Below are 57,671 nucleotides of genomic sequence, written 5' to 3' on the forward strand. Positions count from 1 at the left end.
CCTCCTTAACATACAGTCCAACTACACAGACGATCCAGAAACAAACCACGTACTAAGGGACAGCAGAAACAGAATCCGTTCTATGGCAATGATCCATGAAAAACTTTACATATCAGATAAATTATCAAAGATAGACTTTTCTGGATACGTGAAGAGCATCACAAGCAACCTCCTGCAGAACCCTGAGGTTAACCCGGATCTCATTAAAATCAATGTTGATGTGGATGATTTCTCAATTGGTATGGAAACTGCAGTTCCAATGGGCCTGATAATCAACGAACTTGTTACAAACTCAATAGAACACGCATTTCCACAAGGAAAGGGGGATATAGATTTAAATCTACATAAAAACTGTGAAACATTCATTCTCACTGTAAGAGATAATGGTTTGGGATTACCGGAAGGTTTGGATCCTAAAAAGGTTAAGACTCTTGGGCTTCGTCTTGTGAACAGTCTTGTTGAACAGCTTGATGGAAGTATGGAAGTTGAAGTGGAGCAGGGGACAAGGTTTAAAATAACCTTTAAGGAGCTTAACTACTCAAAAAGGGCTGAAATTTATTAGATCATTTTTTTCATTTTTTTACAGATTCAATGGAATTCATGTATTCATGTTCCATTTTTCAGTGGGTTATCCCCTAATTTTCAGTGTGTTTTCTAAATTTTATGTAAATTCTTTTAAACCTTGAGAACATATAAAACATATAAAAAACTTGAGGAACAAATAAGATTTGATGAATTCAATTTATACAAAATTAAATATCCCATTTGGGAGTATCATGTATAAGTTACATTTTATCTGAAATTAAATCATTTAAAAGTGGGTTTAACATGAAAAATAAGATTTTAATCATCTCTCTTCTGGTTTTAGTTGTAGGTTTAAGTGGATGTATAGATTCTGGTGCATCCAAGATAGATGGACTTGCACCTTCAATAAACAGCCACCTTAAAACTGGAGATACTGCATATAATCAGGCAGTTTATCATGCAAACAGGTTCCAGTACGATAAAGCGCTTGAAGACTGCAGTAATGCTACAAATGAATTTAATGCTGCTAAATCTTCAGCTGATCAGGCTTTAACATATGCAAAGGATTCAAATGATAACGTGTTTGTGAGTTACATGGGTTACCTTGTAAATGAGATCGATGCCAAGGTGAATGCAACTTCAGAACTTCAACTTGCAATACCCTACATGCAGCAGAATGATACAAGCAGTGCAAATGTACACAGAGACCTTGCGAATAATTATATGAATCAAGCAGTAGATTTTAAGGCAAAAAGAGATGCAATAGCATCACAGAATCCTTCAAAATTTAAATGAAATAAAATGAAAACCCTTCTTTTTGTGAGGTTTTAAATGAATCATATTAGAAAGGTTAAAATTAGGAATATCATATTCATGAGGTTTATGAATGAAAAGAACATGTTTAGAATGTAAAGGAAAAGGATATAAAATTACAGGTTACAATGAATGTGAAACCTGTCATGGAACAGGAGTTAAAGGTGAGGTGAACCTTAAGGATCATTTCAAGGGTTTGTCCAACAATGCAGTTAAACACTTTCAGCTGGATGAGGAAGAAGAAGTCCCATGCAGTGTTTGTAAAGGTAAAGGAGAAATAGAACTCCATGAAACATGCCAGGAATGCGGAGGTAAAGGTGAAATGAATGTATGCAAAAAATGCGGAAAGGAAATAGATTCCGGTGACTATTGCCGTGACTGTGAACCAAAGAACAAGGTTTACATATTGAGTCCTGCATGTGATATAGATGACCTTGAAGTTGGAACAGACTACAAGGGTAAAATTACAAGGGTTGAAAACTACGGAGTTTTTGTAAGTCTCAGTAAAAAGACCTACGGACTTTTAAGAATGAGATCACCCCCATTCAGTGTAGGGGAGGAACTCTTCGTTAAGATCATTGAGATAAAAAGGAAGAAGGGAGAAGTTGACCTTACAACATCCAGTATCAAGGGTAACTACGAACTTGTGACCCTTAAAAAGAATATTGCACGTACAAAAATTGGTGATATAACCACTAAATCCATGGGAAAAACAGTGAGCCTTACTGGAGAAATTGTACAGATACAACAGACTTCAGGACCAACCATATTCACAGTGTCAGATGAAACTTCCACAACATGGGCTGCAGCCTTCAACGAACCCGGTGTAAGGGTTTACCCTGAGATAATCACAGGGGACATAGTTGAAATTATGGGAGAAGTTTCACTCCACGGTGGAAAGATCCAGATAGAATCTGAGTCAATAGAGAAGGTTCAGGGCAAGGAAGAGGCAGAAATGAGGAAGCTCATAAATGATGCCCTTGATGAACGTGCAGAGCCAGAGCCAACTGAATTTTTAATTGAAAGCCCAACCCTTGATAAGTTAAGGCCAAAGATGATGGAAGCTGCAAAGGCAATAAGACGTGCTGTACTCGATGGAAGATCCATACTTGTAAGGCACCATGCAGATGCAGATGGAATATGTGCAGGAGTTGCCATTGAAAAGGCAGTTGTACCCATACTCAGGGAGGCCAACAACGACAGCGACGCAGAATGGCACTTCTTTAAAAGAGCACCAAGTAAAGCACCCTTCTATGAAATAGAAGATGTTGTTAAGGACCTATCATTCTCACTTGAAGATATGGAGAGACACGGCCAGAAACTACCTCTCCTAGTTTTACTTGATAACGGATCCACTGAGGAGGATATACTTGCCATAATGCAGGTTAAGATATACGGCATCGAAGTTGTGGTTATTGACCATCACTTCCCAGGTGAGGTCACAGATGGAAAAGTTGCAGTGGACGAGTACGTGGATACCCATGTCAACCCCTACCTTGTTGGGGGAGATTCACAGATAACAGCAGGTGCACTTGCAGTTGAAGTTGCAAAGATGATAAACCCTGATGTTAAAGAAAGACTCATACACTTCCCAGGTATAGCAGCTGTGGGGGACCATGCCAGATCAACAGAAGCTGAGGCTTACATAAAACTTGCAGAAGAAAAGGGTTACAGCCCTGAGGATCTGGATAGAGTTGCAACCTGCATAGACTTCGAAGCCTTCTTCCTCAGATTCATGAACGGCAGGGGAATCATAGACACCATACTGGGCCTTGGAGATCCGGACAAACATGAAAAACTCATTGAAGCCCTTTACAATGAATCCCAAAGAAGGGTTGAAACCCAGATGCGTGCAGCCTTACCTAACCTTAAAACACAGGAACTTCCAAACGGTTTGGTTTTCAGTGTTCTTGATGTTGAGAAGTTCGCACATAAATTCACCTACCCTGCCCCTGGTAAAACATGTGGATTTGTCCACGACAACCTGGTTCAAAGGTACGGAGAAGAAAGGCCAATCGTAACACTTGCATTTGGGCCTGACTTCTCAGTTATAAGGGCTACAGATGCTGTGAATGAGAAGTTCGGCTTCAACCTCAACAACATAGTATCCAAGCTTGCAGTTGAAATACCTGCAGCAGGAATAGACGGTGGAGGCCATGAATGCGCCGGATCCCTGAAGTTCATTGAGGGACTCTCCAAGGAAGTGCTTGATGCCTTTGCAAGGGAAGTTGCAGATTTGAAGGAGTAATAGTTCAGAAAATATTTCTGGACATTCCTTAATTTTTAAAATATTTTAAAGAGCAGTGTTCTTTAGAACTTCAAGCTGCACCAGCTTACTTTTTTTATTAAAATTTTATTAGAATCTTTTATTTATTAAAAAAAGCTTTTATTTTTATTAAAAGGATTTATAAAAGTTTTAAAATGAATTTCTATCATTAAAAAAAGATTCTAATATTCTAAAATTCGATTTACACTATTTATTATACTCAGGTTTATGTATCTCACAGCCTATCCCCGTAATTCAGCTCCCTGAATCGTATGGTGAAGCAAGTTCCATTTTCCCTGTCAATTTCCAGCTCTCCCTCCAGCTGTTTAACCAGAATATCCACAAGCTTCAAGCCCAATGTTGAGGTTGTTTCCAGTTGAACCTTCTCTGGAAGTCCTGAACCATTATCTCCTACTTCAACTTTGATTATATCTGTATCTCTAATGATTTTAACCCTTATTTTGCCTTCAGATCCATTGAAGGCGTGTTTCAGGGAGTTGCTCACAAGTTCGTTTAAGATGAGTCCGCAGGGCAGGGCAGTTTCAATGTCCATTTCAATTTTATCGCTGACAACATTCCATTCAACCTGCCTTGAGGTTCCTGAATAAATTTGGAAGAGACTTTTTATGAGGTTTGTAACGTAGATACCAAAGTCGATCTTTGCAATGTCCTTTGATTGGTATAGCTGTTCATGTATCATTGACATGGATTTGATCCTGTTCTGGCTTTCCCTGAAAATATCTCTCATTTCCTTAGTTTTAAGGGTTGAGGATTGTAGATTAAGGAGGCTTGAAATGATCTGCATGTTGTTCTTGACACGGTGATGTATCTCCCTAAGCAGAACTTCCTTCTCTTCAAGGGATTCTATGATCTGTCTTTGAGCCAGCTCCCTTTCATGGGTCTCCAATGAAAGAGATATCATGTAAGAGATGGATGCAGCAAAATCCTGCTCTTCAAATGTCCATTCTCTTCTATTTTGGATTTGTTCATGACATAGAATACCAACCATCTCTCCATGAAGCCATATTGGAACGTCCATTAGGGAGATGATACTGTGGGGCTTAAGGTAATCTGAAAATTCCGAGGTTTTAGGATCTGTCTGGGCATCCATTGCAGTGAGGTTGTGGGATCTTTTGAGGGTTTCAAGGTACTTTCGACAACTTTTTGCTTCGATCTTCAATTCACTTCTCTGATGACCCTCATTTGAAAGGTACATATCTGAACATTCAAGAAAGCTTTTATCTTCATTGAAAAACCATACATTAACCCTGTCCACATCAAGGGTTTTGGAATCAGTTTCAGTGAGTCTTTTAAGGGTTGCTTCAGGGTTTGAAATATCTTCTTTGTAGAGTTCAAGCAGAACACTTTGTCTTTTAATGGTTTGTTTGGAAAGTGCTTTTCTCTTCCTTTCAACAGCTTTTCTTTCACTGATATCTGTTCCCACATATAAAACCCCAATTAAACTAGATTTTTTGGTTATAACTGAAGTTGATAAGAGTACAGGAATTTCATTCCCATTTTTATCCTTCAGCAGGGTTTCAAAATTTTTTACAGAAATGTTACCCTCCAAAGTTAGGTTTTTTTGATTTCCAAAGTTTGGAAGAACAGATTCAATATGTTCACCACTGATCTCAGAGTAACTTTGCCCTAAAAGATTTAAACCAGCTGGATTCACGTACTTGATCTCATTGTTGTCATCAGTCATTATCAGGAAGCTTTTAATGGTTGAAACAATCTCATCAGCTGCAATTTCTGGTGTTAGGGATGGTAATTTGTACTGGCTCACACCGTATGAGATGAAGAGAACTCCCAGTGCAGCTGCGAAGTAAACCATTCCTGGAAATTCTATTGAAAGAAGTGGTATGATTGTATCAGTAATCAAGCTCACAATCACTGCAAATATTAATCCCAACAAAATATAAAGGGTCTGTTGTTTCTCCAGTCCTCTAGTTTTTCTGTAATACGAGTAACAGAGGACTATTGATACAGTTATTATTAAGAAAATCCATATCATTGTTAAATATAAAAAGGGGGAACTGAGATTCAAGGAGCTTGTCCATCCCCAGTACTCCATCACCATGATGTTGATTGTGAGCTGGTTGCTTGTAACTTGTAAAAGAGAGATAAGAATAGAGGGGATGTAAATCAGCGTCAAGAACACCTTGTTAGTGGAAAACCGGTTCTTTGTAGCAGTAAGGACTATGGTTAAAACGATAGGACTCATTAAAGGCCAGAGAACACTTGCCTTCAACCATAAATATGCAGTCTGGTAACTATCTGCATTCCTTAAACTGAAGTTAACGAATGAGAGGTATGCCACCAAAAAACATAAAACAGCTATTAACTGGTTAAGCCGGTTTTTTGGATTTTTGTAGTAAATGAAATTACCTAGAAATAGGGTTACAATCGATGCAAAGAGGGATAAAAATGCATAGGGATTCATTATAAGTCTCCGGGTTCAAATTTCATTAAATCTAATATTATATTATTATAACTGTAAATTATAGGTTTATTACTCTTATAATCAACTTTAAAACATATTAATACAATTCTAAATATTTTAATATTCTTTTTGGTATTAATAGTTTTATACTAATTTCTAAGTTAAAATAAAAAAGGATAAGTAAAAAGTAATTTCAAGAAGTTATAACCTTGTTTAAATTTGAATAATTAAAAAATAAGCAAAGATTAATGATTAAATTAAATTTAAGTTCATAAAATCAGGAATATAATAAATCTTTAAACGATCTAGTTAAGGTTCAACTCAATATTTAAAGAAATTTTATTTTTGGATAGTGAAATAAACCACGGAATAATAAAAAGGGATATCAAAAATGGTTGCAGTTCATTTTTCTTCATCAAATTCATCATTCATATGATTGTAGAAGTCACAGAGCTCAGCTATTGGACATTCCTCATGTTTGGGTCCAATTGGCCTGCAGATGGTCTGGCCGAACTGCACCATCAGATCGTTTAGTGGCAGCCAGTACTTACGGGGCACGGTTTTCATAAGGACTTCCTCTGTCTCCTCAGGTGTTTTCGTATCTGCAAGACCTATGCGGTTGGATATGCGGTGCACATGGACATCTACAGGTATTGCATCCTTGTGAAAGCCGTATACAAGCACACAGTTTGCAGTTTTACGCCCAACACCTGGAAGGCTCAGAAGCTCCTTCATATCCTCAGGAACAACATCTCCATAGTCCTCATGGATTATACGAGACACTTCCTTCACACGCTTTGCCTTAACATGATAAAAACCAGATTTTTTAATGAGAATCTCAATGTTCTCAAGGGGTGCATTTGCAATGAGCTTTGCTGTAGGGTACCTTGCAAAAAGGGATGCAGATGCAGCATCTGTATTTTCATCTCGTGTTCTCTGTGAAAGAATGGTCCTGATGAGAACTCTGAATGGGTCGCTGTCTTCAAAGGTTCTGAGGGTGTAAAACTCTCCCAGAGTTTCAACTATTTCTTTGATCCGTTCTGAAATTTTTACCACACCTAAAAAGTCTTAAAAAAAGGATTTAACTTGATCCATTCCATAGGTACCTAATTTTTTATCATAGTGTAAAGCAGGTCAAGTCCATCCTTCACACCTTTGCACTCAGTTGCAATGGTTGGAACCACGTTAACATCTGCACCTATGCCCTTAAATTCTGTTTCTGGATTCAGATCCTGTTTATTTGCAAATACAACGTAGGGAACATTCATCTGGTTCAGATTGTTGATTATGCCTTCATCAATACTTGTAACTCCTTTCTGACTGTCTATAACAAGAATTGCACCGTCAAGTCCCCTTGAAAGTATTTCCCTCATGAATTCGAATCTTTCCTGACCTGGAGATCCAAATATATGAACCTTCTCACCATCTATCCTGATGTTGCCGTAGTCAAGGGCTATGGTGGTACCGTTGTACTCGACCTTTGTTTTTTTATTGCATAGATTTTCAAGGGTGGTAGTTTTTCCAGAGTTGTAGGATCCTAGGATCACAATTTTGGTTTCTTTTTTTCGTGTCATGTTCTGGTCCTGCAGATTTTTTTCATGGTTTCAGGGAAGCCTGGAAATGAAACATCGTAAACAGATGCATTTTCTATTTTAACATTTCCAACCTTCAAACCAATTAAGTAAAGTGCCATAACAAGCCTGTGATCGTTGTGGGAGTTAACAACACCCCCATGGATTTCACTCCTCCCTCCATGTATCACAAGGCCGTCCCTTTTTTCTTCAAGTGAAACTCCGAGCTTTGAAAGTTCAAGTGCACATGTATGGATCCTGTCAGTTTCCTTGTATCTGGCATGTTCAACACCGTATATCTTTGTTGTGCCATGTGAAAGTGCTCCGAGAGCTGCAACTGTAGGCAGGAGATCCGGGGCGTTGTGCAGATCCACATCAACACCACCAAGCCTTCCATGTCCATTTATCTTAACCTCATCCTTCTTAAGCTTAAGGTCACAGCCCATCCTCTGCAAAACATCGAGTATCAGTATGTCGCCCTGTTTGGAATCAGAGAAAAGATTTTGAACCAGTAAATCTGATTCAAGAATACTTGCAGCTGCAACAAGGTATGATGCTGAGGAATAATCTCCTTCAACAGTGTAATCCCTTTTTTCATATTTCTGGGGCTCCACATGGAATGAATTCCTATTTTCATTGCAATCAACCTTGACTCCAAACTTCTTCATTATGTCCAGGGTCATGTCAACGTAGGGACGTGATATGAACTCTCCCCTGACTTCAAGGTCAACACCTTCCTCTGAACAGGGAGATGCTATTAAGATGGAAGATACGAATTGGGAACTCACATTTCCATCAATGCTAGTTTTCCCACCTTTAAATCCACCTTTTACAATTAAGGGTGCTTTTCCATCATTTTTTGTTGAATAAGCATTCACTCCAAGATTATGGAGTGAATCCAGAAGGTCCTGCATTGGCCTTTGTCTCAGGGAATCATCACCTGTGAACACTGTAAAGCCCGGTGCAAGGGCAGAAACACTGGTCATTATACGCAGTGTTGTGCCTGAATTTTTAACATCCAGAACATCATTGGGTGTATGGGGACTGCATCCAAAACCATTGATAACACATTCATCTTCAGATTTTCTGTTAAATTCTGATCCAAGTGACATGCATGATGCAATTGATGCCAGAGTATCTTCGGAGTACAGGGCATCCCTAACAATGGATTCTCCCTCTGCAAGTGATGCCAGTATGAATGCCCTGTGGCTGTAACTTTTTGATGGTGGAGCCTTAACAATGCCCTCCACCCTTTCTGCTCTTTGAACTGTGAGTTCCATGACTGTTCCATTCTCCCTTTGATTTTCAGTGTTGGATATCCAAATATTGGTTTATTTTTAGTTTCTCACAATCTCAAGCACAAGATCCAGGTTTTCTGATTGGATTATATCCACCTTTTCACCGGTTTTTCCGAGCAGCTCCTTTCTTGGGGTTAAATACTCCCATGTGAGTGTGGATCCACCTATTGAGATTTCACCATCCCTGTCAAGAGTTTCTGCAATTTCATCAGGGTTGTTGGAAGCTATGTACTGCACAATCTTCGGTGCTTCACCCTTGAAGTGAGGTCCTACCTTGGACATGATTGGTGTGAGTTCCACAACCTTCTCCTGAACATCAGGTTTACCAATTTCAACCTTCAAATCTTTGATCCTCATGGTGCCCATTATATCCTCAGACAAACCATTCAACTTGGTGTAAAGTTCTTCACTTTCTGTGTAAACAGTTGTAGATTTTATTGGAGTGTTCAATGGCATTTTAGATGCAGATTTAAACCTTCTGATATCTCCTATTAACTCAACACCAGTTTTACCAAGATCCTCAGCTTCATCATTTATAAGGTCAGCTTCAACTTCAGGCCAGACTGTACTGTGAATGCTCATACCTTCGGGATAAAGGTACTGGCAAACTTCCTCTGTAAAATGTGGTGTGAGAGGTGATAGAAGTTTCAGTGATGTTTCTATAACCATCTTAAGACTGTACTGTGCAGCTTCCTTGGAAGCAAGCATTTCAGGGTCATCGGTGTAGAGACGGTACTTAACAGCCTCTATGTATTCATCACAGAAATCATGCCATACAAAGGCCTGAATACTGTTACGGGCCTCTGCAAAGTTGTAAGTTTCAAGGGCACCTGTAACATTCTCCACAAGCCGGTTCAAACAGGATAGTATCCACTGATCCATGGGTTTGAGGTTTGCAATGATCCTCGCCTGTGAACCATCATCAACTTTGAAATCTTTTATGTGCATGTTTATGAATCTGAAGGCATTCCAGAACTTTCTGAGGAATTTGTAGCCGTGCTTCACATCCTTCCATGCGAATGGAACATCTGAACCTGGAACACTGTTTGCAGCCCATAACCTGAGTGCATCTGCACCATAGTCCTCAATAACTGTTTCAGGCGCTATAACGTTTCCAAGTGATTTACTCATCTTATGGCCGTCCTCACCGAAAACCATACCGTTCACAACGATGCCTTCAAATGGTTTTTCACCTGTAAGTGCCTTACACCTTAAAATAGTGTAAAAAGCCCATGTACGTATGATATCATGCCCCTGTGGCCTTAAATCTGCGGGGAAATGCTTTTTAAAGTCTGGTGAAGGCCATCCTGCTATCACAAGGGGCGTTATTGAACTGTCCATCCATGTATCCAGAACATCCAGCTCACCTGTAAATTCAGTGCAGCCACATTCACATGGTTCTGATGGTTTGTCAAGGGCAGGGTCAACTGGTAATTCCTCCTCTTTTGGCAGATGAACCTTTCCGCAGTCTTTACAGTACCATACTGGTATTGGTGTTGCAAAGAGCCTTTGACGGGATATACACCAGTCCCAATCCATGGAACCTGTCCAGTTCAGGAGCCTGGTTTTCATATGTTCTGGCATCCAGCTTATTTCATCTGCAGCTTCATATATCTTGTCTGTTAATTTTTTAACAGCAACGAACCACTGTTTTTTAACCAGTATCTCTATTGGTGTTTTACACCTCCAGCAGAGTCCAACGTTCTGGTCAACACGTTCCTGTTTTGTCAGGAATCCCTCTGATTTCAGGTCATCGATGATCGCAGATTTACACTCTGGAATTGTGAAGCCTGCATATTTACCTGCAACTTCCTTCATAACCCCTGTTTCATCAATTCCCTCAATTATGTCGAGATCGTACCTGTTAACCCATGAAACATCGGTTTTGTCACCGAAGGTACATATCATAACTGCACCCGTACCGAACTCTGGATCAACATCCCTGTCTGTTATTATACTGACTTCGCGGTTGTATAAGGGTAATTTAACCTTTTTTCCCTCGAGGTGTTTGTACCTGTTATCTTCAGGGTGCACAACAACTGCAACACACGCACAGAGCAGTTCAGGTCTTGTGGTGGCTATGAGTACGTTACCCTCACCCTCAACCTCTGGAAATTCAAGGTAATTCAGGTAGGTTTCATTTTCATGGTATTCAACCTCTGCAAATGCTATTGCTGTTTCGCAACGAGGACACCAGTTTACAGGGTGCACAGCTCGGTATATGAGTCCTTTTTCATAGAGTTTGAGGAAGGAGAGTTGGGTTTTCATCCGGTACTCTGGGGTCATGGTTACGAATTCCCTTGACCAGTCCTGTGAAAATCCAAGTGACTGCATCTGGGTTTTCATCTTCTCAATGTTGTCGTGGGTGAGTTCTATGCACATCTGACGGAATTCATCCCTTGGAACATCATTTTTCCGGATGTTATGGGTTTCTTCAACCTTAACCTCTGTTGGAAGGCCGTGACAGTCCCATCCCTGTGGGAAAAGCACGTCAAAGCCTTTCATTCGTTTGTAACGTGCTACCATGTCGATGTAAACCCAGTTGAGAACGTGCCCCATGTGTATGGAGCCTGTTGGGTATGGTGGTGGTGTGTCAATGATGTAACGGGGACGTGTACCGTCACCTATGAACTTGTGGGCATTGTCTTTTTCCCACTTCACCTGCCAATCTGTTTCTTTTTTGTGATCGTAGTCCTTTGGAATGTTGTCTTCTGTCATTTCAGTTCTCCTGTTAATTCCTGTTAAATTCTTCTTTTATAAATTGTTTGTTCATATTTTGTAATTGATTTTAACCTTTAAAATCAGATAAACTAATATATTTGAATAAATATGGATAAGTAACTGACTTACTCATAAGATTTACTAAGTATATATTACTTTTCTGACATAATATTAACCATGAAAATAGTTGATATGGTTAATATAATTTCTCAAGATAAATATATTTCTAAGTGGATTCATGGGCTAGATGAGGGTTCAAAGAAACAATATTTATTTTCAATGGCTGATTTTTGCATTGCCGTGAATAAAACCCCTTCAAAAATGCTGAAAATATGCAAATCAGATTATTCTAAACCTCCCTGAGAACGAAAAATTGATGATTGGTTTATGGAATGCAGAACACTGTGAGAAAAAAAATATTCAATGACAAAGCAGAAAGAAGAAAATCAACTCCACTCCAAATCCTTGAAATATTGCAACTCAGCCTGGGAATTGAATAGTAAAAAAAATCTGAAATTTAGGAGAATAACTGGGATGATTAGTTATACTTAAAAATTATTTTATGTTCAAACAAGCCCTTAAATTTTGTTTGGATTTCTCTTTTCTTTTAGGGTCTTCAGTATTCATATCAACTTCGTCTAAAGCAAAGTTAAAGAGTTCAAAGATTATTTTATTTAATCTGCGACCTTTTTCAGTTAAGCAGTACTCAGTTTGAATAGGGGCGGTGTTTATTACTTTTTTTTCAATTATACCTTCCTGTTCTAACTCTTTCAATCTTTCAGAAAGAACTTTGCTACTTAGAGTTGGATGCTGTTTTAGAAAGTCTTTAAAATGTTTATAATCACAGAATAATCCTTTGATTATTTGAATATTCCATTTTTTCCTGAGATAACTAAATGTATCATCGATGGTTCTATAAACTTCATTGAAATAATAATCCTCTTGAGCCATACCAATTCCTCCACTTACCATAGGGTAATTACTTAAAGGTTAGGAAAATTACTTTAATTTAGTTTTATATTTTAAATAATAATTTGTTTATGGTCGGTTATAAATAGATCTTTGAGAATTGAATAAATGAGGATCATATAATGAATCACATGAAAACTAGAGGAGATATAGATAATGGACTTTTTTACACATTTTCTGGTTCCATATATTATTTTATTTGCTCTTAAAAGCAAGAATAAACTTGAAGGGGCTTTTGGTGGTATTTCAATTGACCTTGATACAATCTTCATAGCGTGGATTGGATTTTTAGTTCCCTATCTCTTTGTCTTTTCACACAGGGGAATTACACATTCTTTTATCTTTGCTGCAATTACTTCATCGCTGTTTTTGTATGTGATATCCAGAAGGAGTATCAACGGATTCATAGGTAAAATAATAAGACGGGACATATCTGTTGAATTCAATTTAAAAACAGTTGGAATAGCATATTTTGGTGCTATTACCCATTTGTTCCTGGATTTCTTAACTTCAAAGGGCGTACCTCTTTTATATCCCTTCACACTTCAAAGATTCAGTGCTGAAATATACTACTACATCGATGTTACAGCAGCAGTTATAGCCCTTGTTGTTCTGTTGATCCTTTATTTAAGACTGGATATGAAATACAAGAAAGCTGCAATGGTAATTTTTATGATAATCCTGGTTTCATTTGGCGGTATTAGGGCTTATGAGAAGAATCTTGCCCTTGATGAAAACCCTGTAAGTGGAAACTTCGTTTATTCTGCAGCTTATCCTACAGCTGACATGTTTACATGGACTGTGGTTCAAAGTGACAGTTCAAACAGCACATATTATTCATTTAGGTACAATACACTGGATAAAGAAAGATCAGATGTTAAAAGGGTTCAAAGTCTAACTGTAAATGGAGGCACTGTGCAGTCGGCTCAAGAAGCTGTTGATAAAGCAGAGGGACTTCCTGAAATTCGAAATTTCAGATGGGATGCCTATGATCCATGTATCAATGCTAGCTACAATGGGAAGGAATGGAAGTTAACCTACTTCGATGTTACAGACGATGGATATCGCAGCAACAACATAACAGTGACCCTATAACTGATTTTCACCTATTTTTTTATTTTAGAGAATATTCTTTAATGTAGTAAGATTCAATTGTTTACTAATTTCGCTACTTACCAAATGGTAATTACCCATGGGTTAGAAAAATTACTTTAAATTAGTTTAATACTTTCTTAATATGTGAGTTTTTTTATCATTATTTATAAATAAATTTTTGAATAGATATAATGTTTAGAAAACTTTTCCAAACAGTGCAAATTTTACTAAATAAATTAAAAAATAGTGTACATTTTACTAATTAAATTAAAGATTTATCAAAATCGTTTTTATTAAACGGAGGAATTCCATGTTATACAGAGATTTTGGAAAAACAAATGAAAAAGTTTCAGTTTTAGGTTTTGGCTGCATGCGACTTCCTGTAATTGGAGATGATCCAAGTAACATTGATGAAGAAAATGCCATAAATATGCTTCGTTATGCCATCGACCATGGTGTGAACTTTATTGATACTGCGTACCCATATCATGGAGTTAGTTTGGATCAGGGAGGTGCAAGTGAGCCATTTTTAGCAAAAGCATTGAAAGACGGCTACAGGGAAAAGGTGAAAATAGCAACCAAACTCCCAAGCTGGGCAATAGAAACCCGAGAAGATATGGACAGATACTTAAATGAACAGTTGGAACGCCTGGAAACAGATTGCATTGATTTTTACATGGTTCACGGTATCAACAAAACTTACTGGGAAAACCTGAAAGAACTGGGCTTTGAGGAGTTTCTGGATCAGGCCATTAGTGATGGACGGATAAAACATGCCGGGTTTTCATTTCATGACCGAATTGAACTCTTTAAAGAGGTAGTTGACCATTACGACTGGTCTTTCTGTTTGATTCAGTACAATTATCTGGATGAAGATTACCAGGCAGGAAAAGAGGGTTTAGAATATGCATACAAGAATGGGTTGGGTGTGGCTGTTATGGAGCCTTTAAGAGGTGGACAGTTAGCTACCAGTATTCCACAAGACGTTCAAGAATTATTTAACAGGTCAGATATGAAGAGATCCCCTGCAGAGTGGGCTTTAAGATGGGTCTGGAACACCCTGAAGTGTCAGTGATCTTGAGTGGAATGAACACCATGGAACACGTTAAAGAGAATTTAAAAATTGCAGAAGAAGCACATCCCAATTCACTAACCGATACAGAATTAGGGATTATAGATCAGGCTAAATCAGTTTTTGAAGAGAAATTGAAGGTTAACTGTACTGGCTGCGGTTACTGTTTACCGTGTCCTTCTGGTGTAAATATTCCTGAAAATTTCGCAAAGTACAATGATTATTTCCTTTTTGGTAGTCCAGAAACAAAGGAAGAATACCAATTTCATTATATGGCCCTTATAATGGAAAATGAAAGAGCATCCGCATGTGTTGAATGCGGTGCATGTGAAGAACACTGCCCACAGGGTATTCCAATAATTCAAGAAATGAAGAAGGTTAAAGAGTTATACGAATGAATTTTTAATGGTTTTGCAGGATCAATGAAGATTTATATTTATTTAAATTAGAAATTAGGAGAAAAATAGAATGTCAAAGATAAAATTAATGGATAACTACATTTTTGAACTAAGCGATAAGGTAACGAGACAATCTGTTTCATATAATAACCGGTATGGAATCAAAATTGCGGCAGATTTATACTTGCCAAAGGACTTTGATAAGTCACAAAAACACTCAGCCATTATTGTGGGTGCACCCTATGGTGGTGTTAAAGAGCAGGGCCCTGGTATATACGCCCAAAACATGGCAGAACATGGTTTTGTAGCTCTTACATTTGACCCATCGTACAATGGATACAGCGGTGGAGAGCCAAGGCACCTTTCTTCACCGGATCTATTCGTGGAAGATTTCAGTGCAGCTGTTGACTATTTAGGCACCCGTCCATTTGTGGATAGGGATAAAATTGGAGTTATTGGTATATGTGGTAGCGGTGGTTTTGGAATCAGCGCAGCGCAGGTTGACAGACGTATCAAGGCTGTTGCCACTGTCAGCATGTACGATATAGCCCGTGTGGCAGCTAAAGGATTCATGGATTCACTTACTGAAGATGAGCGCAATAACATACTTGATACAGTTGCTGAGCAGAGGTACGCAGAGTTTGAGGGTAACGAGCCCGTACTGACTCCTCGAGGAGCACCTATTGGATTTGACGATAATACAGACCCTATCGGTCGAGAGTTTGGTGAATTTTATTCTACAACTCGTGGATACCACCCCAATTCAATTAGTCAGTTTACCATGACGAGCAGCATGTCCTTTATGAACTTCCCACTGCTTACTCACATTAAGTCAATCTCACCACGACCAATCCTGTTCGTCATAGGAGAACACGCTCACTCACGATACTTCAGTGAAGACGCTTACAAATTGGCAGCAGAACCCAAAGAACTCTACATAGTTCAAAAAGCAGGACACGTTGATTTGTACGATAAAACGGACTTAATTCCATTTGACAAATTGGAATCATTCTTTACAGAAAATTTGAAATAAAAATAATGAACTGTAAAAAAAAACAGAGCTTTAAGTGAAAATAAGTAAGTATTGGATTAAAAGTGGTAAAATGCAACCAAAAGATATCTTTGAACGTGATAAATCAGGTGAACAAATTTCACTAAACGATCCAGAATATTATAAGATCAAGGATGTAATAATCGAAGCACAGAGAATCACTGCAGAATTAAATAATTCATACCATGATGAGGAAGAAGTCAGAAAATTGTTTTCCCAGCTGACCGGGGTAGACGTTGATGAAACATCTTGGCTCTTACCTCCTTTCTACACTGATTTTGGTAAAAATATCAGAGTAGGGAAAAATGTGTTTATCAACCACGCCTGCACTTTCATGGATAGAGGAGGTATAACAATAGAAGATGATGTTTTAGTTGGGCCTAAAGTCAATCTGATTACAACCAACCACCCCATGGATCCATCTGAAAGACAATCCACCATATCAACTCCTATCTTAATCAAGAAAAACGCATGGATAGGTGTGGGCGCTATGATAATGCCCGGTGTTACTATTGGGGAAAATTCTGTAGTGTCCGCTGCCGCTCTTGTCACGAAAGATGTTCCGTCAAATACTGTGGTGGCAGGTATTCCAGCAAAAGTTATCAAAAATATCTAATGAAAAATTTCTTTCGCAGATTTACCTGTTCATTGATGGGTTAAAACGAAAAGAAAGTATTTACAATTTGATATAAGGAAAATATGGAATAATCTGAGTAAAATTATCCAAATGGGAATTTAAGGAATTATTAGGGTATTCTAGGGGATAATATTGAATGCTGCACTCCTCCCGTTGAAAATCCTTGTCAAAGTAAACATTTTTTTTCAAAAAGTGTCCACCCAGTCTTTGGTTCCACCCGCACCCTTCAGGCAGAAAACCGTATGATCATTATCATCATTTACTATTTTTATTAAAAGAAGAAGAATATCAACCTCGACATCCTATCAAGCCCCGTTGCATTTTTAGGGTGATGATTAAGAGGACCCAATGGAGGAATTGAACCTAAGGATCCCCTCCATAATCTGTGAAATTATGGATAATGGGTCTTTTTACACTTGAAATTTTCACTTAGAGCAATATTATTATTATTATATGCTCCCAGCTACGGGTTAGTAGCCACAGGCTGGAATATATTTTAAAATCGAGCTGAAGGCTCATGTATTCTATTTTAAACCAAAATCTTTATATAATCTTAATGACCATGAGTTATATAACTGACCATTGGGTCATAGTTAAGATTAAAAGTCATAAATATGATCTTCAGTCATTTATCGATATAGGTGAAATCATATGTCACTTGCAAAATGGAAGGAAAGAGAAAGAGAACAGCGTCAAAATGATATTATCAATGCTGCTAGGAAATTATTCGCTGATAAAGACTTTGATGAAGTTTCAATGAATGAAATAGCAGGGGAGGTTGGGCTTGGTAAAAGTACTCTTTACCTTTATTTTAAAAATAAAGAAGCATTGTACTTTGCTGTGTGTTTACGTGGTACTCGAATTTGGGCTGAAATGGTTAAAGAAGAGGTTGAAAAAGGGAATACGGGTTTAGAAAAGTTTGTATTATATGGAAATGCGAATAGAGAGTTTTCTAATAGATATCCTGATTATTTCAGGTTGCTGTATTCCCCCACATCAATCAAAAAACAATTTGATATGGATAAAATGACGAGTAGTGAAGAATTCCAGGAAGTAAGGGAATTATTTAAAGAAATAATGTTCATAGGAATAGATTCAATACAAAAAGGTATAGATGAGGGCGAAATCAGACCAGATGTGGATCCTGTGGAAGCAGCCATTCTCCTATCAGTAATATACAATGGTACGGTGAATATGGGAGACTGGGCTAAAGAGCTACTGGAAGGCAGGGAAATTGATGGAGAGAAATTTGGCAAAGATATAGGGGATTTATTTCTTCATATGTTAAGGAAGTAGGGATAACTATTGGAGTATCTTAAGCTGAATTCATGGAATTAATGTTACCTAAATGAGTTTATTCACGTGGGTGAAGAGGTGTTAAAATGGATAATATGGAATTAGGGGAAAATTTAAATGAAATCCTTAAATTGGAAAACGAACCAGTAGCTATAAAATGGTCTGTGAAAGAGCCAAAAAACGTTGAAAAGGAAGAAGGAAAATCAAGATTCTGTAATAAGCTTATAAAGGCCATGGATGGTGAAATATTCTATGCAACTTTAGAAGAAGAGGAATGTATGGGTGGTGCAAGATACTCTGGACTTAAGGATATGCATGAATACCCTGCAAATGTACAAAGCGGTGCATTTATGGTTCCAAAGGGTTTATATAAGGACATTCCTGCAGTGCAACGCTCAAGAAAAAATGAAATATACATAAACCCTGGAATTTTTAATGCAATCATTTTCTCTCCTTTGAACAAGGCAGAATTTGAACCCGATGTGATATTCATACTCTGCAATGCCCAACAGGGAATGGAAATACTTCATGCAAATTCATATGATTCAGGAAAACATGGAATGGGTGCTGACGCAGTTCCTGTATGCAGTTCAATGGCCGCATCACCTTATATGACTGGAAAAGTCACTTATGGATTTGGAGATGTGGCATCAAGGCAGAGTATGAATATCAGTCCAGAAGAAATTATGGTAAGTATTCCTGCAAGTGATTTGCCCCGTATAGTTTCTAATTTGAGAGAGATGCGAACTAAAATGTTCTTTAAGGAAGAATAATTTTCCAAATAATCATTACATCACTTGAAAATCGAAGATTTTCGATGCCAAAACATGAAACGTTTGAGGCTTTTTTTGAAAATCATGTAATTAAAAAAAGAATTTAAACCCCTTAGGGAATTGCTAAAATCTATTAAGGATGATAACTGTAAAAATAGGCCAGAAGTGATAACTATGAATTATGAAAGCCATTATAACCTTGCTAAAGATCAAATAATCCTGGTCATGGCGGGATTAATGGTGGGGCTCCTTTTAGCTGCCTTCGATTATTCAATAATATTAACAGCTATGCCCAAGGTTATTAACAGTCTGCATGGGATGGAATATTATGTATGGCCCTTTACATCTTACATGTTAACTTCAACCATTGCAATAATCCTTTTTGGTAAATTATCTGATATTTACGGTAGGAATCATGTTTTAATTGCAGGGATCATCACATTTGTTGTAACTTCAGTCATGTGTGGTTTTGCAACCAACATGTTTGAACTGATCCTATTTAGAGGACTTCAGGGAATTGGGGGCGGAATTCTAATATCCCTCCCATTTATTGTGGTTGGAGAAATTTTCAGTCCAAGGGAAAGAGCTAAATACATGGGGATACTTGCATCAGTGTTTGGGCTTGCAGATGTTTTGGGACCAATTCTTGGTGGTGTAATTACTGATACCTTCGGCTGGAGATGGGTGTTTTTCGTAAATGTTCCAGTTGGGATCGCTGCTGTAACCCTGATTCTTTATTCTCTTCCAAACTTTAAATTGCCGGATGTTAAAAAAGTCATTGATTACTCTGGGATCATCACCTTTACATTAGCTTTAAGTTCACTGTTCCTTGCAATAACACTTGCAGGAGATCAAAATACATATCCATTAACTGATATAGCTGGACTCCTTGTATTTTCAGTAGTCATGTTTACGTGCTTCGTCTTGGCTGAGAAAAAAGCTGTAGAACCTATTTTACCGTTATGTCTTTTTAAAAATTCAATATTCAGTGTATCAGCGGTAGAAAGTTTTTTAGCAAGTGCATTGATGTTTTGTGGGATAATTTACGTTCCATTGTTTGCACAGGGCGTTTTAGGCATGAGTGCTACAAATTCAGGGCTTATCATGATTCCCATGCTTTTTAGCCTTACAATAACCTCAATAATCACTGGACAAATCATATCAAAGGCTGGGAAATATAAAAAGCTTGTTATCGCTGAGTTTATCATAACTGGAATAGGAGTTGTGCTCCTCGCTACAATGAATGAGAATACATCTTATTATCTGCTGGTAGCATATTCAACTGTCCTTGGTATTGGTTCAGGAATGTCCTATAACATATTCAATGTAGCAGTGCAGAATGCATTTACACTGCGAGAAATAGGTATTGTAACAGCGTCTATGCGGTTTTTCAGAAATGTTGGTACCATTGTATTCGTTCCAATATTTGGATACATAATGAATTTCACTTTAGGAAGTTCAAATGCAGTCACTGCAAGTAAAACTCAAGCTTTAGTACTTTCTATCCAGAATATTTTCCTTGCGGCCATAATAGTGGCATTTGCAGGATTGATTGTTGCATTCTTCCTTAAAGAATACCCTTAGGTGGAGATGCACCTACTAAATCATGATATAATTAAATTTTTAATTGGAGATTGATAAAATGATTAGAGTGGCTGTAACAGGCGCAGGTGGAAGAATAAGTTCTAAAATAATTAAAACCATACTTAAAGAGGAAGATATGGAAGTTGTGGCAGCTGTAGGATCACCAAATACTCTGCTTGATGGAAAGGATGTAGGTGAAGTAATAGGTGTAGGAAAGATTGATGTTCCAGTAAATGGTGCACAAAAACTTGCTGAGGTTTTAAAGGAAAAGAAGCCAGATGTTCTCATTGATTTCACTATAGCAAACACAGCCGTGGGTACAATTAAAACTTCGGCAGAATGTGGAGTTAATGTAGTTGTAGGTACAACTGGATTTTCAGAAAAACAATTAAGTGAAATTAAAGAGTCTATCCAAAAAAATAAGATAAAAGCAGTTATTGCTCCAAACATGGCAGTGGGCGTAAATGTATTTTTTAAAGTTATCGAAGACCTGGCAAAAATCCTCAATGATTATGATATCGAAATAATAGAAGCTCACCACAAGCATAAAACTGATGCACCATCAGGAACTGCTGTTAAAGCTTACGAAATTATAGCAGAGGCACTGGAAAATAAAGATGAAACTTGTGTCTATGGTAGGCAGGGGATTGTAGGTGCACGAACTCCTGAAGAAATAGGAGTACATGCAGTTCGTGGCGGAGATATTGTTGGAGATCATACAGTACTTTTTGCAGGGGAAGGAGAACGAATTGAACTCACCCACAGGGCGCACAGCAGGCAGGTTTTCGTAACAGGAGTAATTAAAGCATTACAATATATTATTGAAGCTCCTGAAGGAAAAATTAGCGATATGAAGGATGTTCTCGGTATAAAATAAAAATAGAAGGCTATTTTTTTTATTTTAATACATTATAATTGAATATACGGCACATTATGAATAATAGGGTGCTGTACCTCCTTCATTTAAAAATCGTTCGTCAAAGTATAAATCTTTTATTAAAAGTTTTCAGCCCGTCTGTGGCCCCACCTGTAATTGTGGAGATCCAAATATGAAATAGTCTTAAATTTTTTTGTAATCATGAAATATCTTTATTTGAAGATTTATTGGAGTTATTGGGTTTAAGGAGTAGTATTAAGATAATAATGGGCGAAATGAGAGCTAATATGAAAATTGCATATTGGCTAGTATTTTGTAAATAGGTCATTTTAAACAAGTAATTGTTAATTAGTATTATAATTTGAATTATAAATAGGCATGACAGACTTGTATAATAAAGTGCATGATTAAAGTTAAAAAGATTCAACCTAGAAGCCAAAAAGGACGCAACAACAGCTAAAAAAACGACTAAAGCTCCAGGATTTCCGGAACCTAAATATGAAAGAAACACACCAATTAACAACATTAATGAGAAAAAAAACACTCTATTCAATGACATTTTACAACCTCTTCAAAGCTTTAAACTAATAAATGGGCATTTTACTTAATTATATGGATGCAAATTATAAAACATCTTCTTTTAGTGAAAGATATTACTGTGTTGGATCCATTGAAAATAGTTTCTCAAACTATATACTTCTTTTGAAAACCGTCCAGCCCAGCCTGGCTCCACCTGCACATCCTCCAGCTCCCCACCCAGTACCCGGGCCAGCTGCAATTTAACACCAACGAGCCTGCAGTCTGCAATGATTATTGGACGAATTCCAGGTCCTGTGGTACACCTATGGGGGTTCAGCTCCAGGTCTTTACCGAGTCAGGCCGAATTGAGCAATTCTTTGATCCCCCGAGGGGATCAGGTTGCCACTCAAATACAGTAAAATAGGTTTAAATTTGTTTTTAGGGGATAATTTGGAGAAGAGATTAAATAACATTAAAAAAGAGTCAGATCACCTTAAAGAGTTAGAAATTTAATTGACCTCAACCATAACTTTATTTAAGAAGAACCCCTTTTCCTTATATAAAGGAAGTTACACCACTAAGTTAACTTACTTAGCAGATTTTAGGGGTGTGTTTGATATCATTTATATTGTTACTTCCTGACCTATAATTTACGGTGATAACACAATGGAAATTCTGTGGTTTTATATAGCAGTTGTCCTTGCAATAAGCGATGAAGTCCACAGTAAAATAATGTGGCATCTTCTATTCGACTTTTACATACTACTTGCAGGTCTGATAAAAGGGTTTGTTGCTTCAAATATAAGATTATGGGTGGTTCATGAAGCCATGGAGGCAATGTTCCACTTCGTGGTGCTTTCACTGGTCTTCTGGTCACTTGAAATTGGAATACTGGCTGCAACGATCCACATGGTGATAGATCTCTACCATGAACTTTCAGGACTTGAATTAAAGCCACTGTATCATAGATCACTTCACTTCGTCATTGAATCATTCTTCTTCATCATGGTTCTTTCTGCATGATATTGGTTTAAGATCTGATACAAAGGATTGGAAGGTTCAACAGAATATTTTTTTAAAATTCCTTTTTTATAAAACTTTTAATATCATCGTTTTAATTAATTTTTTAAAGTCAAATAATTGTTCAATACTATTTTTAAAGTTAGAAAATAATCTTTTTAATTGTCTAACGATTATAAATCTTGAACTTCAGAACCTAAATTAATAGGCTTAAAAATTAATAATACTTATATTATTTAATTTAATATTGAAATTGTAAAGAAAGAAATCTTACTAAAGGTTTTAATTGATAAGTTTTGTTGTTATAGGACTGGTTTTAAGCTTCCATTCAATACCCTTACCTTTTGGGATCATTTTTTATAATATCAAAATAGATATTCAAAGTAGTTAATTGAACAAAAATCAAAGAAGAAATACCATTTTTATCAACTTATATTTTTAACTGAAGTAGGAGATTGAAATGCCAGTTATAAACTTTACCTACAAAGATATTGACGAAGCCTTAGGACAGAAAATTCCAAAAAACGAACTAATAGATATGCTCCCTATGATTGGGAGTGATATAGAGGATTATGATGATGAATGCTTGAAGGTTGAGTTTTTCCCAAACAGACCAGACCACTACAGTGTGGAGGGAATAACAAGAACCCTCAAGGGAATGCTTGATATTGAAGAGGGAATACCCTCCTATGAAACATCCCCATCAGGCATGAGCATGACCGTGGACCCCGGACTTAAGGATATAAGGCCCTACACTTCCTGCTGTATAGTTGAGGGTATCAGTATAAATGATGAAAAACTCGTTCAGCTGATGGACTTTCAGGAGGACCTGCACTGGGTTCTTGGAAGGGACAGAAAGAAAGTTGCCATTGGAATTCACAACCTGGACGTTTTAAAACCCCCATTTTCATACATAGCTGCAGATCCAGATTCTGAATCATTCTTGGCCCTGGAAATGACTGAAGAAATGACACTCCGTCAGATACTTGAGTGTCATAAGAAGGGAAAAAAGTATGCACACCTTCTTGAAAAATTCGATAAATATCCTCTTATAAGGGATTCTGAGGCAAATGTACTTTCAATGCCCCCAATAATAAACGGGGACCTTACAAAACTTTCAACAAAAACTGAAAATGTTTTCATCGATGTAACAGGTACCAACGAGAGGGCTGTGAACTACGCACTCAACATCATTGCAACCTCCTTTGCAGAGGCAGGCGGCAGAATAAAAACCGTTAAAGTGGTATACGATGATAAAAAGGTTCAAACACCTGATCTAACTCCTAAAGAGATCTATGTGAGTGTTAAAAATGCCCAGAAACGTATAGGTGAAGAACTAACAGCACAAGATGTTGTAAGAATGCTTAAACGTGTAAGACTCCATGCAGAGGCTGAATCTGAGGATAAAATCAGGGTTCTTGTGCCGGCATACAGGATAGATGTGCTTCATGAGGTGGATGTCATTGAGAATATTGCAATCGGTTACGGCTTCAGAGATATTGGCTCAGAGCTTCCAGACATTGCAACCATAGCCTATGAAGATAAAACAAGGTTTTTTGAAAATAGGGTCCGGGAAGTTATGGCAGGAATGGGCTTCAACGAAGTTATGAGTTTAATGCTAACCAACGAGGAGCACCACTACCATGATATGAGGCTTCCAGAGGATGATAGGGTTATGGTGGCTCAGCCAATATCTCAGGACAGAACCATGATAAGAAAAAGCTTATTAAACGGTTTAATGGAATTTTTAGAGGACAACAAGCATGAAGAACTTCCCCAGAAAATATTTGAGGTGGGAGATGTTGTTTACATGGATGGGGAGACTGAGACCCATACAAAAATAGTTAAAAAACTTGCAGGGGCTGTTGTTCATTCAACTGCAAATTTCACCGAGATAAAATCCATCACAGATTCCATGATACAGAATTTAGGGCTTAAAATGGAGATAGAATCCTTAGATCATCCTTCATTTATAGGTGGAAGGTGTGCGGGTATTAAAGGAGTTAAGGAAACCAGCTATGATGAAAATGCTTCAGGATCTGATGGTGCTTCAGTTCAGATCACAGGATTCTTTGGAGAACTACACCCAGAGGTTATAACCAACTTCGAAATGGATTATCCAGTTGTTGCATTTGAAGTTGAATTTAAAGGAATTTAAGGTTAAATGGTTTAAATTTGAAATTTATTTCAAATTTTTAAACATTTTTTTTAAATTATTTTATAGTAGCTCATCAATATTCATTGTCATAAAAAATATTCATCTAAAAAAAATTTTAAGAAAGATTTATAAAAAAAGATTTTTAAGGTTTCATTTAATTTTATTCTTTTCTTAATCCTTCTTTTCAAGCTCACTAAATTATTTCATTCCCCCAGGACTGTGACATCCACCTTTCTCTGTCTTGGGCCGTCCAGTTCCACAAAGAATATGCTCTGCCAGGTTCCAAGTCCCATTGAACCATCTGTAAGTGGGATGGTTTCGCTGCTGCCAATTAGAAATGCCTTTATATGGGAATCTGCATTGTTGTCAATGCGGTTGTGCTTGTAATCTCCCTTTGGAATGAGAGAATTAATGGTATCCTTGAAATCCTCAACGAGCCCAGATTCATTCTCGTTTATAACCACACCCGATGTGGAGTGTCGGGTGAAAACACTGACGAGGCCATTTTTTATACCACTTCTCTGTGCAGCATCCTTCACAGGACGTGTTATATCAACTACTTCAACCCTTTCGTGGGTTTCAACATCTAGAACTTCTCTTTTTGGCATGTTTTTATCCTCATTCAGATATCATTCAAAACTTCAATTCACTGTACTATACCTTTGTTCTTTATCCTTCAAATTTGTTTGAGGAGTCAGATATAAAAAAAAATAATTTTAAAAAGACCATGCAGGGGTCTTGATTTTCAAAACTCATTACTGAATCTGTATAGATAATGAATTAAATTCATAAAAATAGAAGTTCATTGTTTATTTCACAAAATATAAAATAAAATATATAAAAAATTATTTTAGTCAATTCAGATTAATCCCTGTGTAATTGAAATGGTTTGAAGTTTTTAGAGTCGAAACTGTGACTCTATATCTGCTTCAACCATCATCCTTTCACAGTGGTAGCACCTCAAGGTTACAGGTTCCTTTTCTGTAACATAGAACTGGGTTTTCACAGGTTCATTGGCATTTGTTATGCAGTTAGGGTTAGGACACTTCAAAATACCTTTAACCTTTTTTGTAAGTTGTACTTTACCTTTTTCAACGATTTCATACTCTCGGACTATGTTTATTGTTGCGTGGGGTGCGATTAATGCTATTTTGTCCACTTCCTTAGATTTCAGTTCCCTGCCCTCTATTTTAACAATGTCCTTTTTTCCCATCTGGGATGATTTGACGTTCATTGCAATGGTAACTGCAGCCTCGCCATTGGGTAGTTCTAATATTTTAAGAACATTTAAAGCCCGATTAGCTGTTATGTGGTCTATTACTGTCCCGTTTCTTATTGGTTTGACCTTGAGTTCCTTTGGAGTTTTCATCAAATCCTCTCGTAACTTGTACATTGTATGAATTTTAACCATACCTTATGAACTATTTATATAAATTAGTTTCAAATATGTGTTCCTGTTTAGAGATCTATTATTGATACGTTTTTACAAGTAGCACAGTGCATGGTGCGGAGTGAACAATCTTTTCAGTCACACTTCCAAGTAAGTGTTTGTCGATCTTGCTTTTACCAGTTCCAACAACGATCATGTCAACATTTTCCTTTTCTGCAGTTTTTATTATCTCGTTTGCAGGATCCCCTTCCACAATGATGCCTTTGAAGGTACTGTTTGGAGTTTTTAACTTTGCTTCTAATTTATTTATAACGTCCTTTCCCCTTTCATTCAGTTCCTTCTTCATCATTTCCTTCACCTTGGAGGGTGTAAGAAATGGAACTGAAGTATCAACAACATATATCCCTATTAACTCACATTCCTTTTCTTCAACAAGTCCCAAGGTATGCTTGGAGATCTCTTCAAGGTAATCTCCCATGGTTGCAACTAAAATTTTTTCGTACATGGTATCACATCGTCATAGATAATCTTGTTATTATATAGATTAGGTAAACTACTATTAAAATTAATCCGCCCCACCTTGAAAGCTTTTTGTTTTTGACTGTAAGTAGAAGCAGTAAAACAGTTACAAATATCATGTAAGGAGCGTCAAATGTAACTGAAAGCTTTTCAATTGGTATTGCAACGAATAAAGATGGTACACCTATACCTATAAGAATGTTGAAAATGTTACTTCCAAGTATGGTACCCATTGAAAGACCGTGAAGCTTTTTCAGTGCAGCTGATAATGTAACAACGAGTTCTGGAATACTGGTACCAATTGCAAGTGCGAAGAGGCCGATTATCATTTCAGGTATGTTTGCCATGTGTGCAATTTCAACCCCTGCCCAAACCATAATACGACATCCTATTATAAGTCCTGCAAGACCTGCAATGGTTAAAATAATTGTTTTTTTCTTATTGAATGGTTTTGAATCTTTATCTTCAACTTCCTTCACATCATCAGAGGATTTCTCTGTTTCTGCAGTTTTTTCTGTGTTGTCCCTCTTCTGAGCTTTCACAAGTTGCCACAGATAAATTAAATATGCAATTATCAGAACGATTCCTGCCACTCTTGTTATCTCATTACCTATCAACATGAAGAACATCAGTATCAAACAAGTGATCAAGGTCATTAATCCATCTCTTCTGAGTTCTTCTTTTCCTGTTTTTATATATCCTGCTACAAATGCAGTTATTCCTAAAATTGCAGCAATGTTCCATATGTTGGATCCTATAACTACACCAACACCAATATCTGGATTTCCAGATAGCACTGATATCATTGCAGAACCAAACTCTGGCAAGGAAGTTCCAACTGCAGATGCTGTTACTCCTAGAATTACCTGGGATATTCCAACGTGTTCACCGACATCCACGATGTTGTCAACGAATAAGTCTGCTGATTTAATGACTATCAAAAGAGATACTATTATTGCCGCTACCATTATGATCCATGTGTACATACTCTCACCGGAATTATCTTTCCTTTTTCCTTTTTATAAATCTTTGTAATAAAAATTATATTAAACAACTCAACCTATATAAATGTCGTTAATTATTTGAGAAATAGATTTTTCAAATGACTTTGAAGTTACAGTATCAATCAATGCCATCAAAACTTAAATTCATTTTATAAAATTCTTAAAATAGGTTGTTTACTTCAAGAGGGTTTACATAGGGTTTAGGAGATTCAACTGAAATAGGATCCAATTAATAAAAAATAGAGTAATTGATGTTTCTTAATATTTTTTTAAAAAAAAGAAGAGTTTAAAAAGATTTAATCACCTTTTTTTACCTTTTTTACCCTTCTTACCTTTTTTACCCTTTTTACTTGGGGTTTTTTCCTTTACAGGTGCTGGTTCGGGCATATCCTTTTGGAGAAGTCTTTCTATGAATTTTGCAAAGACTGGTCTTGTTATGAACACTCCTATCAACACACCAATTATTGTGGTGACTGCGAAACCTGAGAGCACACCTATTCCTGTGGATCCTCTTGAGAAACCAATGTAGGCAAGTGGAAGCATAGCTGCAACCAGTGTTCCTGCCGATGCAAACACAATGAAGAAAGCATGTTGGATCTTCATTTTAATTGCTTTGCTTCGTCTTCTGGATTTTTCACCCAGGGTTTCACCCCGTAAAACCTCATCAGTTATGATGATCTGGTCATCAACTCCAGTACCTATGGCTGCAATTATACCCGCTATTGCAGCAAGGTCAATGTTCCATTTGATTATGGACGCAACTCCCAGTATGAGGAGAAGTTCAACGAGACTTGTGAATATGATTGGAAGAACCAGTTTAGGTGTTCTGTACCTTATGATGATGATTATTGCAATTACAATGAGTGCAACAAGACCAGCAACAAATGCACTGTTTTTAAACTGACTTCCAAGCTCTGCAGAAACACTGCTCACACCCACAATACTCACCTTAACAGGCAGGGCACCTGACTCAAGTATGATCTGTATACTTTTTGCCTGTTTTGCAGCAGCATCTTTTGTTGATGCAGTACCAGATACCTCAACCTCAGTTGAAGGCACACCATTTGCAAGATCCTCACTGAGTGTAGGTGAAGATACGATGTTACCATCCATGTACATGTTGACTGTTTGTCCAGCTTTGCCCTTTGCAACCTGTGCAAATTTATTTGCACCTGCCGTTGACACCTTAAATGGAACAGACCATGTGGTTCCTGTAACTTGATACGGTTCTACGGTTGTTATATCTGTACCAGAAAGGGCAGTTTCATTACCTATCTTTGCCTCGAATTTACCAGGTGTACCCACAACCTTTGCAACTTCACTGGGTTGCACACCAGCTATTTCAACGATTACATCCTGGTTACCACTCTGCCTTACTTTAACGTCCTTCACACCAAACACGTTCAGACGTTTATCCAGTACTGCTGTTACCTTGTTCATTGTGGTTTGATCAACCGGTTGTTCGAGATGTATCTGGATCAGGGAACCTCCCTTTAAATCCAGACCTTCCTGTATTCCATACACTGAAATTGAAGCTATACTTGCAAATATGAGGATTACGAGCAGTATTACGCGGTAATCCTTGAAGAAATCCTTCCATCCTTCGTTCATCTGTGACCCTCCATGTACCATCTTAGGAGTCCAAGGTTCATGAGCCAGGTTGCCATGAGGTCTGCAAGGAGACCCAGTATTAGAACTGCAGCTATTTCACTTAAAGTCTTAGCAGAAGGTATAAAGACTATAACTACAACATAAAGAGCAGCCATTGCACCAATTGCAGCTCCTGTCATGGTTATACCTGTTTTAAACGCTCCTCCTGCTCTTTCATTCACAGTTCCTTCTCTGTCCTTTAGAACTCTTGTTGTAAGCAGAATATCTGTGTCCACACTGTAACCTATGAGCATGAGGATTGCACCCACTGATGCCATTGATAATGGTATTCCAAAGAGTGACATTCCACCCACTGCAACAACTATATCCACAAATGCTGAGAATATAACTGCCAGAGACGGAACGATTTTCCTGAACACTATAAATACAGTTATGGACATGAATATGAATGCAAATGCAAGTGCCCAGTAAACCTGGGTCAGTGCCTGTTTACTGAGAAGCGGCCCAACTGATCTGTAGCTTTGAGTGGTTGCAGTTCCATTTATTGAATTTGTGAATTTAACAACATCTGCAGCACCACCTATCTCAACTGTGGCCTGATTACCGGATGTACTCACACTAACATCAGTTATTCCTGTTCCATTTTGAATTAATGCTTTAAGTTCATCTGAACTTACAGACTTTTCAAGTTGTAATGTGGCTATAGACCCTCCTTTCAGGTCTATACCTTCATGTAGCCCATTTGTTGCTATAAGGGCCAGAGCCAGTATTGTAACTATTACTGGAATTATTATCAAGGGTTTATAAGATTCTAAGATCTTCTCTTTTGCTGACATTGAATCACCAATTTATGTTTCCATGTAACTTCTATGTTTCTTGCAGTCCATATAGTATTTCTCATATTCCATAGAGCTTTAAATCCATGGCTTCAACCATACTTTCCACATCTTCTTTGATCTCTTCAGAACTTTTATTTGAAGTTGTAATTACAAATGAATTTACCATTCTGCCTCCCCGGGCCTCTATCTTTTCACGCATTCTTTTAATAACACTTTCGCCACCTTTACTCCCCATTGTAGCGAATAGAATCACGTCTTTACCCTGGAGATCACATCTGTCGATTAAGCTAATGACTGCAGGGGCAGGCTTCCCACCCCAGGTTGGAGTTCCAATATAAACAAGGCCGTAATCACTAATATCAACAGAATCAGGTTTTATTTCAGTTTTATTTTCTCTTAAAGCATCAATTGTTGCTATCATATAATTAAGGGCACCCATTCTGTCTTTAAGATCAATGAATTCTATTTCATCAGCTTCAACTCCCTTTGCAAGGGTTTTTGCAGCTAGTGCAGTTTTTCGGGTCCTGGAGTAATATAGAACTACTGTCTTCATTAAATTACCTCAATTTTTATTAAAATTTAACAGGTGACTACTTATAACTAATTTTTAACTTCCAAAAAACTTTTTTTAACTTTCATAAAAATTAAAAAAAATATATAGAATTTAATATTCATCAAACACCTTATATTTTTTGTTCCTGGTTTTATAAAGGTTTAGGGGTGCATACCCATTTGATCTATGGATTCTGTTTCAGGGAACCCGAACATCAAATTCATGTTGTGAACAGCCTGACCTGATGCACCCTTAACAAGGTTATCAATGGATGAAGCAACTACAAGCCTTCCATTTTCATCTATATCAAAACATCCAATGTGGCAGTAGTTTGATCCTCTAACAGAACTTAAACGGGGCACTTCACTAAGATCAAGAACCCTTACAAATGGTTCGTCTTCGTAGAAATTGTCGTAAACTTCTTTCACATAATCAGAACTCACATCTTCTTTCAGGAAGCTGTGAACAGTTGTGAGAATTCCCCGTGTAACAGGTACAAGATGGGGTGTGAATGAAACCCGCACCTTTCCAAAGTTACCAAGCTTCTCCTGGATCTCAGGCATGTGCCTGTGACTTGTAACAGCATAGGGTGCAACATTATCACTGCAGTTAGGGTAATGGGTAGTTTCTGTGGGTTTAACACCTGCACCGCTTACCCCACTTTTGGAATCTATTATCAGGGTATCAACAAGTCCCTCTGAAACGATTGGTAGGGATGCGAGTATGCCTCCTGTTGGGAAACAGCCAGGATTTGCAACAAGATCTGCACCTTTGATAGCTTTTCTGTTAATTTCTGGAAGTCCATAAACTGCCTTTAATGGATTGGTGTGTTTGAAACCGTACCACTTTTCATATACATCGTAGTCATCGAAACGGTAATCTCCTGAGAGATCCACAACCTTTGCTCCAGTCTCAAGTATCTCTGGCACGATCTTCATTGAGGCACCATGGGGAGTTGCTGTAAAAACCAGATCTGCATCCAGATCTCCTGGTTTAATATTTTCAAATTCAATATCCAGATCACGAAGATGAGGATGTACCTTATGAATTGGAATACCTTCAAACTGCCTTGATGTTGCAGCAACAATTTCCACCTGGGGATGATGATTTAAAAATTTCAGGAGTTCCCCTCCAGTGTAACCGCTTGCTCCAACTATTCCTACTTCTATCATTTTTTCACCATAACTTCTTTTATAATCTGTTTATATTAAAAATTACTGTTTCAAAGCTAATTTCTATGATATTTTGCATTGAATGATTGATTGATCTGGAACAGAATGCTGAATCCATTAATGAAATTCGATCAAAAACTATGTTTAATACTATTAAAATTTTTAATATTATAAACTTAACCTTTGGTTCCATGCAAAATTCAATTTAGATGTACTGAACCATGTAGAATTTAAATCTGGAAATGTTTTAATAACCTCAATTTATAAAAGCCTTGTTAATTGGTTCTTTTATTTTTTAATGTTATTAAATTTATGAAATATTTCAAATCCCATAAAATAATTATCTTTGACGATTTTAACGGATTAAAAAGCCATATAAACTTTAAAATAGCCTTTAAATCTAGAATTTAGAAGATTTGGATGATTTCAATATCAATTAAAACTGTTAGTTATTGGGTTTTTAATTTAAAAGGATGATCTAAAGGTTTAAACCCATAAAATACTTAAATTTAGGCTAAATAAGGTCTAAAAGGGGTTTAATTACTTAAAGAATCAATCACTGGTTGTGGCTCATGATCGGCTACTTCAATACCTTCTCAGAGTGTCTTAAATCTAAAACAGAACGTTTTAATCGTTGTTTTTTGAAAATAAAATGAAAAGATTTATATATCATGTTCAAGTGATCATATAGTTGTCCAGAAGTCCAAGATGCACATCTTTGACATCTTTGGACATGGAGGCGGTATAATTTAGCGAAAGGAAGGAGTTGCACTGGTTTATGCCTTTGGTGTGGCCAAGTGCAGTTTGTCCTTCGCTAAGAACTTAAAAACCGAAATTCGACTTTTTAAATCTTTAAAAACTGTTTTTTATTCTTGTATACCAATGAATAAATTTAAGTAAATTCATTTGAGCGTTTCTGTTTATTAAATTTCTGTTTTATTAAAAATTATCTTATAAAAAAAATTTTATCCAATTGTTAGACTCCCCCATAAAAAAAATTTTATTTTTAAAAAAATAAGATTAAAGGTCAGAATTTAAAATACACTTTATAACATTTAATTTAAGGTTACAAATTAATTTTAATTCCCTTTTAAGCTGCAAATCCTGAAAAATTAGAATAAAAAGTTTTTAGGATTATCAACCCTTTATCATGGTTCCAATACCCTTTTTTGTGAATATTTCAAGGAGAACCGAGTGTTGAATCCTGCCGTCAATGATATGGGCTGAAGAAACTCCGTTTTCAACTGCATTGAGACATGTTGTGACTTTGGGTATCATCCCATCCTTAACTATTCCCTGATCTATGAGTTCCATAACCTCATCAGCTTGGACCTTTTTTATGAGGGTTTCAGGGTCCTTGGGGTCTTCAAGTATTCCTGGAACATCCGTTAAGATTATGAGCTTTTCAGCATCTACAGATGATGCAACATCCCCAGCAACAGTATCTGCATTAAGATTTAAGGTACTTCCCTTATCATCCACACCAATCGGAGATATTATTGGTATGTAATCGTTCATTGTTAGCATATCAATTATTTCAGGATTTACAGAGTCTATTTCCCCTACAAGGCCCAGGTCAATGGTGGTTTCTTCACCTGTTTCTCCATCCACAATTACCTGCGGGGCTCTTTTTCTTGCATTTAAGAGGAGGTTATCTTTTCCAGAAATACCTATACCTTTCCCTCCGTGCAGACACACCTTGGAAACAATATCTGTATTTATCTTTCCCACCAGAACCATTTTAATGATTTCCATTGTTTCCTGGTCTGTTATCCTCAAACCTCCAATGAACTGAGGTTCTTTACCGAGTTTGTTCATGGATCTTGAGATTTCAGGACCTCCACCATGGACAACTATTGGTTTCATACCCACGTACTTCAAAAGGACTGTGTCCCGGGCAGTTGAGCTCATGGTGGTATCATCTATCATTGCATGTCCACCGTACTTTATGAGGATCTTCTTTTTATGAAATTTCTTGATGTAAGGCAGTGCCTCAATTAAAATATTAACTGTTTCCATTTAAATTCCCCGATTAAAGATTAAACCAGATTCATTCATTAACATTGTTCACTGAAATTATTAAAATTATAGTTTTTATTAATAATAGATATTTTAAATAGATCTTCTCAATCTTATTTTAATTTGAATATTAAATTTAAAAGGGATTGTTGTGGTTTTTTTAGGTGGAATACTCAGCATTTATCCTCACGTAGTCGTAGCTCAGGTCACAACCATATGCTGTTGCTGAATATTCTCCAAGATTCATATTCACTGTTATATTTATCTCGGAATTTTCCATAACCTCCTCTGCAGCAACAAGCTCCTTAGAACCTTCGTAAGCCTTCACAGTACCTTTATCAACTATGTTAACTGTGTTTTCATCAGATTTCAGGGTTATGGTTACCTTCTCTTCATTCATTTCCGCACCTGAATAACCTACAGCAGCAACGATCCTGCCCCAGTTGGGGTCTGCGCCAAATATTGCAGTTTTAACAAGAGATGAAGATACAACAGCTTTTGCAGCACGTCGTGCATCTTCCAGACTTTCTGCACCCTTAACCTCAACCTCCATGAATTTGGTTGCACCCTCACCATCCTTTGCAATCATCTTTGCAAGTTCTGTGCAGAGGTAGTCCAGTGCTTCCTGGAATTTCTCATCTATTCTGCCAGATCTGCCGTTTGCCATGATCACAACCATGTCATTGGTGCTCACATCTCCATCCACAACAACCATGTTGAAACTTTTGTCCACAGCCCTCTTAAGAGCCCTTTGAAGTTCTTCTGATGATGCCTGAACATCCGTTGTTATGAAACAGAGCATGGTGCCCATGTTCGGTGCTATCATCCCTGAACCTTTACACACTCCACCAATCCGTACTTCATTCCCATCTTCAAGGGTTGTTTCAACTGCAAATTCTTTTGGAAAAGTATCAGTTGTCATTATGGCTTCTGCCACATTCCTTGAGGATTTAGGAGAATTTCCAAGGTTATCCATGGCTTCATTTATCAGATCCGTTATGATCGGCATTGGAAGTTTTCTACCTATTATCCCTGTTGAGGCAACTGCAACATCCTCTGATTTGATTTCAAGCTTATCTGAAATAATACTGGCCATTTCCAACCCATCTTCCATACCCTCTTTGCCTGTGAAACAGTTTGCATTACCACTGTTTGCAACAACTGCAGATAACTTGCCGTCTTCCACAGCATCCTTTGTTATTATAACTGGTGCTGCAACAACCTTGTTTGAAGTGAAAACTGCAGACGCAGCACTGTGTTTAGAGACTATGATTGAAACGCCATAATCTCCTTTACATGCTCCTGAAGCTTTTACTCCACTCACAGCACAAATTCCACCTTCTACTCTTTTCATAGAAACTTCTCCTTCATTTTTTTAGAATTTTAATTCTTTTTAAATCCACAATTATAGTTTTTATTAATAAAAATTTTGAGATTCGAACTTTTTTTATTAATAATCTATTAAGAGGAGTTTGTGCGTGTACTGTTTGTGGATGAATTCGTTGATTGTGTATTAGTTTTAGAGTTTTCCACGTACACTTGATCATTACTTGAATCGTCCAGCACTGAGTTGTTATCAGCAGAGTTTCCCACTGTGTTTGTTGTTGAATAGGGTAAAGCTGGAAATTCACTGGTTGTGGTATTGTTAATCTGAAGAGTGTTGTTAATTGGACTGAATCCCACCAGGATTCCAGCTCCTGTTCCAACTACAAATGCAAGCATGGAAACTACCAGTGAAACTACAATTTTTCCCTTAATTTCTGGTTTCATTGCAAATTACACCTTTAATATTATAGTTCAGGATATTAGAGTGATCTTTTTAGATCCTTTTTTGCTTAATTAAAAAATATTTCAAATGATCTCTTTTTTTAGTTTGTAAGGGCGTAGAGTAATGCCAGTACAATTGCTACAAGTCCAAACACTGGTTGTCCCATATTCCAGCCCAGGAACGTTGCAATGAACACGAAGAGGAATATTATCACAATCTTACCCTTCTTGTTTACCATGAAGTCAAGGACGGATCTTGTGAATTCAGATGGAATGTAGTAGGCGTAGATTCCATCGGCAAGATCAAAGACCATAACCGGACTGTTGTTCCATATTTTTATGCTATCTGCTATCTGGGCTCTTTCACCGGCTTCACGTCTGCTTTTACCTATTCCAACCCTTAACCTTAATCCATTGTTCAGGGAGTGCCATGCTGAGTCTATTCCAGCACGAAGTGCAGCATCCTTGGTTGGGAAGTTAGCTATTAAGTCATCCCCACCTTCTCTATAACCCTCAATTTTACCGTTACACTCTTTTTCAATGAAATTTTTAACTTCACTCATTATATCAACGAGTTTGTCCCTTCCATTTTCAGATATGAACTGGGTGGAATCTATTGCATCTATGAAAAGGTAGTTGTCATATGATTTGGGACTGCCACCAACACTTCCAACCTTGGATGAGAACACAACTGCAAATTCTCCTCCAAGCTTTGTGAAGCCCACACCTGAAGTTTCACCTATCTGTTTGTTGAGGTTTATGGATCTCTCAATTGCAGCGGCTCCTGTCATACCCACAGAAGCCCTTACATCGATATCCTTGTTCATACCCAGGGATATGATTTTGATGGCCACCCTTATGGCATCGTTTTTTGATAGCATACGGGAAACAATTTCACTGGAGCTCTGCTCAACGATTGTACCCCTTTCCTTTTTAATGAGACTTACAAATTCACTTATAATAGTCCTGTCCTGCTGGAACACTTCTATGTAAAGGTAACGGTCACTACCCATTATTATGTTACTTAGAAGGGCGTATTCATTCACATCATTTTCTGCGGGGGTTATCTCTATGAATTTTCTGTTTTCTGGAATGTTACCGTTTCCAACTTCATTCACAAGGTTGTGGAAGATGTTGTTGGTTGTTATGTGGGCTGCTTCAATTTCAAGAAGCATGGTACGAGTGTAATTAATCATTGCAACATATTCCCGTTCTGTTTCGTTGGTTGGGTAGTACTTAGTTCCAATGCTTATGACCCTGTGTTTTATCAGAAATCCAAAGATGACTCTGGAAATATAGTCCATGACCATTTATTTTTCTCCTCCCTTCTCTAATGTTATATCAAAGTGCCCAGGTTTTTCCATGAGCATACTGGGTTTAACTGACACTATTGGGAATTTCCATGTTCCAAGTCTTGCAGCAACTGTGCTTGCAATGTTCCTTGAATTTTTCTTTACAAAGGCGTAATCATGGTCGTTTATGGTTATGTTTACGTTGTAGGGAGATTCTTCAAGTATTTCATCTGAATAAATAATATTAAGCTCAAATGTTCCAGGTTTTGTGAAAAGATCATTTCTAACAGCCACAAGGGGTGCATGATCCAATTTTAATCTGTCTCCAACTGTAACAGCTATGTTTCCAGCATTCTTCACAGCATCCCTGTAGTCCCTTGGACTGACGAGTACGAATATAATGAAGTCACTGGTTTTTTCGGCATCTTCAACCATGTTCAAAACCTTACCAAAGAGTGGGATCTTCATGAACACATCTTCTATCTTGGAATCTATGCTTTCTTCCTTACTTTTGGTGATTCTGTCAATGGCTTCTTTTGCAACAGCTATGCCGCTGAGTTTTTTATTTTTTTTCTGTTTATAAGCATCTAAACCCTTTTTTTCGAAGTCAGTCAGTGTTTGGGAGCATATCTTCTGCAGTATATTTTTTATCTTTTTAGGTTTGGAAGATTTTCCAATTGACACGTTACCATCTACTATACTGTATGGAATTCTTCTGCTCGATATATCCTGAAATTCATCGAAATAATCCCTGAAAACATCGTTTGAAAGGATTTTAGCATCTTCTTCTTCAGCCATCTTAAGTATGAAGTGATCTGCAGTTGTTCCTGAAGGCACCTGCATAATTTTATCTTCTTCAATGAGCTTTTTTAAATCTTCTTTTTCATCTATCTCGTGCCTGAGCGATGCATCTGCTATTAGAACAGGCTCATAGCCTAATCCTTCAAGGGCCTTCACTGCCTTTAAGATATTTTCCAAAATTGGTTTACCATCCTTTTCTTTCCCAAAATGGGCTACATTGGATGCATCAACTATTACTTTCAATCGATCACCTTACACGTGTTTTCATATTTTGCAAGACATCTTCGTGTTCCGTCAGCACGGTTTAAAATAATCTCTATAAAATCATCTTCTATTATTATGGTGTTGAATGAAGAAAGTTCTTTTCCCCGGAGCCTCAAGGACGAAACTGTACCTGCCGTTGCAAAGGCAGTATTTTCAAGTATCCACACATGAGGCATGTGTTTATGTCCTGAAAGGACCAGATTTGCATTTCCATTTACAACTGACTGGAGTATATCACCTGCATCACTTAAAACATTCCTTTCACGACCAGTTCTTGGAACTGGGATTATATGGTGGTGCAATGCTATTATCTTGTACAGACCATCATCTTCGCTACTTTGAAGTTCGTTTTCCATCCATGTCTGCTGGGATCGTCCAACCTTTCCATAGTCAAGGTCTGGTTCACTGCTGTCAAGTCCAATGATCTTCACTCCATGCTTTTTAAGCTTCAAAGTTCCGTATCTTTCTCTTATAAGTTCTTCAAAGCATTCATCTCCAACATGTCTCGCATCATGGTTTCCAGGAACAACAAGCATTGGAGACTTTAGCATGTCAAGGTACCTTGCAGCCTTTTCAAACTCAAGATAGTAACCATTCTCAGTCAGATCCCCTGTTACAACAGTTACATCCGGATGCATATCATTAACGTTATTTATTGCTTGTATTAGAAGATCTTCTTTGAAATTAAGGGAACCAACATGCAAATCAGATATATGAGCGATAAATGCCATTTTAATTTGCCCTCTAAAAAATTATAATCATAAGTTTAATTTTTAAGTTTTTAATCAAATTTTTTTATTCAAATTATAATTCTACAATAATCCCATCAATAATATGGGTACTATCAACGTATCATTATAGTTTAACTGTGTTTAAGATTTAATTTTTTCCAAAAAGGTGCTTACTTCTGTAAGTTTAATATTGCTTCTGCAAGGTCTCCACCAGCAGCCTTTAATGCTTTAAGAGCTTCCTCTTTGGTCACACCAGTCTGTGTTGATACCAGTTCAACATCATCATCAGGTATTTCCAGTTCAGCTTCAACTGCCTGTTCCTTAACTTTACCTGTTATCTGATAGGTTTCTTGACCCATGAAATTCATTAAATTTACTTTAGGGTTTTTTATGAGGATTTCCTTATTTTTGAGTTTTATAACAACCTCTGTAACACCCTTGACATCTTTCATGTCCATTCCCATCTGTTTCATTGATCTCTGCATTTGTTTCAATTGTTTAGGGTTCATTCCCGCTCCAGGTAACATTATAATCCTCCTTTCCTAGTTTTCACAGCTTGACCTGTTTTAAAGTCAACTATCTCATGACCGCATAAAATTGCCTTTCCAAAGGCCAGTAATTCATCATTTTCATTTACGATCAGAACTTCTTCATTTGCTTTGATATCTATATCACAATCTATAACAAATTTAGCAAATATACTTTTTCCTTCCCTTGCAAATGGTTCAGCATCACTGTTGACAGCAACCCTGTTTTTGGGATATTCAAGGTGGGAGTGTAATCTTCTTGCACCTTCCCTGTCAAGGACAAAAACACCATCACTTGCACGTAAAGTTGCAATAAGGGTTTCTCCATCATAAACATGCCTTATTTTACCAGTTTTTCTGCTTTTAACGATTTTAATATCTCCCTTAAATAGGGCATTTCCAGATCCTGCACCGAACTGGTAGTCAGCGATACACCTTATTTTTTCCTCATCATCCACAGCCCTTATAATGGATGGATCCACATCAACCTCCAAAAAGCCGTATACAGATGGATCGAACTCTGATTCAGTAACCTTATTAGTTTCTTCCAGAGCAAATCCATCACAGCCAATACCAAATGTCTTTAAAACCTTTTTATTGATAAAAACATGTTCAAAGTTTTCCATGTAACTTTCAACCTGGTTTCTAACGAATTGAAGGGCATCAAGATCATTTTTAAGTGGAGATTCATTTTGGGCCAGTGGATAAACCTCATCGATCTCAAGGGGCACTAATGCGAATGGAACATCCACAACAGCTGTTTGAACATCATCCCAAACCCCTTCCATGTTAAGAGCTTCTTCTGAATTTTTCATGTAAAATTCTCCAACATCACGTATGTTCTTGGAGTAGGGTTTTCTGGATCTTGGAAGAAGAATAAGATTGCTCTTTTTAGGTATTCTTTCCATCTTATCCAGGTGCCTCTTTATTTCAGGCCTTACAAGTGATTCAGGGCCTGAATAAAAGAATGCAGATTTTTTGTTTGATGGATCATATTTTTCAAGTTCTGAGGTGTAATTTTTAAGGTTTCTCAGAGCATCAAGAAGGTATGGGTGGGCTCTGCACCGTTGTTCCACAAGTTCCATCAGGTTTCCATCAACTATGGACTGTTTAATGGTTCTGATCTCTGCAAAACTCACATGAAGGTTGTGTTGGGCTATGAGTTTCATCCTTTCATCCTTTTTCATTGCCCTTAAATCATCTGGGGTGTAGGAGGTACACACAGGACATGAACATGGCATTTCAACGAGATTTTGAAGTTTGTAGGTTCCACTTGGCATTAAAAACCTGTCGTCCTGAGCGTAGAGAATGTAAGCTGCAGAATCAAAGAGATCGCATCCCATTGCAACTGCAAGGGCAAAGACCATTGGATGGCCTGCACCCATGAGGTGCCGAGGTTTTGAATCAGGTAGATGTGTTACTGAAGCCATGACAACATCAACAAGCTCTGAGTACTTGTAGGATTCCATGAGTGGAACAACTGCTCCTATGGGGTAGACATCAAATCCAAGACTTCCTATCTCATCTGCACACTTACTCCTGAGGTCTTTGAAGGTTGAGCCCTGAACAACTGAATTCAGCATGAGATCCTTTCGAACTTCAATGGCCTGATGAGCCCTTTCAAGGGTTATTTCAAGGTCCTTCTCTGCTCTTTCACGGGTTACAAATGGAGGTGTTGGTATGTCCAGGGAGGTTCCAATATCTGTTCCAATGGCCTCCTGAAACTCTATGATCTCGGTGTTTGTAACATCAATGTCGCCGTAGACAGAAAGCTGGAAAGAACCAGAATCAGTTATAATGGGGCCTGGAAAATCTATGAAGCTGTGAACCCCTTCTTCCAGAACTTTTTCCTTCAGATCCTCATTTTTGTACATTATGTAGGCGTTGGTTATAACCAGTTCTGCTCCGTATTTTTTAACGTCCAGGGTCTGTTTTCCTGGATGAATTACAGGCATCAAAGCAGGTGTTTTAATGTTTCCGTGGGGTGTTTGGAGTATTCCTATTCTACCCATTGCATCCTTGTATTTTATCTCAAAACTCAATTTTTCCACCTTTTTTTAAGGAATAATATAGTATTCTATGTATTTTTAGGATATTCCTATTTTAACTTATTATTAATTTATTTCAGGTTAATTTAATCAGTTGAATAAAGTAAATTGGATAATAACTCTGTATGGGTTTTAATTTTCATGGTTTGATCCCAAGTTTTAATACTGTTTAATTAATTCATATCATTTAATTTGATTAGGTATCATCTAACTATGGTTGAAGTTAATATTAAGATTTGTACAGATTTTTCTCTTCAGTTATCTCATTCGTTTCATGAATTGTGTGAATAAGATGTATATTTTATGTTTTTTTAATGGTAACTACTTTTTCAATGAATTATTGTGGTTTGTCCTTCATAATTTAAATCTTCAAACCAACTTTTATATAATAAAACTTGTATTTTGATTTTGTAGATACAATATTTTGTAGATACAATCGACTTCAATATATTTATCTGAGTCAATAAAGATGGATAAATAAGGGAATAAAAAAATAGATAAGAAAAGTATGATTTAACTCATTGAATAATTCATTTAATAAGGAGGTATCGTTTTGGTTAGGATAATAGGAATGGTGGGAAGCCCAAGGGAAGATGGAAACACATCTTTTCTCGTTAAAACAGCACTTAAATCTGCAGAAGATGCGGGTGCGGAAACAGAAATTATCAATCTTGGATCTGCAGAAATAGAACCCTGTGTTGCATGTGATATCTGCAAGGCAACAGGTGAATGTGCAATATACGATGATATGAGGGAGATATCTGAGAGACTTGCAGGTGCAGATGGTATCATCATGGGAAGTCCTGTTTACTTTGGAGGGGTCACATCCCAGATGAAGATGTTCATGGACAGGTCAAGACCACTACGGGCGAGTTTCAAACTCAGGGATAAGGTCTGTGGAGCAATAGCAGTTGGGGCTTCGAGAAATGGTGGTCAGGAAACAACCATATCCTCAATACACGAGTTCCTCCTCATACAGGATGCCATAATTGTTGGAGATGGAGCACCAGCAGCCCACTATGGAGGTACAGGAGTTGGAGGTCCAGTTGGAAGTACAGAAAATGATGATGTTGGAATAGAAACCTCTAAAAACCTTGGAAAGAGGGTTGCTGAACTTGCAAAGAGATTGAAGGAATGAGATAGATTTTTTATTTCTTTTTTTAACTACTTTTTTTTATAAACTCAATTATTATAAGTGATTCAACCATAAATAACATAAAAAAGGATAAAAGTTATATCATATTATAGATATTTGAATTCAAAGGATAATTTATAAACAGTTATATCATTCCTTCAGTGAGGTAACCTATGACGATATTTGTGGTTATGCCAGCTTACAATGAAGAAAAAACAATAGAAGAAGTTATGGAAAAGCTTTTCAGCAGGGGATTCAGTGTTGTTGTTGTGGATGATGGATCCCATGATGCAACCTACCAAGTGGCAGAGGATATCAGTAGAAATCAGGAAAACCAGTGCTTCATATACAAGCATCTTTTAAACATAGGCTTGGGAGGGGCGCTGAAGACTGGGATAGAAGCAGCATTACTCCATGATGCTGATATCATCGTTACATTTGATGCAGATGGTCAGCATGATCCAGATGACATAATGAAGGTATGCCTGCCCATCATCCATGGTGAAGCAGATGTTGTCATAGGTGTAAGAGATTTTAAACACATGCCTGATTCAAAGAAGTTTGGAAACACAGTAATGAATATTATAACTCGGATATTTTATGGCATAAATGTTAATGACTCTCAATCAGGTCTTCGAGCATTTAAAAGGGAAGCTGCAGAAGTTATTGAGATAAATGCAAGGGATTATGGTGTTTCATCTGAGATAGTGGGTGAAATAAAAAGGCACAAGCTCCGGCTGGTGGAAGTACCTATGAAGACAATTTACACGGATTACTCCATGACCAAGGGCACAAATTTGAAGGTTGGGCTTAAGATACTTGCAAAACTGGTTATGAATGTTTTAAAGTAGTTGTGGGATTAGCATATGCTTCAATTGATTTAATTTAAAAAGGGTGTTTAAAATGATGATATACCAGATACTAGGAATTTTAGTGGGACTTTTTGCAGTGATAATCACCATTTTAAGGTTCAGAGATGGGAAGATGTCCCTGGGAATGATGGCTCTATGGAACCTGATATGGCTTTTATTAATACTGATCTCAATATATCCTGCATCAACATCCATCTTTGCAAAGGTTACAGGAATAGGAAGGGGTTTGGACTTAATCTTAATATTAGGACTTATAATGTCTTTTTACCTCATATTCAAATTGTACAGCCGTCTTGAAACTGTTGAAGAAGAACTGACGGATCTTGTGAGGGAGATTGCCATTCAAAATGAATATTCTAATCCAGATTCAAAGGAATCTTCAAAAACACACAAATTACCAAAAAAGGAAAATTAATAGTAATTCTTCTTGAGATTTGAAAAAACTTCAAATTATGTTTTTTTTTAAGAATATAATTAGTTTTTAGCTTTCATCTAAGTTTATAAGGGTAACGATAACATGAATATAGGATACTTCATTGGGCATTTTCCATACACAGAACTTGTGGGTAAATCCGGCTATGATAAAGATTATGCTCACGGTGGAACTGAAATTGCAACCTACAATCTAGCAGTTAACATGGCAGAGAGAGGACATGAAATAGATGTTTTCACAGCATCAATAGATTCCAATGACTCTGTGGAAAATTCAGAGGGAATGAAAATTCACCGTTACACAACTAACTTGAAGATTGCAAGCGCTAATCTATCCCTCAAACTGATGTACAAACCCCTTGATGAGAATGTGGAAATTGTCCATGCCCATTACAACATTCCACTTCCAGATCTGTCAGCATCAAGATACGCCAAGAAAAAGAACGTACCCTTTGTAATCACCTATCATGCAGATGCCCAGGAAACTGGGGGAAACTTCATCAGAAACACTGCAACAGCCATTTACAACAGGTACATTCTGGACAGGGTTCTCTCAAATGCAGATGCCATAATAGCAACTTCAAATTCCTACATAGATGAATCTAAGTATTTGGGTAAATACCGTGATAAAATTAAGGTTGTTCCCAATGGAATAAATCCTGAGGACTTTGAAATTGAGCTTTCAAAGGAGGAGTGCAGATCCAAACTTGGACTGCCACAGAATAAGAAGATAATCCTCTTCTTTGGAAACGTGGTTGCTTACAAGGGACCTGATGTGCTTTTAAAAGCATTTGCTATTGTTAAAAAGTTATATCCAAAGTTAATGCTTCTTTATGTTGGTAGAGGGGAAATGCAGACAGAACTGCAAAAATTATCTGAAGAAATGAATATTTCAGGCAGTGTTGTATTTGCAGGGTTCATTGAAGAAAAATCTAAACCATTATATTATCATTCTGCAGATATATTCTGTCTGCCATCAGTTACAATGGCTGAAGCCTTTGGAATAGTTAATCTTGAAGCAATGGCCTGTGGACTTCCGGTGGTTTCCTCAAAACTTGGGGGTATACCTGACATAGTTCAAAACGGTAAGAATGGAATTATAGTTGAACCTGGAGATGTCGAAGCCCTTGCAGATGCATTAAAGGAACTGGTTGAAAATGATGATCTCCGGGCTAAGATGTCCCGTGAGGGTAAAAGTATGTCTGAAGATTATTCCTGGACTAAAATTGCAGAGGAAACTGAGAAGATATATGATGAATTACTTGAAAAGTATTGAGCAGGTTCTTGATGTTTCATTAAATTCAATTTAATATTTGGGGTAAAAATGGAGATAGATTACATAAACGGTCCACGGACAGACAAAATATTTGGGATGTCCAAGTACCAGATGGAAATATTCAAGAGAATTGACGGAGTTGAATGGAATTTTATTGAGTATGATTCCCTGCTGAAGATCATGGAAAGTAAATATAGCTCAATTTTCAGTTCAAAACCTAAAAATGAAGAGGAATCATTGGGAATGTTTCCTGCACTGGATAAAACAGAATCCTTCTCTCAAAGCAAGATTTTTAAGGGTATGATTGATACAGCCTGGAAAACCTGTATGTACATTGATACGTACCGCTACAGGCAGACAGTTAAAAAAAGTATCAAAAAGGACAATGTGAAACATTTAACCTATCAAGAGCTTGCATACCTTTTGAAGTATGTTGAGATGGATAAAACCATTGTAACTTGTCATGACATCATACCTTGGGCTTACGACAACGATCGTTCCAAATTGTGGAAGGATATAATGACTGGATTGAGGAATGCCGATAGGATCATAACCATATCTGAATTTTCAAAAAATGAACTCGTAAAGTACCTGAACTACCCTGCAGACAGAATACACATAGTCAAGGATGCAGTTGATCATGATGTTTACTACAAAAAGAGGGACAAAACCCTACTTCAAAGGTTTAATATTCCTTTGGAAGGGAAATTTGTTCTTTACGTTGGTTCAGAGACTCCAAGACAGAATCTTGACCTTCTTTTAAAGGCATTTGCAAGGCTCAAAAAGAGAGTTCCAGATGTGAAACTACTGAAGATAGGGGATCCTCAAAGCTTTGGGGCAAGGGAAAAGCTCCTGAGCATGATAAGAGATCTGGGACTTGAGAAAGATGTTATTTTCGTGGGTTACGTGGCTGAAGAAGATCTTCCAAAGTGGTACAACGCATCAGATCTTCTGGTTTATCCATGCAGATACGCAGGATTCGGACTTCCACCACTGGAGGCTATGGCATGTGGAACACCTGTAATAACGGCCAATACAACTTCTCTTCCTGAAGTTGTTGGAGATGCTGGCGTTATGGTTGATCCAGATGATGATGCAACCCTTGAAGATGAGATGTACAAAATTCTCACAGACGAAAGCTTAAGAGAGGAACTGATGAAAAAGGGCCTTGAAAGAGTTCAGCTCTTCCAGTGGGATGATGCTGCGAAGGAAACATTGAGGGTTTATGAAGAAGTGGATTCAATCTAAGTTTGGAATGTTATAATTTTTTATAGCCATAGTTTCCCTTAAGAACATCAACCAATATTTTATGGGATAAAATAAACTTTTCAACATTTCCTTTAATTAAATAATTTATAATTGAAAGGAATCTGCCGGCTAAAAATTTTATGAAACGAAACTTTATACCTTTTTTACAGTTTTTTTTCATCAACAGAAATTGGTTACGTGTACCATAGTAAAAGGATGTGGAAGAGTTAACAATAGATGCAGAAACTTTGTGCCATATTTTTGCCTTTGGAACGTAAAATAACCTGTAACCTGCATTTTTAACTCTTAAACACCAGTCTGTGTCTTCATAATACAAGAAATAATCTGGATCAAGCAGTCCAATATCTTCTATAACATCTCTTTTTATTAGTAATGAACAACCTGAAATGTAATCCATTTCTTCGGGTATTTCGGATTTTAGGGTTTCATTTAAATGGGGATAGGTTATTTTGCCGTGGCAAACATCCACATGGCCTCCAATGTAGGTTAGGGTATCAGGATCGTTGTAATAAAAAACACTGGGCCCTACGACACCTATTTCATCTGCTTTCTCTGAAAATGGGATTAATTCATTTAAAAAATCTGTATCAACAACTGTGTCATTATTTAAAAGCATAACGTAATCAGATTTTAAATGTTCAAGAACATAGATGATTCCTACATTGTTACCCTCTGCAAAGCCAAGGTTTTCATTATTCCTTATGATTACCAGTTCCCTATCGCAACTTTTGGTGTTTGTGTTGGGTTTACTATCTAAATCTTCCAGGGGGCACTCAATAATTTTAATGGGGGTTTTAACTTTTTCAGCTTCAAAAAATGTTGATTCAACCTTCAAAGCCCCATTACAGTATTCTTTTATTTTTTCTATGGAATCATCCTTTGAATCGTTATCAATAAGGACAACATCATAATTAGGATAATTTATTTGATAAACGGATTCCAAACATTCTATGGTGTCTTTCCAGCCATTCCAGTTGAGAATGATGATTGAAACATGTGGTAATATTGCATTAAAATTTTCCATAGTAACGATTCTCTCAACTATTTTTTTAATTTTATGTTCTGCTGTTTATAAAATATAAAATTTTAAAATTAGTTTCCCACTAAAAATGATTATTTATCATTTTCCCATACTGCCCATAATCCAAATGCATATTCTGGAAATAAATAGGTTATTATGCGGGTTATATCCGCTGCTACCATTCCTAAAGTACCAAATTTAAGTGAAGAATGTTCTAATTCGTCATTGTAACCGTAAAGTTTTTTCCAACCTTCTACTCCCCTCACTTTGAAACCTAATTTTTTTAATTGAAGAGGTTTCCAACCTGATTTATGGACTTGTAAAGGATTTTCTTCCCTGTCACTTTGATAAACAAAACCATTTGGTGTAAAAACCACAACTTTCATTTTTGCCCATTTTTCTGCCTTTATCAAAAGTTCTTTCCCATCTTCTGTTGATAAATGTTCGAGTACATCCATAAGTATAACTCCATCGAATTCATCTTCCTCAAATTCAATTTTAGTAATATCAGCTTTGATGTACTTGTTATGGGTACCTTTTTTTTTACTTTCTTCTAGATATGGATCAAATAGATCAACACCAACAGAGAAATCAACTTCACAGTGGTGAAGCATAGAAGTTTTACCACATCCTAAATCTAGAACTGTTTCACATTCGGAAAGTTCTTCTTTTAGTCGTTGTGGTAATTTCATGTATGAACGTTTAAGTTTGAAATTGGTCATTTTAACCTCGAATAATTTTCTTTTTTATTATTTATGTATAAATTAATTAAATTATCGTAGCTTTCAATTTAGTTTAAATCTTTACATTTCTAAAATTTTTCTCCATTATTATTTTTAATTTCTTTTTTGAAGAAAATAAATAATAAATGGTATCTAAAAAGTAAATCGTGATTGATAATCCATTATTAAACTATGAAATAAACTCATATATTAAGTATTTATGAATATAATTAATGATAGTATTCATTTGAATAAAGGATATTCCAAAAAAAGTGTGATCGATCTTCAGAGATAATTTTAACTTTTAAAAAAAGACAGCTTAAATCACTATTAATTATAAAAAACTGTTTAGAATACCAGGATTTCATTGTTTAAATTAAATATACGTTAATTTATTATTAAACTAAAATAAAGGGGATTTCATGAGAATAACAGTTATAGGTGCAGGTTACGTTGGTTTAGTTACAGCTGTGTGTTTTGCAGATATGGGTAACGAAGTAATATGTGTTGAAAAAGTTTCGTCTCGGGTTGAAGAGCTTAACAAAGGAATATCACATATTTATGAACCCGGTTTGACTGAAATGCTCCAAAATAACCTAAAAAAAGGTAGAATAAATTTTGTTGTTGATATTAAAGAAGCCATAAACTTTAGCAACAGCATTTTTATTTGTGTTGGCACACCTCAAAGTGAAGATAGAAAAGCAGATTTATCTCAAGTAGAAGATGTATCTCGTCAAATAGCCCAAAATATGGAGGGATACAAATTAATAATTGAAAAGTCAACAGTCCCTTTAAACACTCATCAATGGGTCAAAAGGACCATAAAAAGATATTCTGATCAAAATATAGATTTTGATGTAGCATCAAATCCAGAATTTTTAAAGGAAGGATCAGCAATTCAGGACTTCATGAGTCCTGATAGAATAATCATAGGTGTGGAAAGCAAAAAAGCCAAGGAGATACTTGAAGAGTTGTATGAACCATTCACAAAAAAAGGATATAAACTTCTTATTACTTCACCTGCTGCAGCGGAACTTATAAAACATGCTTCAAACTCTTTTTTGGCAATGAAAATATCTTACATAAATATGATTGCAGATCTATGCGAAAAAACTGATTTAGATCTAAAGATGGTTGCAGAGGGGATAGGTTACGATAAAAGGATAAGTAATTCCTTTTTAAATGCGGTTATAGGCTAGGAGGATATTTTCCAAAAGATGTTAAGGCTTTTATAAAAATTGCAGAGGATCTTGGACTGAACTTCGAACTTCTCAAACAAACTGAAAAAATAAATGCCGAAAGAAGAAAAAAAAGTTTCTGGAAAAAATTGAGGATGTTCTCTGGATAAATAAAGACAAACCCATAACAATATGGGGACTTGCATTCAAACCAGATACAGATGATATAAGAGAATCCCCTGCCATATATATCGTAAGAAAACTCGATGAAACAGGTGCTAATTTAAGGTTATACGATCCTAAAGCCATGAATAATTTTAAACTGTCATTTCCTGAAGAAGTAAACATAAAATATTTTAAAAACAAATATGAATCTTTAAAAGATTCAGATGCATTGCTAATTGTTACAGACTGAGATGAATTTAAAGAAGTTGATCTAAATAAAGTAAAAAAAGCTCATGAAGCTTCCAATTATCATAGATGGCCGAAATATATGCGAAAAAGAATACATAAAAGGCTTTGAATATTATGGGTTGGAAGAGGCAAATCTAACATTAGGAGAATCAATTAAATGAAAACGGTATTGATAGCAGGTGCAGCAGGATTCATTGGGAGTCATTTATGTGATAACTTCCTAAAAGAAGGCTTTAAAGTAATTGGTATTGATAATTTTATCTCTGGAAACCCCAATAATTTATCCCACTTGAAAAACAATAAAAATTTCAAATTTGTAAAACAAGATTTAACAGATCCTATACAAATAGATGAGGATATTGATCTAGTACTACATTTTGCATCTCCTGCCAGTCCTGTGGATTACTTAAAATATCCTGTAGAAACCCTCGAAGTTAATTCTATTGGAACACTAAACCTATTAAACCTGTCTCGGGAAAAAAATTCCAGATATCTGCTTGCTTCAACATCTGAAACCTATGGTGATCCTCTTATCCACCCCCAACCAGAAAGTTATTGGGGTAACGTAAATCCTGTGGGTCCACGTTCAGTTTATGATGAAGGAAAAAGATTTTCAGAAGCAATTTCTATGGCATATCACAGAACCTACCATCTTGATGTTAGAATAATTAGAGTATTCAACACTTATGGTCCAAGAATGAAAATTGGAGATGGTAGAGTTGTCCCTAATTTTATTTCCCAAGCATTAAATGGAGAAAATATTACTATATATGGTGATGGAAGTCAAACAAGAAGTTTTTGTTATATAGATGACTTAATAGAAGGTATTTTTAAGGTTGCTTTGAGTAAAAATATTGAAGGCGAATTATTTAACCTTGGTTGTCCAGAAGAGTATAAAATAATAGATTTTGCCGAAATAATCATTGAAAAAACAAATTCAAATTCAAAAATTTCATACAAAACACTTCCAGTGGATGATCCAAAACGTAGATGTCCAGATATAAGTAAGGTTGAAAAAGTTTTAGGTTGGGAACCCAAAATAACTCTTGATGAAGGGATCACAAAAACAATTGAATTTTTCAAGTCAAAATTGAATAGTAAATGATTAGGTGATTTAAATGAAAAAATACGATTTAACTGTGGCTTACAGAATATATCCAAAAGTTTCAAAGGTGCCACCAGTTTTCAGTGATGATAAATATAAATTGGCAGATTTATGTTTAAATTCATTTAAAAAATCCCTTGGATCCCTTAAAGTGAAAATGTTTGTGTTGTTGGATAACTGTCCTCCAGAATATGAAGAACTTTTCTTAAAATATTTTGATTCCAAAGATTTAACGTTTATTAAATTAGATGGTGTAGGAAATTATGGAACTTTTGGACTTCAAATAGAAACACTTCTGGAACAAAATTTTTCAGAAATTATTTATTTTGCTGAGGATGATTACCTTTACTTCCCAGATCAATTTGAAGATATGGTTCAACTTTTAAAAGAGAACGATGATGTGGACTTCGTATCACCATATGACCATTTGGATTACTACAATTCTAAATTACATGATCTACATGATTATGCAAGTTTCATAAAAATATATAAGAATAAACACTGGAGAACAGCAGGTTCCACATGTCTAACGTTTCTTACTACAAAAGAAACCCTTAAAAAGACTAAAAACGTTTTTTTAACTTTTACAGAGGGTAATGAAGATTCTAGTCTGTGGTTTAATTTAACAAAATATAATATGAGTAAGTGGAGTATGTTGAAAATATCCCTAAAGAACCCATATTTACTAAAAGTTCTCTATAAAACATTAACTCAAAATAAAACTCAAACAAACTCAAACAAACAATGGAAGTTATGGGTTCCTATCCCTACCATAGCTACACATATGGAGAATGATTATCTTTCCCCTAATATAAATTGGGATGAGGTTATTAAAAGGAGAATTAATGAAACATTTAAATAAAAGGTTATTGAATGCTTACATTAATTAGTTTCTTGGAAGCTTAAACTCATATTACGAAAAAACAATTCTTTCTAAGATCTTATCTTTTATTACTAAAAAATTTCTTTTAAAATGTTCATATCTTCTTCAGTGATTACTTTTGTTAGGTATAATGATACTAAATACATAATTAACCCTAAAATTACTGCCAATACCCAGTTTACATTAACTTTCAGGCAATACATAATTAGAGTAACTACAATCCCAACAAAAACTGTTTTTAAGATATTTTGAGTCACAGAAATCTTGAAGAAATACTTAGAAATATAACAGAACATTAAAATAAATCCTAATCCTTCAGTTAGGACTGTAGCAACAGAAGATCCTATGTAACTAAATTCAGGAATTAAAATTAAATTTAAAACTATGTTAAACAATGCATTTGCGGATGTAACAATCAGCATGATTCTTTGTCTATTGACGGCACCTAATATGTTTCCAAATAAATTAGTTATGAATATTATGGGTACAACAAATATCAGAACTTGCAAAGCAAATATGGCTGCAGTATAACCATTTCCATAAATAATAGAAATAATTTTGTCGGCAAATATGAAACCGTACATAAAAATAAAAATTCCAAGTGCGAATAGGTACTTAAAAGATTTTTCATATTCCAATTTTAAGCTATCTTTTGATGATTCAAAGTGCTGAGACATTATTGGAAAGATAGAGATCACAAAAACACCCGGTATAAATAATGTAACAAAAATTAATTTGTAAGCTGCATTATAGATACCAACTGCAGAGTTACCTACCATAACAGAAAGCATAACGGAATCTATGTAAAAATAGATAACAATCAAAATGTTGGATAATCCAAACGATAATGACTCTTTAAGGGTTGGTTTCCAAAATTTCCAATCAATTTTTATTTTTGGAATAAAGAATTTCAATGAGTAAATGGCAAGGTTAGAAATTAAAATTATTACACTCACAACGAGATAAACTGAAGCCATGGCTATAACGCCAAGGTGGTAATATATAACTGTTAAAACGCCGGCAAGCATTAAAACAGCATTTAATATTATGGTTATGGACATATATTCCATTTTTTCAAATGCTTGGAAAATGGAAGTAAATACACCAGAAAATGCTCCAAAAATTATTGAGAATGTTATAAGGTAAATCACAGTACTGGTACTTTGAGGATAACCCAATACTTTCACAGTGAAAAAAGTTAGAGTTAATGTTAAAACTGCAAAAAAGATCTTCATTACAGTGGTGTTACCAATATATTTATTTGCTAAAGATTTATTTCTTGAAACTTCTCGGATAGTTAGGGTACTTAATCCTAAGTCTGTGAAAACATTAAAAATTCCAGTAAAGGCCAGAGCTAATGATAGAACTCCAAATCCTTCAACCCCTAAATATCGGGCAGCATACAACGTAGTAAAAAAACCCAGTAAGTAACTTATGATGTTTGCAATAAACAAAACAGTTGTATTCTTTGCCAGAGTTTTTACTGTAGTCATAAAATTTCCTTCTATCTCTTCACATTTAATTTAAACTCATTCTTTGTTAATATAAATGTTTTTTATGAATAAATATACATTTTTAAGTGTAAATGATAAATTCACTCTTTAATATTTATAAAAAAGAGTTTTAAATGAAGATAAACATACCTTTAAAAAATAATCCCGTACAGTTTAAAAAAGATATAGGTCCATAAGATGCCAATAAACATAACACTCGGAATAGTAGCCAGAAACGAAGAACAAAACATAGGTTCAACCCTCAAAAGTATCGTAGCACAGGAATTCAACCATTCCTATGAGATCCTGGTGGTTGATGGCAACTCCACTGATAAGACCAGGGAGATTGCAGAAAATGTTCTGAAAAGTTCAGGTATGCCGTACAAAGTTTTGAATGAAGTTGATTTTGGATTTCATGGGCTGTGCTTTGCAAGGAACCTTGTGTTAGATAAATCAAATCCAGAATCCCATTACATAGCCTTTACAGATGCAGACTGCATCGTAGATAAAAAATGGCTTCAGAACCTTTATGATGCCCTAGAAGGAACTGATGAATATATTGCAGGAGCTGGAGGCCCCCGTTTAATTGCAGAAACAGGTAACAAAAAAGAACTGGTTATCAATGCATTTTTAACTTCTTTTTTAGCTTCAGGAGGGAACCCTGCTTTTTCAAAGAGGAAGGTTGAGTTCATTGAAAGTATACCTAACTACAACGCAATTTACAAACGGGAAATCATATCAAAGTTCAGATACGACAACGAATTAATCATCTCCGATGACAATGAACTGAACTTCAGGCTCAAAAAGGCAGGATATAAATTTCGCTACGTTCCTGATGCAAGTGTGTGGCACAGGGAAACAGATTCCATCCGGGATTTTGCAGCTAACATGTTCAGCTACGGAGTGAACATCTCAAACACAGTGAGAAAACACAGGAGCATGGTGAGGATAAATGTTCCTGTAACAGTTGCATTCATCATTTACCTGATCCTGGTTGCACCACTTTATCTTTGGATTGGGTACTGGGCACTGATTCCTTTAATATTATACGTGATCTTTGCTGTATCTGTTTTTATTGAGATAATCCTTAAAACTAAAACGATTTATTCCTTAATGGCATTTTTACTCCTTCCGGTTCAGCATGTTACCTATGGATTGGGGGTTTTGTACAACCTCATCATGAATCCACACAAGAAAAAATAAGAGTCATAACTTCTATAGTTAGTACAAAAAAATTCAGTTCAGTATCCTTATAAATTCAGTATCCTTATAAATTCAGTATCCTTATAAATTCAGTATCCTTATAAATTCAGTATCCTTATAAAAGTTCATTTATAGTGTTATAATAATTGTTTTACACTTCTTCATGTTTTTAAAAATTTAAGAGTTTAAAGAAAGAATTTAAAGGTTTTAAAAGATTAATAAATCCAAAATAATGGCAGATTTTCTAAAAACAGGAGTAATGGTAAGAAATGATATACTTCAGAGGCTGCGTTGTCAGGGAAAAGCTCCCTGGAATTGAAGATGCCACAGAGAAAGTACTTAAAAAAGCAGGAACAGACTATGAAGTCCTGGAAGATGAGGGCTGCTGCGGATCCTTCCTACTAAGAACAGGTTTCCAGGATGATGCCCTTGAGGTTATGGAAGAAAACTCCAAGAAACTTGAAGGCCAGAAAATATTGGTTTCATGCGCAGGCTGTTACAACACCCTTAAAAATGATTATAAGAAGTTTCTGGGGGTTGAACTTGATGTTATGCACACTTCCCAGCTTTTCAGTCAGCTTCTACTGAATGGAAAACTCAAAGCTCAGAAAATGTCCCTGAAGGTTACCTACCATGACCCTTGTCACCTTGGAAGACACTCAGGGGTTTACGATGAGCCAAGGAATGTTTTAAATGGTGTTTCTGAACTTGTTGAGATGAAAGGTAACAGGGAAAAATCACGTTGCTGCGGTGCAGGTGCAGGTGTTAAATCTGCATTTCCAGAAACAGCACTGGAACTCGGGAAAAAAAGGATTAAAGAAGCAGAAGATACAGGGGCCCATACCCTTGTAACTGCATGTTCCTTCTGTATCTTGAACCTGGAAGATGTAGTTAACCACTCTAAAAATAATCACTTAAAGGTTAAAGACATATCTGAAATTCTTATCATGGGGATCGAAGATGAAAGAATCTGAAATCAAAGCAATGAACAGGTCCTTTGGGATACTGAATGAGAGACGGATCAAAATAATGGATACACCTCAAACACAGGAACTCCAGGAAAAAGTCATTCAGATAAGGGAACATTCCATCTCAAACCTGGACGAACTCCTACAGAAAGGAATCAAAACACTTGAAGCAAATGGAATGGAAGTTATCCTTGCTGAAAATTCAGAAGAAGCACTTCAAGCAGTCTATGATATAGTTAAGGATGAAAAGATGGTTGCAAAGTCCAAATCAAACACTGCAGGTGAAATAGGACTTTCAGAGTTCCTTAAAACCCATGATGTTGAGGTGCTTGAAACGGATCTCGGTGACAGGATCGTACAGTTCGACCCTGAAAGCAGACCATCACATCCTATAGGTCCTGCCTCACATCTTAGAATGGTTGATATAGCAAGGATAGTTTCAAGGGAACTTGAAATGGAGGTTGAACCAGAACCCAGATCCATACTCAACTCAGTGAAGGCAGATGTCCTTGAAAAACTTGGAAAATGCAGAGTTGGAATAACAGGTGCAAACTCAGTTGCAGCAGAAGATGGTGCAGTTGTAACTGTACATAACGAGGGAAATATAAGTCTGGTTTCAATGCTTGACACCCACATAATCCTTGCAGGCATAGATAAACTCGTTGAAACTGTGGAAGAAGCAGTATCCGTTGTGAAACTTGAAACCATCTACGCAACTGGCAAAAGGGTTCCTGCATACATGAACGTGGTATCCTCACCCTCAAAAACAGCGGACATTGAACAGATACACCTCAGGGGAATGTACGGCCCAAACAGGGTGGTTGTGATTCTCATCGACAACGGACGTAGTGAAGCCCTTGAAGATGGAGGTGAATGCCTTCTGTGCATAGGATGTGGAAGCTGCGTTGCAACCTGTCCAGTTTACAGTGTCATGGGTAATGAATTTGGTTACAGAAGACATTTAGGTGGTAAAGGAGTATTTTTAAGTCAGTTCATTGAAGATGAATCTGTCTGTTATGATTCAGGACTTTTTTACTGCACATTATGTGGTTTGTGCACAGTTGAGTGTCCTTTGGGTATTGAAACCAATCATCTCATGGAGAATACTCGAAAAAAACTGGTTAAAAAGGGTATTTCAAATGTTAAGCACTGTGAAATTAAAGATAACATTAAAAAGACAGGATCACCTTTTTAATTTTAGTTATGGGGTTAAATATTTAAGCACAGATTTTAAATATTAGTTTTAAGACTTTTAATATAATAGGAGGTAGAGATTTTGCTTCTCTTAATTAGTCCAATAAACACTGAAGAAGCACGTGAGGCCATAGAAGGCGGTGCTGATATAATCGATGTCAAAAATCCAAAAGAAGGATCATTAGGTGCAAATTTCCCATGGGTAATAAAAGAAATAAGCGAACTAACTCCCAAGGGGATGTACGTTAGCGCAACATTGGGAGACGTGCCCTACAAACCAGGAACAGTTTCATTAGCAGCAGCAGGAGCAGTTGTTTCAGGAGCAGACTACATAAAAGTGGGACTTTACGGTACCAAGAACTACGATGAAGGCCTTGAAGTTATGGAAAATGTTGTAAAAACAGTTCGAGACTTCAATGAGGATGCAGTTGTTGTGGCAGCAGGATACGCCGATGCCCACAGGGTTGGGGCAGTTGACCCAATGGAAATCCCAAGGATAGCAGCCGATGCAGGTGCAGACCTTGCAATGGTTGACACGGCAGTTAAAGATGGTAAAACCCTCTTTGACTTCATGGACGAGGAAGCCCTGACCAAGTTCAACGACACAATTCATGATTACGGCCTTAAATCTGCCCTTGCGGGTTCAGTTAAAAAGGAACAGCTCTCAATGCTCTACGATATTGGCTGTGACGTGGTTGGTATCCGCGGTGCAGCATGTGTTGGTGGAGACCGTAACACTGGAGAGATACACAGAAGTGCTGTCAGTGAATTGAAGAAAATTATAGAAAACTTTTAAAGGTTTGAAATACAATATTTAAGAAAATTTACAATTTATCCTGAAAATTTTTTAAAAAATATAAAAAAACAGAATTATCTAATTATT

52 protein-coding genes and 1 pseudogene (1 of these 53 cut by a window edge) are annotated in these 57,671 nt (G+C 36.6%); 28 read left to right on the top strand and 25 right to left on the bottom strand.

The genetic code is table 11. The features are described from left to right. The 3 genes from J2756_RS01130 to J2756_RS01140 form a co-directional block, all read left to right on the top strand. On the top strand, window positions 1-562 hold the end of the coding sequence (locus J2756_RS01130; RefSeq protein ID WP_209581424.1) for a histidine kinase dimerization/phosphoacceptor domain -containing protein. It extends 1,694 nt beyond the left edge of the window; 562 of the gene's 2,256 nt are visible here — the last part of the coding sequence; its start codon lies beyond the left edge, outside the window; it ends in the stop codon at window positions 560-562. 266 nt (window positions 563-828) lie between these two features. Continuing rightward, window positions 829-1,320, top strand: a complete 492-nt coding sequence (locus J2756_RS01135) for a hypothetical protein (protein WP_209581425.1) — start codon at window positions 829-831, stop codon at window positions 1,318-1,320. A gap of 91 nt (window positions 1,321-1,411) precedes the next feature. Next, on the top strand, window positions 1,412-3,586 hold the full coding sequence (locus J2756_RS01140; protein WP_209581426.1) for a DHH family phosphoesterase: 2,175 nt from the start codon (window positions 1,412-1,414) through the stop codon (window positions 3,584-3,586). A 253-nt stretch (window positions 3,587-3,839) separates the two neighbouring features. Here the strand turns inward: J2756_RS01140 and J2756_RS01145 are convergent, their stop codons facing one another. From J2756_RS01145 to J2756_RS01170, 6 genes are all read right to left on the bottom strand, one after another. Continuing rightward, window positions 3,840-6,047: a histidine kinase dimerization/phosphoacceptor domain -containing protein gene (locus tag J2756_RS01145; RefSeq protein WP_209581427.1), complete on the bottom strand. Its 2,208-nt coding sequence runs from the start codon at window positions 6,045-6,047 to the stop codon at window positions 3,840-3,842. Window positions 6,048-6,449: 402 nt separating this feature from the next. Beyond that, window positions 6,450-7,103, bottom strand: coding sequence for an endonuclease III domain-containing protein (locus J2756_RS01150; RefSeq protein WP_209581428.1), 654 nt, complete (start codon window positions 7,101-7,103; stop codon window positions 6,450-6,452). 50 nt (window positions 7,104-7,153) lie between these two features. After that, window positions 7,154-7,621, bottom strand: coding sequence for a GTP-binding protein (locus J2756_RS01155; RefSeq protein WP_209581429.1), 468 nt, complete (start codon window positions 7,619-7,621; stop codon window positions 7,154-7,156). After that, window positions 7,618-8,898: a 3-phosphoshikimate 1-carboxyvinyltransferase gene (gene aroA, locus J2756_RS01160; RefSeq protein WP_209581430.1), complete on the bottom strand. Its 1,281-nt coding sequence runs from the start codon at window positions 8,896-8,898 to the stop codon at window positions 7,618-7,620. Before aroA ends, J2756_RS01155 begins: the two co-directional genes overlap by 4 nt. A gap of 57 nt (window positions 8,899-8,955) precedes the next feature. After that, a complete protein-coding gene (locus J2756_RS01165) occupies window positions 8,956-11,634 on the bottom strand; it encodes a valine--tRNA ligase (protein ID WP_209581431.1) in 2,679 nt (892 codons plus the stop codon). A 558-nt stretch (window positions 11,635-12,192) separates the two neighbouring features. Further along, window positions 12,193-12,588 carry a winged helix-turn-helix transcriptional regulator gene (locus tag J2756_RS01170; RefSeq protein WP_209581432.1) on the bottom strand — a complete coding sequence of 132 codons (396 nt, stop codon included), beginning with the start codon at window positions 12,586-12,588 and terminating at the stop codon, window positions 12,193-12,195. Between the two features lie 174 nt (window positions 12,589-12,762). On the opposite strand from J2756_RS01170, the gene J2756_RS01175 reads away from it, so the two are divergent. From J2756_RS01175 to pheT, 12 genes are all read left to right on the top strand, one after another. Further along, a complete protein-coding gene (locus J2756_RS01175) occupies window positions 12,763-13,701 on the top strand; it encodes a metal-dependent hydrolase (protein WP_209581435.1) in 939 nt (312 codons plus the stop codon). Between the two features lie 310 nt (window positions 13,702-14,011). Further along, window positions 14,012-14,776 (top strand): aldo/keto reductase, encoded by a 765-nt coding sequence (locus J2756_RS01180; RefSeq protein WP_342593083.1) that lies wholly within the window; start codon window positions 14,012-14,014, stop codon window positions 14,774-14,776. Beyond that, window positions 14,746-15,171, top strand: coding sequence for a 4Fe-4S dicluster domain-containing protein (locus tag J2756_RS11675; protein WP_342593084.1), 426 nt, complete (start codon window positions 14,746-14,748; stop codon window positions 15,169-15,171). Before J2756_RS01180 ends, J2756_RS11675 begins: the two co-directional genes overlap by 31 nt. An 88-nt stretch (window positions 15,172-15,259) precedes the next feature. After that, a complete protein-coding gene (locus J2756_RS01185; RefSeq protein ID WP_281063375.1) occupies window positions 15,260-16,204 on the top strand; it encodes an alpha/beta hydrolase in 945 nt (314 codons plus the stop codon). 70 nt (window positions 16,205-16,274) lie between these two features. Continuing rightward, the gene (locus tag J2756_RS01190; protein ID WP_209581440.1) at window positions 16,275-16,838 is read left to right on the top strand and encodes a sugar O-acetyltransferase; all 564 of its coding nucleotides are present in this window, start codon (window positions 16,275-16,277) and stop codon (window positions 16,836-16,838) included. Window positions 16,839-17,510: 672 nt separating this feature from the next. Then, window positions 17,511-18,155: a TetR/AcrR family transcriptional regulator gene (locus tag J2756_RS01195; protein ID WP_209581443.1), complete on the top strand. Its 645-nt coding sequence runs from the start codon at window positions 17,511-17,513 to the stop codon at window positions 18,153-18,155. Window positions 18,156-18,241: 86 nt separating this feature from the next. Then, the gene (locus J2756_RS01200) at window positions 18,242-18,928 is read left to right on the top strand and encodes a DUF169 domain-containing protein (protein WP_209581446.1); all 687 of its coding nucleotides are present in this window, start codon (window positions 18,242-18,244) and stop codon (window positions 18,926-18,928) included. 237 nt (window positions 18,929-19,165) lie between these two features. Then, window positions 19,166-20,512, top strand: a complete 1,347-nt coding sequence (locus tag J2756_RS01205) for an MDR family MFS transporter (protein WP_245315907.1) — start codon at window positions 19,166-19,168, stop codon at window positions 20,510-20,512. A gap of 58 nt (window positions 20,513-20,570) precedes the next feature. Next, window positions 20,571-21,389 (top strand): 4-hydroxy-tetrahydrodipicolinate reductase, encoded by an 819-nt coding sequence (dapB, locus tag J2756_RS01210; RefSeq protein ID WP_209581452.1) that lies wholly within the window; start codon window positions 20,571-20,573, stop codon window positions 21,387-21,389. A 612-nt stretch (window positions 21,390-22,001) separates the two neighbouring features. Next, window positions 22,002-22,172: a hypothetical protein gene (locus tag J2756_RS01215; RefSeq protein WP_209581454.1), complete on the top strand. Its 171-nt coding sequence runs from the start codon at window positions 22,002-22,004 to the stop codon at window positions 22,170-22,172. A gap of 402 nt (window positions 22,173-22,574) precedes the next feature. Next, window positions 22,575-22,931 carry a hypothetical protein gene (locus tag J2756_RS01220; protein ID WP_209581456.1) on the top strand — a complete coding sequence of 119 codons (357 nt, stop codon included), beginning with the start codon at window positions 22,575-22,577 and terminating at the stop codon, window positions 22,929-22,931. Between the two features lie 457 nt (window positions 22,932-23,388). Continuing rightward, complete coding sequence (pheT, locus tag J2756_RS01225; RefSeq protein ID WP_209581458.1) at window positions 23,389-25,086, top strand: phenylalanine--tRNA ligase subunit beta; 1,698 nt, start codon at window positions 23,389-23,391, stop codon at window positions 25,084-25,086. Window positions 25,087-25,289: 203 nt separating this feature from the next. Here pheT and J2756_RS01230 read toward each other — a convergent pair whose 3' ends face one another. From J2756_RS01230 to tgtA, 16 genes are all read right to left on the bottom strand, one after another. Beyond that, a complete protein-coding gene (locus J2756_RS01230; RefSeq protein ID WP_209581461.1) occupies window positions 25,290-25,694 on the bottom strand; it encodes a secondary thiamine-phosphate synthase enzyme YjbQ in 405 nt (134 codons plus the stop codon). Between the two features lie 290 nt (window positions 25,695-25,984). Continuing rightward, a complete protein-coding gene (pyrI, locus tag J2756_RS01235) occupies window positions 25,985-26,455 on the bottom strand; it encodes an aspartate carbamoyltransferase regulatory subunit (RefSeq protein WP_209581464.1) in 471 nt (156 codons plus the stop codon). 100 nt (window positions 26,456-26,555) lie between these two features. Next, complete coding sequence (locus tag J2756_RS01240; RefSeq protein ID WP_209581467.1) at window positions 26,556-26,981, bottom strand: universal stress protein; 426 nt, start codon at window positions 26,979-26,981, stop codon at window positions 26,556-26,558. A gap of 4 nt (window positions 26,982-26,985) precedes the next feature. Then, the gene (locus tag J2756_RS01245; RefSeq protein WP_209581470.1) at window positions 26,986-27,981 is read right to left on the bottom strand and encodes a calcium/sodium antiporter; all 996 of its coding nucleotides are present in this window, start codon (window positions 27,979-27,981) and stop codon (window positions 26,986-26,988) included. Between the two features lie 318 nt (window positions 27,982-28,299). After that, window positions 28,300-29,610 (bottom strand): preprotein translocase subunit SecD, encoded by a 1,311-nt coding sequence (locus tag J2756_RS01250; protein ID WP_209581472.1) that lies wholly within the window; start codon window positions 29,608-29,610, stop codon window positions 28,300-28,302. Then, window positions 29,607-30,446, bottom strand: coding sequence for a protein translocase subunit SecF (locus J2756_RS01255; RefSeq protein WP_209581475.1), 840 nt, complete (start codon window positions 30,444-30,446; stop codon window positions 29,607-29,609). Before J2756_RS01255 ends, J2756_RS01250 begins: the two co-directional genes overlap by 4 nt. A 61-nt stretch (window positions 30,447-30,507) precedes the next feature. Continuing rightward, window positions 30,508-31,002, bottom strand: coding sequence for a flavodoxin family protein (locus tag J2756_RS01260; protein ID WP_209581478.1), 495 nt, complete (start codon window positions 31,000-31,002; stop codon window positions 30,508-30,510). Between the two features lie 161 nt (window positions 31,003-31,163). Further along, the gene (gene argC, locus J2756_RS01265; protein WP_209581481.1) at window positions 31,164-32,174 is read right to left on the bottom strand and encodes an N-acetyl-gamma-glutamyl-phosphate reductase; all 1,011 of its coding nucleotides are present in this window, start codon (window positions 32,172-32,174) and stop codon (window positions 31,164-31,166) included. A 1,137-nt stretch (window positions 32,175-33,311) separates the two neighbouring features. Then, window positions 33,312-34,193, bottom strand: a complete 882-nt coding sequence (argB, locus tag J2756_RS01270; RefSeq protein ID WP_209581484.1) for an acetylglutamate kinase — start codon at window positions 34,191-34,193, stop codon at window positions 33,312-33,314. A gap of 160 nt (window positions 34,194-34,353) precedes the next feature. Further along, window positions 34,354-35,547: a bifunctional ornithine acetyltransferase/N-acetylglutamate synthase gene (argJ, locus tag J2756_RS01275; RefSeq protein WP_209581487.1), complete on the bottom strand. Its 1,194-nt coding sequence runs from the start codon at window positions 35,545-35,547 to the stop codon at window positions 34,354-34,356. Window positions 35,548-35,654: 107 nt separating this feature from the next. Further along, the gene (locus tag J2756_RS01280) at window positions 35,655-35,963 is read right to left on the bottom strand and encodes a hypothetical protein (protein WP_209581489.1); all 309 of its coding nucleotides are present in this window, start codon (window positions 35,961-35,963) and stop codon (window positions 35,655-35,657) included. 98 nt (window positions 35,964-36,061) lie between these two features. Then, window positions 36,062-37,270, bottom strand: coding sequence for a hypothetical protein (locus tag J2756_RS01285; RefSeq protein WP_209581490.1), 1,209 nt, complete (start codon window positions 37,268-37,270; stop codon window positions 36,062-36,064). Further along, window positions 37,271-38,296, bottom strand: a complete 1,026-nt coding sequence (locus J2756_RS01290) for an NYN domain-containing protein (protein WP_209581492.1) — start codon at window positions 38,294-38,296, stop codon at window positions 37,271-37,273. Further along, window positions 38,293-39,048 (bottom strand): metallophosphoesterase family protein, encoded by a 756-nt coding sequence (locus J2756_RS01295; protein WP_209581494.1) that lies wholly within the window; start codon window positions 39,046-39,048, stop codon window positions 38,293-38,295. The genes J2756_RS01290 and J2756_RS01295 overlap by 4 nt, the downstream gene beginning before the upstream one ends. Window positions 39,049-39,218: 170 nt before the next feature. Then, window positions 39,219-39,575, bottom strand: a complete 357-nt coding sequence (locus J2756_RS01300; protein WP_209581496.1) for a nascent polypeptide-associated complex protein — start codon at window positions 39,573-39,575, stop codon at window positions 39,219-39,221. Next, a complete protein-coding gene (tgtA, locus tag J2756_RS01305; RefSeq protein ID WP_245315908.1) occupies window positions 39,575-41,587 on the bottom strand; it encodes a tRNA guanosine(15) transglycosylase TgtA in 2,013 nt (670 codons plus the stop codon). Before tgtA ends, J2756_RS01300 begins: the two co-directional genes overlap by 1 nt. A 589-nt stretch (window positions 41,588-42,176) precedes the next feature. On the opposite strand from tgtA, the gene J2756_RS01310 reads away from it, so the two are divergent. The 5 genes from J2756_RS01310 to J2756_RS01330 all read left to right on the top strand — a co-directional run bounded on the left by J2756_RS01310 (window position 42,177) and on the right by J2756_RS01330 (window position 46,586). Further along, window positions 42,177-42,761: a flavodoxin family protein gene (locus J2756_RS01310; protein ID WP_209581500.1), complete on the top strand. Its 585-nt coding sequence runs from the start codon at window positions 42,177-42,179 to the stop codon at window positions 42,759-42,761. 170 nt (window positions 42,762-42,931) lie between these two features. After that, entirely contained in the window at window positions 42,932-43,609 is a 678-nt protein-coding gene (locus J2756_RS01315; RefSeq protein ID WP_209581502.1) for a glycosyltransferase family 2 protein, read from the top strand. Between the two features lie 52 nt (window positions 43,610-43,661). After that, entirely contained in the window at window positions 43,662-44,045 is a 384-nt protein-coding gene (locus tag J2756_RS01320; protein WP_209581505.1) for a DUF2304 domain-containing protein, read from the top strand. A 102-nt stretch (window positions 44,046-44,147) separates the two neighbouring features. Then, window positions 44,148-45,338: a glycosyltransferase family 4 protein gene (locus J2756_RS01325; RefSeq protein WP_209581508.1), complete on the top strand. Its 1,191-nt coding sequence runs from the start codon at window positions 44,148-44,150 to the stop codon at window positions 45,336-45,338. A gap of 48 nt (window positions 45,339-45,386) precedes the next feature. Continuing rightward, window positions 45,387-46,586: a glycosyltransferase family 4 protein gene (locus J2756_RS01330; RefSeq protein ID WP_209581511.1), complete on the top strand. Its 1,200-nt coding sequence runs from the start codon at window positions 45,387-45,389 to the stop codon at window positions 46,584-46,586. 10 nt (window positions 46,587-46,596) lie between these two features. Here J2756_RS01330 and J2756_RS01335 read toward each other — a convergent pair whose 3' ends face one another. Next, entirely contained in the window at window positions 46,597-47,631 is a 1,035-nt protein-coding gene (locus tag J2756_RS01335; protein ID WP_209581519.1) for a glycosyltransferase family 2 protein, read from the bottom strand. An 89-nt stretch (window positions 47,632-47,720) separates the two neighbouring features. Further along, window positions 47,721-48,350: a class I SAM-dependent methyltransferase gene (locus J2756_RS01340; RefSeq protein WP_209581521.1), complete on the bottom strand. Its 630-nt coding sequence runs from the start codon at window positions 48,348-48,350 to the stop codon at window positions 47,721-47,723. A gap of 422 nt (window positions 48,351-48,772) precedes the next feature. Between J2756_RS01340 and J2756_RS01345 the strand changes: the two are divergent. The 4 genes and pseudogenes from J2756_RS01345 to J2756_RS01355 all read left to right on the top strand — a co-directional run bounded on the left by J2756_RS01345 (window position 48,773) and on the right by J2756_RS01355 (window position 51,909). Then, window positions 48,773-49,698, top strand: a pseudogene (locus J2756_RS01345) (UDP-glucose dehydrogenase family protein). Between the two features lie 74 nt (window positions 49,699-49,772). Next, window positions 49,773-49,943 (top strand): UDP binding domain-containing protein, encoded by a 171-nt coding sequence (locus tag J2756_RS11680; RefSeq protein WP_342593091.1) that lies wholly within the window; start codon window positions 49,773-49,775, stop codon window positions 49,941-49,943. 156 nt (window positions 49,944-50,099) lie between these two features. Beyond that, window positions 50,100-51,047 carry a UDP-glucuronic acid decarboxylase family protein gene (locus J2756_RS01350; protein ID WP_209581523.1) on the top strand — a complete coding sequence of 316 codons (948 nt, stop codon included), beginning with the start codon at window positions 50,100-50,102 and terminating at the stop codon, window positions 51,045-51,047. A 13-nt stretch (window positions 51,048-51,060) separates the two neighbouring features. Next, complete coding sequence (locus tag J2756_RS01355) at window positions 51,061-51,909, top strand: glycosyltransferase family 2 protein (RefSeq protein ID WP_209581527.1); 849 nt, start codon at window positions 51,061-51,063, stop codon at window positions 51,907-51,909. 92 nt (window positions 51,910-52,001) lie between these two features. On the opposite strand, the gene J2756_RS01360 is transcribed toward J2756_RS01355, so the two are convergent. Next, on the bottom strand, window positions 52,002-53,423 hold the full coding sequence (locus J2756_RS01360) for a flippase (protein ID WP_209581529.1): 1,422 nt from the start codon (window positions 53,421-53,423) through the stop codon (window positions 52,002-52,004). Between the two features lie 198 nt (window positions 53,424-53,621). Here J2756_RS01360 and J2756_RS01365 point away from each other — a divergent pair, with 198 nt between their 5' ends. The 4 genes from J2756_RS01365 to J2756_RS01380 all read left to right on the top strand — a co-directional run bounded on the left by J2756_RS01365 (window position 53,622) and on the right by J2756_RS01380 (window position 57,584). Then, a complete protein-coding gene (locus tag J2756_RS01365; protein ID WP_209581531.1) occupies window positions 53,622-54,626 on the top strand; it encodes a glycosyltransferase in 1,005 nt (334 codons plus the stop codon). Between the two features lie 269 nt (window positions 54,627-54,895). Further along, the gene (locus J2756_RS01370) at window positions 54,896-55,600 is read left to right on the top strand and encodes a (Fe-S)-binding protein (protein ID WP_209581533.1); all 705 of its coding nucleotides are present in this window, start codon (window positions 54,896-54,898) and stop codon (window positions 55,598-55,600) included. Beyond that, window positions 55,587-56,789, top strand: a complete 1,203-nt coding sequence (locus J2756_RS01375; RefSeq protein ID WP_209581534.1) for an LUD domain-containing protein — start codon at window positions 55,587-55,589, stop codon at window positions 56,787-56,789. The genes J2756_RS01370 and J2756_RS01375 overlap by 14 nt, the downstream gene beginning before the upstream one ends. Before the next feature lie 81 nt (window positions 56,790-56,870). Then, window positions 56,871-57,584 (top strand): (5-formylfuran-3-yl)methyl phosphate synthase, encoded by a 714-nt coding sequence (locus tag J2756_RS01380; protein WP_209581536.1) that lies wholly within the window; start codon window positions 56,871-56,873, stop codon window positions 57,582-57,584. The last annotated feature ends 87 nt before the right edge of the window (window positions 57,585-57,671 follow it).

The organism is Methanobacterium aggregans (assembly GCF_017874455.1).
In the GTDB taxonomy this organism is placed as follows: Archaea; Methanobacteriota; Methanobacteria; order Methanobacteriales; family Methanobacteriaceae; genus Methanobacterium_C; species Methanobacterium_C aggregans.

Bases quoted from the DNA above. Each gene is read 5' to 3' on its own strand.
- argB (WP_209581484.1), bottom strand. From the start codon at position 34,193: ATGGAAACAGTTAATATTTTAATTGAGGCACTGCCTTACATCAAGAAA.
- J2756_RS01180 (WP_342593083.1), top strand. From the start codon at position 14,012: ATGTTATACAGAGATTTTGGAAAAACAAATGAAAAAGTTTCAGTTTTA.
- J2756_RS01220 (WP_209581456.1), top strand. From the start codon at position 22,575: ATGGAAATTCTGTGGTTTTATATAGCAGTTGTCCTTGCAATAAGCGAT.
- J2756_RS01370 (WP_209581533.1), top strand. From the start codon at position 54,896: ATGATATACTTCAGAGGCTGCGTTGTCAGGGAAAAGCTCCCTGGAATT.
- pyrI (WP_209581464.1), bottom strand. From the start codon at position 26,455: ATGAAAACTCCAAAGGAACTCAAGGTCAAACCAATAAGAAACGGGACA.
- J2756_RS01165 (WP_209581431.1), bottom strand. From the start codon at position 11,634: ATGACAGAAGACAACATTCCAAAGGACTACGATCACAAAAAAGAAACA.
- argC (WP_209581481.1), bottom strand. From the start codon at position 32,174: ATGATAGAAGTAGGAATAGTTGGAGCAAGCGGTTACACTGGAGGGGAA.
- J2756_RS01205 (WP_245315907.1), top strand. From the start codon at position 19,166: ATGGTGGGGCTCCTTTTAGCTGCCTTCGATTATTCAATAATATTAACA.
- J2756_RS01230 (WP_209581461.1), bottom strand. From the start codon at position 25,694: ATGCCAAAAAGAGAAGTTCTAGATGTTGAAACCCACGAAAGGGTTGAA.
- J2756_RS01280 (WP_209581489.1), bottom strand. From the start codon at position 35,963: ATGAAACCAGAAATTAAGGGAAAAATTGTAGTTTCACTGGTAGTTTCC.
- J2756_RS01375 (WP_209581534.1), top strand. From the start codon at position 55,587: ATGAAAGAATCTGAAATCAAAGCAATGAACAGGTCCTTTGGGATACTG.
- J2756_RS01135 (WP_209581425.1), top strand. From the start codon at position 829: ATGAAAAATAAGATTTTAATCATCTCTCTTCTGGTTTTAGTTGTAGGT.
- J2756_RS01360 (WP_209581529.1), bottom strand. From the start codon at position 53,423: ATGACTACAGTAAAAACTCTGGCAAAGAATACAACTGTTTTGTTTATT.
- J2756_RS01295 (WP_209581494.1), bottom strand. From the start codon at position 39,048: ATGGCATTTATCGCTCATATATCTGATTTGCATGTTGGTTCCCTTAAT.
- J2756_RS01190 (WP_209581440.1), top strand. From the start codon at position 16,275: ATGCAACCAAAAGATATCTTTGAACGTGATAAATCAGGTGAACAAATT.
- J2756_RS01320 (WP_209581505.1), top strand. From the start codon at position 43,662: ATGATGATATACCAGATACTAGGAATTTTAGTGGGACTTTTTGCAGTG.
- aroA (WP_209581430.1), bottom strand. From the start codon at position 8,898: ATGGAACTCACAGTTCAAAGAGCAGAAAGGGTGGAGGGCATTGTTAAG.
- J2756_RS01140 (WP_209581426.1), top strand. From the start codon at position 1,412: ATGAAAAGAACATGTTTAGAATGTAAAGGAAAAGGATATAAAATTACA.
- J2756_RS01355 (WP_209581527.1), top strand. From the start codon at position 51,061: ATGAAAAAATACGATTTAACTGTGGCTTACAGAATATATCCAAAAGTT.
- J2756_RS01365 (WP_209581531.1), top strand. From the start codon at position 53,622: ATGCCAATAAACATAACACTCGGAATAGTAGCCAGAAACGAAGAACAA.
- pheT (WP_209581458.1), top strand. From the start codon at position 23,389: ATGCCAGTTATAAACTTTACCTACAAAGATATTGACGAAGCCTTAGGA.
- J2756_RS01300 (WP_209581496.1), bottom strand. From the start codon at position 39,575: ATGTTACCTGGAGCGGGAATGAACCCTAAACAATTGAAACAAATGCAG.
- J2756_RS01240 (WP_209581467.1), bottom strand. From the start codon at position 26,981: ATGTACGAAAAAATTTTAGTTGCAACCATGGGAGATTACCTTGAAGAG.
- J2756_RS01145 (WP_209581427.1), bottom strand. From the start codon at position 6,047: ATGAATCCCTATGCATTTTTATCCCTCTTTGCATCGATTGTAACCCTA.
- J2756_RS01245 (WP_209581470.1), bottom strand. From the start codon at position 27,981: ATGTACACATGGATCATAATGGTAGCGGCAATAATAGTATCTCTTTTG.
- tgtA (WP_245315908.1), bottom strand. From the start codon at position 41,587: ATGGGTAGAATAGGAATACTCCAAACACCCCACGGAAACATTAAAACA.
- J2756_RS01185 (WP_281063375.1), top strand. From the start codon at position 15,260: ATGGATAACTACATTTTTGAACTAAGCGATAAGGTAACGAGACAATCT.
- dapB (WP_209581452.1), top strand. From the start codon at position 20,571: ATGATTAGAGTGGCTGTAACAGGCGCAGGTGGAAGAATAAGTTCTAAA.
- J2756_RS01335 (WP_209581519.1), bottom strand. From the start codon at position 47,631: ATGGAAAATTTTAATGCAATATTACCACATGTTTCAATCATCATTCTC.
- J2756_RS01155 (WP_209581429.1), bottom strand. From the start codon at position 7,621: ATGACACGAAAAAAAGAAACCAAAATTGTGATCCTAGGATCCTACAAC.
- J2756_RS01350 (WP_209581523.1), top strand. From the start codon at position 50,100: ATGAAAACGGTATTGATAGCAGGTGCAGCAGGATTCATTGGGAGTCAT.
- J2756_RS01340 (WP_209581521.1), bottom strand. From the start codon at position 48,350: ATGACCAATTTCAAACTTAAACGTTCATACATGAAATTACCACAACGA.
- J2756_RS11675 (WP_342593084.1), top strand. From the start codon at position 14,746: ATGGGTCTGGAACACCCTGAAGTGTCAGTGATCTTGAGTGGAATGAAC.
- J2756_RS01195 (WP_209581443.1), top strand. From the start codon at position 17,511: ATGTCACTTGCAAAATGGAAGGAAAGAGAAAGAGAACAGCGTCAAAAT.
- J2756_RS01215 (WP_209581454.1), top strand. From the start codon at position 22,002: ATGGATGCAAATTATAAAACATCTTCTTTTAGTGAAAGATATTACTGT.
- J2756_RS01260 (WP_209581478.1), bottom strand. From the start codon at position 31,002: ATGAAGACAGTAGTTCTATATTACTCCAGGACCCGAAAAACTGCACTA.
- J2756_RS01330 (WP_209581511.1), top strand. From the start codon at position 45,387: ATGGAGATAGATTACATAAACGGTCCACGGACAGACAAAATATTTGGG.
- J2756_RS01200 (WP_209581446.1), top strand. From the start codon at position 18,242: ATGGATAATATGGAATTAGGGGAAAATTTAAATGAAATCCTTAAATTG.
- J2756_RS01325 (WP_209581508.1), top strand. From the start codon at position 44,148: ATGAATATAGGATACTTCATTGGGCATTTTCCATACACAGAACTTGTG.
- J2756_RS01250 (WP_209581472.1), bottom strand. From the start codon at position 29,610: ATGAACGAAGGATGGAAGGATTTCTTCAAGGATTACCGCGTAATACTG.
- J2756_RS01170 (WP_209581432.1), bottom strand. From the start codon at position 12,588: ATGGCTCAAGAGGATTATTATTTCAATGAAGTTTATAGAACCATCGAT.
- argJ (WP_209581487.1), bottom strand. From the start codon at position 35,547: ATGAAAAGAGTAGAAGGTGGAATTTGTGCTGTGAGTGGAGTAAAAGCT.
- J2756_RS01175 (WP_209581435.1), top strand. From the start codon at position 12,763: ATGGACTTTTTTACACATTTTCTGGTTCCATATATTATTTTATTTGCT.
- J2756_RS01285 (WP_209581490.1), bottom strand. From the start codon at position 37,270: ATGGTCATGGACTATATTTCCAGAGTCATCTTTGGATTTCTGATAAAA.
- J2756_RS01315 (WP_209581502.1), top strand. From the start codon at position 42,932: ATGACGATATTTGTGGTTATGCCAGCTTACAATGAAGAAAAAACAATA.
- J2756_RS01255 (WP_209581475.1), bottom strand. From the start codon at position 30,446: ATGTCAGCAAAAGAGAAGATCTTAGAATCTTATAAACCCTTGATAATA.